The sequence below is a fragment of the Prochlorococcus sp. MIT 1341 genome, assembly GCF_034092415.1.
Classification (GTDB): Bacteria; Cyanobacteriota; Cyanobacteriia; order PCC-6307; family Cyanobiaceae; genus AG-363-P08.
This window is the reverse complement of the sequence record NZ_CP139304.1, coordinates 1,077,433-1,132,844: the sequence shown is the minus strand read 5'-3', so window position 1 is coordinate 1,132,844 and position 55,412 is coordinate 1,077,433. Positions and strand designations below refer to the sequence as shown.

Genomic DNA, 55,412 nt, shown 5'->3' with positions numbered 1-55,412 from the left:
ATCAGAAATCGGCTTTATTGCTTGCTATTTGTGATGATATTGGGATGGGAGCATATGACGTTCAAGTTGTTGCAGTTGAGTTTTTGAAAATGCTGGCTTTGTTAGAAAACAAGGTTGAGGTTTCTAATCAGATTTTGCATACCCGTTACGGAATACCTTTTCCAACAGAACCCGATGAATGTTTGAAGTGGTTGAGCCTTTTGGCACAAAGAAATACCTCAGGGCAGATTGAGAGGATGGCGCAAAGGGTTTTGGATGATTTTCGAAAATCGCATTTGGGTTTGATTTCCTTGGAGCTCCCATGAAGCTTGAGGAGAAAACACCTGAGTTTGGAGAAGGAGAAGGAGAGCTGGTCAAGCTTATTTATCTCAGACCATTGCCAATGAGACTTGACCGTTGGTTGGTTAGCCAAAGACAAGAACAAAGTCGTAGTCGCATACAGAAATTTATTGATGCAGGATATGTTCGTGTTAATGGAAATAAGGGACTTTCTAAAACACCTCTAAGAAAAGATGATGAGGTTCTTTTATGGATTCCACCTCCTGAGCCTTTGCCATATTTAAAGCCAGAAAAAATGCAACTAAATATCCTATTTGAAGATGAACATTTGATTGTTATCAATAAACCTTCAGGCCTAACTGTTCACCCAGCACCGGGTAATAAAGATGGCACTTTAGTGAATGGTGTTTTACATCATTGTAGAGACCTACCAGGGATTAATGGAAAACTTAGGCCCGGCATAGTTCATCGTCTTGATAAGGATACAACAGGTTGCATTGTTATTGCTAAGAATCAGGAATCTTTGGTGAGTTTGCAAAAGCAGATTCAAACTCGTATTGCATCACGTAATTATCTTGCTGTGGTTCATGGTGTACCTAAAGGTGAAGAAGGAATAATCATTGGTCCTATCGGGAGGCATCCAGTTGATAGAAAGAAATATGCTGTTGTTTCCGATCAGAATGGAAGACATGCCTGCACAAATTGGCGTTTAAAAGAACGTCTAGGGGATTATTCATTGCTGAGCTTTAAGTTAGATACTGGCCGCACGCATCAAATACGAGTTCATTGCTTGCACCAAGGCCATCCCATTGTGGGCGACCCTATTTATAGCCGTTGTAAAAAACTTCCTGTTGATCTACCTGGCCAGGCATTGCATGCAATTCACCTCGGCTTGGAACATCCTGTTACAGGAACAAGGCTGGAGTTTAATGCTCCATTGCCACCATCTTTTACTCAGTTATTATCTGTTTTGCGCAGAAGATTAGATCATTTATCTTGACGTTGGTAACCTTGGACAAGATTTGACAAGAGATTTTGTGACTCGGGAAACAGGTTCATTAAAGACCTTTTCTGGCAACCCTTCTTCAATTACTTTGCCTTGATCCAATACGATTATTTTCTGACAGAAACGTGATGCAATCTGTAAATCATGCGTAATAAAAATTATCCCTATTCCTAGATTCTGTTGTAACTGTTTAAGCAGGGACAGAACCTCAGCTTGAATTTCTGGATCCAACATGCTTACGCTTTCATCACAAATAAGAACTTTTGGTTTTAAGGCTATAGCTCTAGCTATAGCAACTCTCTGCTGCTGACCGCCAGAGAGCTGATTTGGTAATCTATTTTGAAAATTCTCGGGAGGGTTAAGCCCTACTTTTTGCAGGAGTTTTAAAGATATTTCTTTTGCATTTGACTTGTTACAGATTCTATGAATTAGTAAGGGATCTGCTATCGCTTCGCCAACAGTCATTTTTGGGTTAAGGCAAGCATATGGATCTTGAAAAACCATTTGAATTTGTTCTCTTTGTTTGTAAAAATCTTTACCTTTTAAATTCAGAATTGTGCAACCATTTAGTTTTATCAGTCCACCCCGCACAGGGATTAGCCCCATCAAAGCCCTGCATAAAGTGCTTTTCCCACATCCTGACTTTCCAACAATTCCAATACTTTCACCGGTGTGCAATGAAAAACTAATTCCATTTATTGCCTTGATCCAATTTTTGCTCCATGGGAGCCCGCGCTCTCTATGCCAACAACGCAAATTATTTATTTCTAGGACAATTGATTTCTGGCATTGAGATGGATTAATTAACGCCTCTTTTTCACGCGCTGCTTCTACCATTCTTTTGCCAATTTCTGATTTAGGTTGGCTCAGTATTTCTTTGCAAGGCCCTTGTTCAACTATTTGACCTTTGTACAGGATTGCGATCTTTTTACACCAGCGGGCTGCTAAGGCAAGGTCATGGCTTATTAGCAAGAGGGCAACACCCATTTCCTCACAAAGGTCATTTAATTGACCCATTATTTGATTAGCTACTGCAACATCTAGGCTTGTAGTTGGTTCATCAGCGATGATTAAAGGAGGATTGAGTGCTATTGCTAAAGCAATTCCTAGTCGTTGACGCATACCTCCACTTAGTTCATGAGGGTAGGCATTAAATCTTTTGGGATCAATGCCTACTCTCTCTAAGAGTTCTTCGGCTTTTTCTTTTCTTTGTTTGGAGTTGCTTCTGGGTTGGAAAGCTTGGAGGGTGTCAAGTAAATGATCTCCCACTTTGATTAGGGGGTTTAAACGAGTCATTGGATCTTGAAAAATCAGCCCTACAGTTTTTGCTCGCAATTCTCTAAGTTTCTGTTCTGTAAGTTGACGAGGATCTTTACCTCCAAGGAATATTTCACCTTCACAAATGCTTTTGGCTGGGAGAAGTTGTATTGAAGCTTTTGCTACCGTACTTTTTCCACATCCTGATCCTCCTACTAGAGCGATCTTTTCTCCTGCAGAAAGCTCAAGGTTTAGCCCATTCAATATCCAAGTATTGCTGGATGGATAAGCGATACGCAAGTGTTTCAGCTGAAGAACCTGCCCCGAAGAATTGGGCATAGGAGTAGCACGTCTTATAAGGCCTGAATACCATGGAATTATCAGGCTTAGTGGATGCTTAACGTCAGTTCCCAGATTGATCCCAAGCAGGCTAGTAAGGTTTGTGACTCGGATTTGAGTGGGGTTCTTTCAGTGAGCTCAACCCCTATGGGGAGAATTGAGGATTACGGAATTGATCTACCGAATTGGTTACAAGATTGTATTAAGAAAATTCCTCCAAGGGTTGGACAATGCTGCCCTTTGGATTCTGAGGCCTTGTTGGCGGCAGCGTTTGACTTTGCTTTTCAGCTTCATGAGGGTCAATTTCGAGCCAGTGGAGAGCCTTATATAGTTCATCCAGTTGCAGTGGCTGATCTCCTTTGGGATATTGGATCAAGCCCATCAGTAATTGCTGCTGGTTTTTTGCATGATGTCGTTGAGGATACGGACGTTACTCCAGAGCAGTTAGAAGCATATTTTGGAATTGAAGTACGTGGCTTAGTGGAAGGAGTGACAAAACTAGGAGGAATTCACTTCACGAATCGGACAGAAGCTCAGGCTGAAAATCTTCGCAAAATGTTCTTGGCAATGGCAAGTGATATCAGGGTTGTTTTGGTGAAATTGGCAGATAGGCTCCATAACATGCGCACTATTTCTTCTCTTCAATCTGATAAGCAGCAGCGAATAGCACGTGAAACTAGAGAAATTTATGCTCACTTAGCTAATCGCTTAGGTATAGGTCGCTTCAAATGGGAATTGGAGGATTTGGCATTCAAATTGCTTGAACCTGATGATTTTCGTGAGATTCAACAACAAGTTTCTACTAAGCGCAGTGAGCGAGAAGATCGCTTGAAGGTAACTGTGAACTTGTTAAGTGATCGTTTGAGATCTATGGATCTTGGAAATTGCGAGATTAGTGGCCGGCCAAAACATCTTTATGGAATTTGGAGCAAGATGCAACGTCAACAAAAGGCATTTCATGAAATATTTGATGTTGCAGCTCTTCGCATACTTGCGCCCTCTGTAGAGGCTTGTTATCGAGCATTGGCGGTCGTTCATGATACTTTTCGCCCTATCCCAGGTCGTTTTAAGGATTACATTGGTTTACCTAAACCGAATGGCTATCAGTCGCTCCATACAGCTGTTATTGGTAGACATAGGCCAATTGAAGTTCAGATTCGGACTCCAGAAATGCATAGGGTTGCAGAGTTTGGCATTGCTGCGCATTGGAAGTATAAAGAGGGTGGATCGCCAGCTTCTGGAGATGCAGAGCGCTTTAATTGGTTACGTCAGTTAGTTGAGTGGCAACAAGAAGGAGGTAATGATGACCATAATGATTATCTGGCTTCAATCAAGGAAGATCTTTTTGATGAAGAGGTTTTTGTGTTTACTCCAAAAGGTGATGTTGTAGGCCTTCGAAAGGGATCAACTGCTGTAGATTTTGCTTATAGGATTCACTCGGAAGTTGGTAATCATTGCCATGGAACGAGGATTAATGATCGACTTTGTCCTTTATCAACACCCTTGCAAAATGGTGATTTTGTAAATGTATTAACGAGTAAAACGGCCCATCCAAGTTTGGATTGGCTGAATTTTGTTGCGACACCAACTGCTCGTAATCGTATACGGCAGTGGTACAAGAGAAGCCATCGAGATGAAACAATTCAAAGAGGAAAGGAGTTATTGGAGAGAGAGTTGGGACGAAATGGTTTTGACGCCTTACTTAGTAGTGAGGCAATGACCAGAGTGGCTGAGCGCTGTAATTTGCAAACCACAGATGATTTATTAGCTGCTTTAGGGTTTGGAGCCTTAACATTGCAGCAAGTTCTTAATCGATTGAGAGAGGAGGTACGTCTACAGAATTTAGTTCCTGACCATTTAGAAACTAATTACGATGTTGCACGAAGTATAGTTACCAAGAATGAGTTAAACCCCTCGAAGACGTCTCATAGAGAGGGTGAGCCAATTATAGGTATTGAAGGACTGGAATACCGTCTAGGTGGTTGTTGTAGTCCTCTCCCTGGAGAAGCAATTGTAGGAACTGTGGCTTTAGGTAACCACGGCATTACGATTCATCGTCAGGATTGCTCCAATGTGTCATCTACACCGAGTGAGAGGAGGTTACCTGTTCGTTGGAATCAGAGGACAGTCTATGAATCACAACGATTTCCAGTACAGTTACGAATCGAAGTCATTGATCGTGTAGGTATTCTAAAGGATATTTTGATGCGTTTATCAGATAGTGGGATTAATGTTAGTGATGCACGCGTAAAGACCGCATATGGCAAGCCAGCTTGTATTGATTTGCGGGTAGAATTGAAAAGTTCTTCCCAACTTTCTAAAACAGTTGAACAAATTAGATCAATGGCTGATGTCCTAGATATTGCACGTATTGGCTTGGGATAGATACGTTGTAGATTAAAAGTTTTGTTCAACTTCGCAATAAACAAATGATTGATCTTTTGATCAATCATTTGTTTATTCTTTTTCTAAGATTTGGATCAGAATTCTTAATTGGAATAGGCAAGAAATCAATCAGAGTGTCTGTTGATAAGCTTTGTAAGTACTTCCAATCAGTTATGGTTGCACTTCTTTTTATGCTTAGTTAGAGATGATAAGGGTCTTTTAAAGTAAATTATGGACAATAGGACTGTCTTTATCTTGATTAAGATTATACGCTGAATATCTATTTAGCACTTCGACTCAACTTCTTTAGGATGTGGTAGTAGATAGCCCCAGAAAGAGTTCCCGCAATACCTCCAACAATGAAAGAGCCTAAAATTACCCTAACAATAAAACTTAGACTTTGTGACCAAACTTCTTGTGAGTCGAGGTTGCTTATATTGGGAAAGTTTTCTTGTTTGCCTATAAGTGTTGATCCAACATAATAATTCATCCAATATAGAGGAAGATAAGTGAATGGATTGCTAATCCATGTTCCTATAGCTGCTAGGAGGTGGTTGCCTTTGATAACACTCGCAAGACTGATGCCTAAAAGTGTCTGTAATCCAAAGAATGGGAAACATCCGCTAAATACGCCTACTGCAAGTCCTTTTGCACGTTCGCCAGCAGAACCTTTATGGTGCCAGATCCATCTAAGTGACTTGGACAACTTTTTTTTTGGTTGCCGTAGGAATTTAATGTTAAGCAATCTCAGAGATACGATTGTTGAACGATGCAGACGATCGTAGAGAGTGAGTAGGGTTTCATGCCAATGTCTTCTTTATCAACCTTTGATCATGAAACTATTGCAGCTGTTGTAACTGCAGTAGCTCCCGCTCAAGGAGGGGTTGCCATTGTGAGGGTCTCTGGGCCAGATGCCGAGAGTGTTGTTAAGAATGTTGTTTCCATTCCCGGGACTCAGCTTTGGGAAAGTCATCGCATTCTTTATGGGTATGTATTGGGTGAAAGTCCTACAGAACGTTTGGATGAGGTTTTGATTTTAGTCATGAAGGCTCCGCGAAGTTTTACAGGTGAGGATGTTGTGGAGATTCATTGCCATGGAGGTTTGATATCTGTACAGCGTGTGTTGGGTCGGGTGCTTTCGCAACCAGGTATACGTAGGGCTATGGCTGGGGAGTTTAGTCAACGTGCTGTTCTAAACGGAAGACTAGATCTCACTAGTGCTGAGGCAATAAATGAACTTATTTCTGCTCGAAGTCGTAGAGCGGCTCAGTTAGCAATGAAGGGATTGGACGGAGGCATCCAGCGTCGTATAACGCTACTTAGAAAAAGGTTGTTAGATCAACTGAGTGAATTAGATGCACGTGTAGATTTTGAAGAGGATTTGCCGAAATTGGATAGTGCTTTGGTTCTCAATGAACTTCAAACAGTTTCTTTGGAATTAAGACAATTAATTCAAGACTCAGAAAGAGGTCTTGTGTTTCGAAAAGGACTTCGAGTTGCTTTAATTGGTCGCCCAAATGTTGGGAAAAGTTCTTTACTTAATCGATTAAGTGGCCATAACAAAGCAATTGTTTCTGACTTACCAGGTACAACAAGAGATCTATTAGAAAGCTCGTTGGATTTAAATGGTGTTCCAATTACTTTGATAGATACAGCAGGTATTCATGAAACAAAGGATTCATTAGAAAACCTTGGGATTGATCGTAGCTATGAAGTCTTGCTAGGAGCAGATGTTGTTTTGTTGGTATTTGATTTAGGGGTTGGTTGGACTAAGGCAGATTCTCAGTTATTAGAAAAGATTCCAGCTGATATCCCACGCCTTCTAATTGGTAACAAGGCGGATCTTTTGGATTCTGATAATCGGCACCATAGTTCTTCTTGTCATGAAGAAAGTTCTCCTAATGTGATTATGAGTTCTCTTACAGGAGCTGGTGAGGAGAATGTAATTCAAGCAATTTTAAAAGTTTGTGGTGCTACTGACACCGAAAATTTGATAATTTCGCTTAATGAACGACAACGGGATCTTGCATTAGCAGCTCTTGCAGCATTGGCCCGTGTTCAGGAGGTTGCGAATGAGAAGCTGCCGTGGGATTTTTGGACTATTGATTTGCGTGATGCAATTCATAGCTTGGGAGAGGTTTTGGGCGAGGAAGTAACGGAGGCTGTACTTGATCGAATCTTTTCACGGTTTTGTATCGGTAAATAAGATCAGCATTTTTCTTGGTTAGGTAGAGTTATGAATAGGCTTTAGCCAGAATTTATACTTGAATTTGCGTTTTGGATTTCGTCTCTCCATGGATTAATCGTCTTTTGGACACTTTCCTAGAGGAGGATCTAGGACGTGGTGATTTAACAGCTAGTGCAACTAATCAGGGTTATGGCAAAGCAAATTTAATAGCCAAGCAATCAGGAATCTTTTGTGGGGGACCTTTAGTTGAACGAGTGTTTCAGCGACTAGATGGTTTGGTTAACACTCGTCAGCTAGTTTTGGATGGAGAAACTATTGCAAGCGGACAAAAATTATTAGAACTAGAGGGACCTGCCATGAGTCTTTTAGCAGGAGAAAGAACAGCGTTAAACCTTGCGATGCATCTATCGGGTATAGCTACTGCTACAGCATCCTTAGTAGCAGAGTTGAATGGTACTTCTGTGAAGCTTGTAGACACTAGAAAGACTACGCCCGGATTGCGTGTATTGGAAAAATATGCGGTGCGTTGTGGAGGCGGTGTTAATCATCGTCTTGGTTTAGATGATGCTGCAATGCTGAAAGAAAACCATATCGCTTGGTCAGGAGGAATTGAAGCTGCAGTACGAGCTGTTAGGTCAACATTGCCTTGGCCATCTAGCTTGATTGTTGAAGCAGAGACTTCAATACAGGCAGAGGAAGCTGTTTGCCTTGGTGTTGATGGTGTACTACTTGATGAGTTTTCTCTTTCTGAGTTAAGGATTCTGGTTCCTCGACTTCGGGAGCTAGCGTCAGCACTTATGAAGGAGGGAGGACCTGGCCGGATTGTTCTTGAGGCATCGGGTGTTAACCCAACTACTTTGAAGGAATATGCATCTACAGGTGTTGACTTTATTTCGAGCAGTGCATCAATTACCAAAAGCACTTGGCTTGATTTCAGCTTGCGCTTTGAAAAGAATGTTTGATGTTGTTGCCTTGTGCTGTCACCTCTTTCTAGCGCCGATTCCAATTCTTTATTTCTAAAACGCTAATGCTTTCTATCTCTCATCAAATAGAAACCAGAATTCGAATGGCTCTGAAAAAGATTATTGCAGAGTCGGAATCCTCTGTAACGTCTAGCATTTCAGGTTTCTTGTTAGACCCTCAATTAGTGCCAGCCACAAAACCAGAGTTTGGAGATTTTCAGGTGAACTGTGCTTTAGCGTTGGCGAAACCCATGCGGAGACCTCCTCGTGAGATTGCTTTAGCAGTTAAAGAACAATTGGCGAATGATGATCAATTTTTAGAGTTGTGTGAATTACCTCAAATTGCTGGACCGGGTTTTATCAATATCACACTTAGGTCTCAATGTTTGATTTCTGAGTTTCAGGCTCGCTTGAAAGATGCAAGGTTAGGAGTGCCACTCGTTGATAGTGACAAGACGCTGAAAGACAATTTAAGGGTAGTAGTTGATTTCTCTAGCCCAAATATCGCTAAGGAAATGCATGTTGGACATTTACGCTCCACAATTATTGGAGATTGCTTGGCAAGGGTGCTTGAGTTTCGTGGTTATTCCGTATCTAGGCTTAATCACGTAGGTGATTGGGGAACGCAATTTGGGATGTTGATTACTCACCTTAAAAAGGTGGCGCCTTCAGCACTTGAGACTCCTGACGCAGTTGATCTGGGAAATTTGGTGACTTTTTACAGAGAGGCAAAGCATCGTTTTGATACGGACAAAGCTTTTCAAGAGGATTCACGTCAAGAGGTGGTGAAGCTTCAAATGGGGGATGAAATATCCTTGCAAGCGTGGTCTTTACTTTGTACGCAATCCCGTAAAGAATTTCAAAGTATTTATGATAGGTTGGATATACGTCTACATGAGCGTGGTGAATCTTTTTATAATCCCTATCTTCAAGAAGTCGTAGAGGATTTAGACAACCATGGTCTTTTAGTTGTAGATGATGGAGCAAAATGTGTCTTTCTAGAAGGATTAATTGGTAAAGATGGAAAGCCTTTACCTGTGATTGTGCAAAAGCGTGATGGGGGGTTTAATTATTCGACAACTGATTTAGCTGCCATTAGATTCCGTTTTCAGCCTATTCCGAAAGGTGATGGAGCTTGTCGTGTTATCTATGTAACAGATGTAGGTCAATCTAATCATTTTGCTGGTGTTTTTCAGGTCGCAAAGAGAGCTGGATGGATTCCTTCAAATAGGTCTGTTGAACATGTTCCTTTTGGCTTGGTTCAAGGTGAGGATGGTAAGAAACTTAAAACTCGTTCTGGAGACACAGTGCGCTTGAGGGATTTGTTGGATGAAGCAGTTGAGAGGGCTGAACAAGATCTTTGCAGACGTTTGAAAGTAGAGGGTCGGAATGAGGATGCTGCATTTATTAGCAAAGTTTCTTCGACAGTTGGACTTGCTGCAGTGAAGTATGCAGACTTGAGTCAAAACCGAATTACAAATTATCAGTTTAGTTTTGACAGAATGCTTTCTTTACAGGGAAACACAGCTCCATACCTTTTATACGCTTTGGTTCGAATTTCTGGAATTTATCGCAAGGGAGGGAAGTGTCGCATGACTTCTGAAGACCTCAAATTTTCTGAGCCTCAAGAATGGACATTGCTTCGAGAATTGCTCAAGTTTGATCAAGTTGTCGTTTTAGTTGAGAAGGAGTTGCTCCCTAATCGGCTTTGTAATTATTTATTTGAATTAAGTCAGATCTTTAATCGCTTTTATGACCAAGTTCCTGTATTGAAGGCAGAAGAGCATCAGCGAGTTTCTAGATTGGCACTGTGCCGTTTAACTGCCGATACTCTGCGATTGGGAATGTCTTTATTGGGAATTCCTACTTTGGAGCGAATGTGATGACTTCGAGTGATAAATCTTCTTTTCTTCATAGGCCTACGCCACGACTAGAAGTTGATAATTTGAATCCATATTCAGCACCACTCGAAGGCAGGAGACAGTTCTTAAGGTTGGATTTTAATGAGAATACACTTGGTCCAAGCCCAATTGTAGTAAATGCTCTTAGAGATATTCCGGCTAGTGAAATAGCTATTTATCCAGAGTATGGCGGTCTTAGAGAGGCTTTCATTGATAACCTTAGGCTTCAAGGTCTGAAGAATAGATTCTCTTTAAACCAAGTTGGCATTTTCAATGGAGTTGATGCTGCAATTCATGCCATTTTTCATGCTTATGGTGATCGTAGTACGGAGTTATTGACTACATCACCAACCTTTGGTTATTACGCCCCGTGTGCTCAAATGCAAGGTATGGATGTTCAATCGATTCCTTATGAGGGCGAAGATTTTCAATTTCCATTAAGAGTTATTCGTAAAACTCTTTTAGAAAGGAATCCAAGACTTTTGTTTATATGCAATCCAAATAATCCAACGGGAACAAGGTTGGCTCCAGAAAAACTGATTGATATGGCTGTTAACTCTCCAGGAACACTTGTTGTTGTTGATGAGCTCTATGAGGCATTTTCTGGAGATAGTGTCTTACCTAATGTCGATTTCAATATGGCACCTAATCTTTTGGTTTTACGGTCGCTTGCAAAGACTGCTGGTTTAGCAGGTTTGCGTATGGGTTTTGCAATTGGTTGTTCTGAAGTTATCGATTATGTAAGTCGCGTGACAGGGCCTTATGACATTAATAGCTTTGCTGTCACTGCTGCTTTTGCTGCATTGTCTGATCAAGCATATGTGGACTCATATGTTTCTCAAGTGCTACAGGCTCGTGATTGGATTAAGGGTCAATTAGTGAGTAGCCGTATAAAACATCATATCGACGGAGGTAATTATTTTCTCGTATGGCCAACAATTGATCCCCAAGAAATGTCAAATTCTTTGAAAGAATCAGGAATCCTTGTAAGAGAAATGAGTGGAAAACCTTTAATTGATGGATCCTTACGTGTAAGCATCGGCACTCAAAGTCAAATGGAACAATTTTGGGATGTTTTTTCCACCCTTAGTAAGATTGCAAACTAGCTAATAGCAAATTTCATTTTTGTTTGTTCGAGTTGGTGTTAGTCATTCCAGAATATTAATCACGATTGAATTGCTGAGCTTGTTTGAGATGGTTAGAGATTTACCTGGTTTGCTAATGGGAGTTCCTTTGATGGCATTTAAGAAGGGTGCAATGCCTTTTTGATCGCAGTTTTTCGGAGTAGAGCCCTTGGTGTATTGAACAGGTATCACATGTTTCGGCTGAAGTGCTTTTACTATTTTTGCTGCTTCAATCCCGTTATAGACCTTTGCTCCGCCACCCACTCCAATAATAAGAACATCTGGCTGTCCGAATAGGACTTTGATTTCACCTGTCAGAGGAGCAGCGCTGCCTCCGAGATGGGCAAATGTCAGTCCTCCCTGTCGCCATCTCCATAACGTGGCTTGACCAAATCGCCGACCGTTCAGCCGATCATGGGGTGCGGCGAACCCTTCCAGATTAAGGCCTTTTATTCGATAAGAGCCTGGCTCTACAAGGAGCTTTCCGTTCGCGACCTTAGCCCCTTCATCTGCCAATTTTGAACTAGCAAGAATTAGATCAACATCAAGTTTTGGTTCTTTTAGTCCTGCGGCACATCCAACGGCTTTGAAAGGATTTATTAGAACGGATTTCCCACTGCCAGTAATTAGTAATGCACTATGCCCGTAACTTTTAATGGTTACACCACTTGCCTCTACTGCGCTCAGTGTAGAAATCAGGATTCCAATCGTTGATATGATCGGGAGAACGAAAGATTGTGATATCCAGTTAAAGGGTTTCATCACGAATAATGGATTAGCAAGAAAGTTAGCAGTCTTTGGAGTTGCTCTCAGCCATGACTAAAAAGTTGCTTAGTAGTTGATGACCAGCTTCGCTTAGAACACTTTCAGGATGGAACTGAACCCCTTGAAGATGAGAAAACTTACGATGACGCAAACCCATAATCGTTTTGTCTTTTAACCAAGCCGTAACTTCAAGGCACGAGGGGAGACTAGACCTGTCAACAATCAAGCTGTGATATCTGGTAGCAGTCAGTGGTTGTGGTAGATCAGTAAATATCCCTTCACCTGTATGGATGACTTTGGAGGTTTTTCCGTGCATAAGTTCATTTGCCCTAATTATTTTGCCTCCATACGCTTGGGCTAAAGCTTGATGACCAAGGCAGACTCCAAGAATAGGTATAGATGGAGCTAGCTTTTTAAGGATTTCAAGGCAAATGCCGGACTGATTTGGATCGCCAGGCCCAGGTGAGAGAACTATTGCTGATGGCTTTAGATCTTTAATTTGATTGAGTTCAATCGCGTCATTACGCTCTACACGCAAATTTTTTGCAATAGGGTGTTTTGAGGCCAGTTCTCCCAAGTATTGGACAAGGTTGAAGGTAAAGCTGTCATAGTTATCGATTACAAGAAGCATCGGCTATACGTAGTTAGGAACCCAGGTGGATTAGCAAGGGTGGAACAAGGATAAGGAAGGCTATTAGCAAAGCACTTATCGAGGCAACTAAAACAGCTGCTGCTGCACAGTCCTTTGCAATCTTTGCGAGTCGATGAAATTGTCGACCTATTGATAGATCTACCACAGCTTCAATAGCAGTGTTTATTAATTCAAGAATTAGAACAGATGAAATTGTAAGAACAAGTATTGCTGATTTTATTAAGCTTAACTTCAGCCAGAATATTAATCCTAAAACTATAGTGCTAATTAATATATGGATCCGGAAATTTCTTTGGGTTCCATAGGTATAGACTAGGCCTTGGAGAGCATATTTAAAACTCGATGGAAGATCTCCTGCAATTTTCCAGGAATCTCTTTTAGTGTTTTTGAGTCTTTGGCTGGTTGAAGAAATGCGTTCTTCTTTTACTGAATCTGTCTTTTCATTGATCATTGGTTTTCCCTTGAATGGAATTGATTTGGCGATCAGCATCGCTTCTGATATTTAGAAGTTTTTCTTGGCAAATCAACATTTCCTTTAATTGCTTGTCGTTTGAGTGTTCCCAACCCAAAAGATGAAGGAGACCATGACTGACAAGCCACCGTAGTTCTTCATCTAATGAGTGTTCATGTGTCAAGGCTTGAATACTTGCTTTTTCGACAGACACTATGATGTCACCTAGTTCAATGCATGTGTCTTTTGGGATGACAAATGTATTGTCCAGGACTGGAAAAGAAAGGACATCAGTCGTTTCTTTCTTGTCTCTCCAAGCCTCATTTATTTCGGTAATTGTTGAGTCATCTGTCATTTCAAGACCAAGGCTGAATGATAAGCTATCTCTAATAAATTCAGGGCATTTTATATGTTTATTTCTTTGAATAAAAGAGATCCAACGAATTAACTCATCATGCCAAAAAGTCGAATTTTCTAGTCCTCTATTGCTATTTACACTTGCACTCTCAGATATTAGCTCCTTGGAAGTAACTGTAAATGCTAGGTCCAACTCTAACCGTTTTAACATTGTCTTGTAAGTTCTGAAATTAATGAGGTAAGGTTGGGCGTCCTAGAAACGCTATGATTAAAATAAAAATAATAAAACCAATTGCTGTCAAGCCAAAGTGGAATATACTTTGCCTCCCTTTCTTCACCATATTTCTCATTGCCAGTTTGATAAAACTTGGAGGAGTAACTTTTTTCATTTTTTGATTTTCTGTAGATTCTTTAATGTTCATAAGATTTTAGTTACTCTATTAAGTTCTTCTCAAGATCTTCTACTCCTTGGCGAAGTAGGCCTTGGATGAAATTGTCTAGGTCTCCATCCATAACACTTTGCACATCTGTCGTTTCTTCTTCTGTGCGCAAGTCTTTGACCATTTGATATGGATGAAAGACATAATTTCTAATTTGGTTCCCCCAGGCAGCTTCAACAATATCTCCACGGATATCTGCTATTTCAGCGGCACGTTGTTCTTGTGCAATCACAAGAAGCTTTGCTTTTAAAAGTGCCATTGCTTTTTCTTTATTTTGCAATTGGGATCTTTCTTGAGTACATCGAACGGCAAGTCCTGTAGGGATGTGGAGAATACGAACAGCTGTCTCAACTTTATTTACATTTTGACCACCTGCACCTCCTGAGCGGCTTGTAGTTACTTCTAAATCTTTTTCAGGTATATCTAGTTCAACTTCTTGATCCAATTTGGGCATTACCTCAATACCTGCAAAGCTGGTTTGCCGTTTATCGTTAGCGTTGAATGGAGAGATTCTTACAAGGCGATGTGTACCTTTCTCATTTTGTAGATAGCCATACGCATAACGTCCTTCAATTTCAATTGTAGCGCTTTTGATACCTGCTTCTTCTCCTTCTGAAATTTCATCGATGGTTACTTTCATGGCATGATCTTCTGCCCATCTGGTGTACATCCTTAAAAGCATTTGTGCCCAGTCTTGAGCATCAGTTCCACCAGCCCCTGCATTGATTGACAAAATAGCCCCTTCCTGATCGTAAGGACCACTGAGCAGTCTTTCTAATTCCCATCTATCCAAGTCATTGCAAAGTTTTTTAAGACCTATTTGAGATTCTTCTAGGATCTCTTCATCAGGCTCTAATTCATATAACTCTAGAGTCGCCTTTGCATCCTTAATTGCATTGTTCCAAGTTACAAGAAGATTCAATTGTGCTTTGACTTCGTCCAAAAGCCGCATCTTTTTTTGTGCGTTTTGTTGATCATCCCAAAACCCTGCTTGAGAGGCTAATTTTTCAAGGTCTTTTTGCTGTGCGGTAAGAGCGGGGACGTCAAAGACAGTCCTGGGCTTTGCCCAGGCGCTCAGTGAGGAGTGAGAGGTCTCGTTTGAAGTCTGTTAGATCTTGCAATGGTTTAGGACGGTAGCGGATAATTTAGTCTTGAAGTTATCAGTACAACGACTGAGAATCACAATTCATAGGATGATTAAGAATGTTTTTTTCATTATGAACAAGGTTGAGATCTATACATGGCAATCTTGCCCATTTTGTATACGGGCGAAAATGTTGCTTGAAAGAAAGGGAGTGAGATATGAGGAGTATTCCATTGATGGCGATAATGAAGCAAGAACTCGTATGGCGAACAGGGCAGGTGGCAGAACTACTGTTCCTCAGATATTTATCGAGGGAAAGCCAGTTGGTGGATGTGATGATTTATATGCATTGGAAAGTACAAAACAGTTGGATGTTTTGCTTGGTTTAGTGGGTTGATTTTATGCGACACCTATTTGTACTGGACCCTATCCCGCTAATCAACCCCTCTAAGGATTCCTCAGTTGCTCTTATGCAGGCGGCTCATAGAGCTTCAATAGGGGTCTGGGTTTGTACAACTTCAGATCTTCAGGCTCAAGCTTCCACTTCTTGGGCTATTGCTTCTCATGTCATTCCTGAGCCTTGGTTGCAGCAAGGCGAGCCAGAGGCTTGTCAGTTGATTGATTTTGACTGCATTTGGATGCGAAAGGATCCACCTGTTGATGCTGCATATCTTTATGCAACCCATTTGTTAGAACTCGCTGAGCGTGATGGAGTTCGAGTCGTCAATAAACCTAGTTCTCTAAGAGCATGGAATGAAAAGTTAGGTGCATTGCGTTTCAGTTCATTCATGGCCCCTACTTTTGTAGGTAGTCGAGTAACTGCTCTAGCATCATTTGCTCGTGAACAGGGCGAGGTTGTACTTAAACCGTTAGGAGGTAAAGCAGGGCAAGGTGTAATTCGCGTGGCAAAGTCAGCCCCAGGTTTGGAGGCTTTGCTTGAGTTGGTCACGGATCAGGAACGCTTGCCAGTTATGATCCAGCGTTTTCTTCCTGCAGTGCTTAATGGAGACAAGCGAATCCTTTTAGTAGATGGGAAGCCTTTAGGAGCAGTTAATCGGCGACCTAAACGGGGAGATTTCCGTAGCAATCTTGCAGTTGGAGGAACTCCAGAGGCAACAGAGCTCAGTTCAGTTGAAAATGAGATTTGTGAACAGATTGCTCCAGCTTTAAGAGAAAATGGACTTTTTTTTGTTGGTATAGATGTGATTGATGGGATCCTTAGCGAGATTAATGTGACTAGCCCTACAGGAATCAGGGAAGTAGAGAGACTTATGGGAATTCCACTTGCAGATCAAGTCATCGATTGCCTTTTGAACTCTTTGTCGTGAGGATCACATTGCACTGCCGCTAGTTGGTCAGCAAGAACAGTTAGTTTCAGTCCAACCTCTTCGAGTTCTTTTTCTGCTATTGATCCTTTTACCAGTCCAGCTCCAGCAGTTAGTTCTAACAAGTTTCCTTTCACTGTTCCGCATCTTATCGCCACTCTTAATTCGGTTTCTCCTTCACTATCAATCCACCCTATAGGTGCAGCGTAGTTCCCTCTTTCAAAGGGTTCTAATGTCCTCAACCAGGATATGGCTTCTTTGCGAGGTAATCCTGCTACAGCTGGAGTTGGGTGTAATTTTTCGGCCAGCAATAATGCTCTTTGATTGTTAGATATAGCCTTGATCGGAGTATGAAGATGTACTAGTTTCCCAAATTTTGCCAAGCATGGTTTGTTTGGCCTTTTTGGCTCTAGGCCTTCATTAATGAGTTGCTGAGTTATTTCATTTACAACTAGTTCGTGTTCCAACCTATCTTTGTTTGATTTGAGAAGAAGAGAACCATTGTCATTGCGACTAGCAGTTCCTGCTAAAGCATCGCAGTAGAAGTGGCCTTTTTTTAGGCTTAGGAGTTTTTCAGGTGAGGCTCCAAAAAACGCTTCGCCAAATTTTCTTTGCCAGAGAAATCTACAACTTCCATTTTGTTGCTTTCTAAGACGAGATAACAGTTGCAAAGGATCTAAGGATTCTTTGAGTTGTATGGATTGCCTCACAGCCAGTACTAGCTTGTTGAGTTGTCCATTTTCTACTAATTCAATGCCTTTACTTAAGGCTGGCATGTAGCTGTTTTGCCAGTCTTTTGAGTTTTGGTAATGAGCCAGGCTATAGGTATTGGTAGTGATTGTTTTTTTGTGATTGCTCATTAGAGCTTCTTTCATTATCCAAAGATGTTCAGCAAGCTCTCTTGCATCTGCTTCATGAGTGACTATTCCGTTAAGGCGTAACCACGCACTTTCTCCTTGCCGACTTATTTGCCATTTGGGCAGCACAGCTTGCATTGCTGGGATGTTTTCATGGCTCTGCAGTCTTTCCATTGCTTGTTTAAAGAATGAAAAAGCCAAGAGGATCCTTGGTCTAGCTAGAGGATATGTATTAGGGGATGCATTTGTTAGTTTCCCAAAAGTTGCATCGCTAAAACGTTGTGCTAATTCAAAACGTTTAGGACCAGCAAGCTCTATTTTTTGGCAATATCCTGCAGCTGCAAGACTTAGATCTTTAGCTTCATCCCAAAGGAAGCGAAACTGATGTTCTTCAGCTATTACGGGTAATAGTTCCAGTGGGTCTGCATTTTTGATCGGTAAGGCAATGCTTAGAACACCTTCATCACCTTTCTTGTCGCACCAACCTATGGATGATGCGTTCATGATTTCGCTGAAGCTTGGATCAGCTTTCATCCTTCAGTGCAGATTTACTGCAGGGGCTGCTCAAATGTATAAACCGTCACGTGGGTAAAAGGGGGATTGATTACATGCAAGACCATAAGGCTGTTGTATCCCTTCATGCGTTGAAGTCAGAAAAAGTTCGCCTTTGGAGGGCTGCAATTAAGTGGCCTTTGTACTCTGTTGCTGTGATGCCAGTACTTTTGGCGGCTGGTTGGCGCTTCGGGGCAGGTGATTTTGTCCGAATTGATCATTTGTTTGGATTTCTGCTTGCTTCGGTCCTTTTATTGCTTTGGGAAAACTTAACTAATGATCTTTTTGATGATGAAACAGGTGTAGATGAATTTGCTAAACCGCATTCGGTCGTAAAACTTCTAGGTGAAAGAGGGATGGTTGGGCGTCTGGCTTATTGCGCACTGCTTTTAGGTTTGCTCATTATTTTCACTTTGGCATGGAGAAGTAGCTTCGCAGTATTTGGACTGGTTTTGTTTAGTTGCTTTTTGGGATATCTTTATCAAGGCCCCCCCTTTCGATTGGGTTATAAAGGGCTAGGGGAGCCTCTTTGTTGGCTTGCATTCGGACCCTTTGCTACTGCAGCGGCATTACTAGTTTTAGCTCCTATCTCAATCAATGAATCGGTAGTGCCGTGGGCGTTATCTCTCGGATTGGGATCGGGACCTGCTCTTGCAACAACTCTTGTTTTGTTTTGTTCGCATTTTCATCAGGTTGATGAAGATGCTGCTCATGGTAAAAGATCACCTTTGGTTCGTTTGGGTACAAGGCGTGCGGCGAGACTTGTTCCATGGTTTTTGTTTGCAATATTTGCTGTGGAATTGCTGCCAGTCTTTTTGGGCAAATGGCCTATTACTTCTTTGTTAGGGTTTTTGGGATTGCCTTCAGGAATTAAATTAATACGCTTATTACATGCCTATCACGATCAACCTGAGAAGATAAGTGGATGTAAGTTTTTAGCATTGAGATTTCAGGCTCTTAATGGTTTGGGTTTAAGTATTGGCTTTGCTTTGGCTCGTTTTTTTGAGTTTGGCTTACTAAGAATTGGTTGACCTATTTGTGGATTTAAGATTTCATTTCAAGCCTTATTCATTTCGGTTGCTGAGACCTTTACAAACTTCACATGGCATTCTTCACAAAAGAAGTGGTTGGTTAATTCGTATACAGGATTCTTTGGGGAGATGTGGCTGGGGAGAGGTTTCACCATTGGGTTTAGATGACTTCAAGGAATGTTTTGATTTGTTTGATGTTCTACAGAGCAAAATGACTCGAAGAAGTTTGGAAGATTTTTTAATGCAGGCTCCAAGTGCATTTGCCTTTGGAATCGGCGCGGCATTAGGAGAGCTTGATGGTTTATTTGATTACCCTTCAGATTGGTTAGAAGCTCCAGAGTCTGCATTCCTTTTATCTAAAGGTCATCAGGCTTTGTTAGATGTTGAGGTATTTCTTAAACACTATTCTCAACAAACAAATTCTCTCACTTTTAAATGGAAGGTTGGAGTTGAATCAGTGGATGAGGAGCTTTCTATTTTGGATAAGTTGCTAGACATTCTTCCCGAAAATATTCGTTTGAGACTGGATGCCAATGGTGGTTGGAATAGAGCTATTGCAAAGAATTGGGCTAATCACTTGCGACATGAAGAAAGGTTGGAATGGTTTGAACAACCTTTGCCAGTTAATGACTTGGAGGGCTTAATTAATTTGGCTACATATGTCCCTGTTGCGCTCGATGAGTCTTTGTTAGCAGATACGTCTTTACGGGAATCGTGGTTTGGTTGGCAGGTACGAAGACCAGTTATTGATGGTGATCCTCGCCCCTTATTAAATGATTTAAAACGGGGTAGGTCTCATAGAATGATTAGTACTGCATTTGAGACAGGTATTGGCCGTAGATGGGTGAATCATTTGGCGGCTATACAACACAATGGCCCTACTCCTACCGCTCCAGGCCTTGCACCTGGTTGGTTCCCGCAAGACAAATTGTTTAGCGATAATCCTGAGATTGTTTGGCAAGCAATATGAGTAATTTAGTTCTACTTGAATGTAATCCAAAGCATATAAACCTCTGTATTGAGAAGCTTTTTAAAGAGCTTAAAAATGGTTCTTGGGTTCATTTGTTGCCATACCCCGCTACTAACCGCTTGATTACCAGGGATTGTTTACCTTTAGGCCCTGGTGTCGTAGTGGCGAGTGGTGGTAGCTCTGGTTCTAGGAAGTATTGTTTGCAGCCTTGTAGGCATTTAGATCGCTCAGCTAACGCTACCGCAAGCTGGCTTGGCGATCTGGGAATCAATCCTAAAGACTGTGTGATTTTTAATCCTTTGCCCCTTCACCATGTCAGTGGCTTAATGCCATTGTGGAGGAGTAAATCTTGGGGAGTTAAATACGTCTCGCTTTCGCGAGAATTAATGCATGATCCAGCTTTGCTGGAAGAGTTTTGTCGCGTTGAAGAAAAGGACTCTTTAAAACCTCGTCTTCTTTCTTTGGTCCCTACCCAGTTGGCACGCTTGATGTCTGACCCCTTTGGGATGAAGTGGTTAAAACGATTTTCTGTTATATGGGTAGGGGGGGATAAGCTTTCGAAAAGTTTGGAAGAATTAGCGAGATTGGAAGGGTTGCTTCTAGCTCCCTGTTATGGATCTACTGAGACTGCGGCTATGGTAACTGCACTTTCCCCGAAGGATTTTTTGGCAGGTAAAACAGGTTGTGGGAGTCCTTTGAGTGATGTTGAGTTACGTTTGTCGAATGATGGGACTTTATTGATACGTACTTCCAGGTTGGCAATTAGCAGTTTTACAGAGCATGGTGTGCAGAAACCCTGTTCTATTGATGGATGGTGGCGATCCGCTGATAAAGCTCAGTTGGAAGAGTTTACTAATAAGGTAAGTTTGAAGATCATTGGGCGAATAGATTTTGCTGTTCACTCTGGAGGTGAAACTGTTTTTCCAGAGCAATTGGAGCAACGATTATTTAAACTTGTAAGAGAAGCAAGTTTGCCAATTGAAAACTTGTTGCTTTTGCCCAAAAAAGATGATGAGTGGGGACATAGGTTGGCAGGATTGGTGCGCTTGAATCAAGAGCAATGTTCCTATACACCTAAAGTGTTGTTCCAAAAGTTGTTTGGACTTATCGAAGATTGGTTGCCTGCAGAGAAACCTACTGCTTGGTATCTATGCCCGAGTCTTTCTCGTACCGAAGCTGGCAAATGGGATCGAGCTAAATGGATGATCTGGTTACGTGAGAACTCTTAATAGGGTTGGTTACCTTGGGTTGAGTTTTTTAGAGGTGTTTTCAAGAGCTTTTCTTTTTTTAATTTCAAGTCGGAGTTGGCCCATGGTTTACATACGAGGCTTCTAACCACTTTTGAATCTTGTCAGGCATTTCTATGCGTTGACGAGTGTCAGGATGGATAGCCATATGTCGAATCAATCCAATAGCCAAAGTCTTTCCCTGCATATTGAAAGTCGTTGTTATTTCAAAACTGTTTGGGTTTAATTGCATGGGTTTGATTATGACGATTAACTCATCACCTGTATAGATTGGACCTCTAAAGCTGGCTTGGCAGTGAACTACGGGCAAGCCAACTGGGTGAATATCTTCACCCAGTTGAGATGACGGGAAGATCTCATTACTTTGTATTCCGTAAGTTTCAAGGCTTTCTTCCCATGCTTCATGACACCACCGTAGTAGCTGATGAAAGTGCATGACTCCTGCGGCGTCGGTATCACCAAATCGTGCAGTTCGTTTTAAAACAAGCCAGGTTTCGGGGTTTTGCTTCAACACTGACTTCCTTAGCGGTCAACCGACCCCATGATTACGTCAATAGAACCAAGAATGGCCATAATATCTGCGACTTTTGCTCCTTTAAGGATGTGAGGCAAAATTTGCAAATTATTGAGGTCTGCGGCACGGATCTTGAACCGCCAAGGTGTTACGTCATTGTTTCCTTGTAAGAAAACCCCGATTTCTCCTTTACCAGACTCAAGGCGGGTGTATAGCTCCCCATTTGGAATTTTAAATGTGGGAGCAACTTTCTTAGCAATGTATTGGTAGTCAAAGCCCGCAAATAAACTTTTTTTGCCTTCTAACATCTTTTTGGCTTCTAGGTTTTCAGTTGGCCCACCAGGGATCATTTCGGAAGCTTGTTGGAGAATTTTCAGTGATTGGCGCATCTCTGCAATTCTTACTCGATATCTTGCATAACAATCTCCTTCCTTCTCCCAGGGGACATCCCATTCAAAATCGTCATAGCATTCGTAATGATCTACCTTCCTTAAATCCCAGGGTATGCCAGAGGCTCTTAGCATTGGGCCAGAAAGACTCCAGTTAATAGCTTCCTCTTTGGTTATTGTTCCTAACCCTTCGATCCTTTTGCGGAAAATTGGATTATTAGTAATTAACTTTTCATATTCATCAATTTTCGGGCCAAACCAATTGCAAAAGTCTTTGCATTTTTCAAGCCATCCCCAAGGCAAATCACTTGCAACACCCCCTATTCGGAAATAGTTGTTATTTATTAATCTTTGCCCAGTAGCTGCTTCCCATAAGTCATAAATCATTTCTCGCTCTCTAAAAATATAAAAGAATGGGGTTTGAGCTCCAACATCAGCAAGAAAAGGGCCAAGCCAAAGGAGATGGTTAGCTATTCGGTTGAGCTCAAGCATTAAGACACGTATATAACTTGCTCGCTTGGGAACAGAAATATTTGCTAAGCGCTCTGGCGCATTAACAACAATTGCTTCATAAAACATCCCAGCGGCATAGTCCATTCGACTCACATAGGGAACGAACATTACATTTGTTCTGTTCTCAGCAATTTTTTCCATTCCTCGATGGAGGTATCCAATGACAGGTTCACAGTCCAGAACATCTTCGCCGTCCAGGGTAACTACCAGGCGAAGGACTCCATGCATTGATGGGTGATGGGGCCCGAAGTTCACGACCATGGGTTCTGTTCGCGTTTCAAGCTGCGTCATGGCCCTTTGGATTGAGGAGCTATTGCAAGATATTAGGAAGAACTCATGCCAGAAAACTTATCTTCGTCTTATTCGGCATTTCAACACCTTCCTGTCTTAGGTGATGAGATCATGGAAATCATTTCCAAATTGCCTTTAAAACTCTTTGAAGACAGTCTTTTAATAGATTCCACACTTGGAGGTGGAGGCCATTCTGAACTTCTTTTAAGGGCTTATCCCACATTGCGTTTGGTGGGGCTTGATCAAGATCCTGCAGCGCGGGTTGCTGCTGCTGAGCGTTTAAGACCTTTTGCGGACCGTGTCGAAATAGTTGCAACAAATTTTGCTGACTTTATGCCAACCGAGAAGGCTGCAATTGTTCTTGCTGATTTGGGTGTAAGTAGCCCACAGTTGGATAGTGCTGAAAGAGGATTTAGTTTTAAACGTAATGGGCCATTAGATATGCGAATGAACCCTGAAACGTTATTAACTGCAGCCGATTTGATCGATCAGGTCAGTGAAAAAGAACTTGCAGATATTATTTACTCATACGGAGAGGAGCGCCTATCTCGAAGAATTGCTAGGCGCATTAAAAAAGATCTTCAGTTGCATGGTCAATATGATGGAACTGCAGCATTGGCATATTCAGTTGCTGGTTGCTTTCCAAAAAAAATTCGTCATGGTCGAATTCATCCAGCTACGAAAACTTTTCAGGCTTTGCGAATAGCTGTTAATGATGAATTAAAGACTCTTGATCGTTTTCTAAGCAAAATCCCTGACTGGCTTGTTGAAGGTGGATTAGCTTGTGTCATTAGTTTTCACTCATTAGAAGATAGACCTGTCAAGAAGGTGTTTCGGGAGGATGATCGTTTCGACCCATTAATGCGTAAGCCACTGAAAGCAAGCAAAGATGAGGTTGCTATTAACCCTCGCAGTAGGTCCGCAAAGTGCAGGATGGCAAGAAGAGTTAATTGTGTCTCATAGTGACCTTAATTATGCAAGGTGATTTTAAGATTGTTCTCGCCTTCAAGAAGATTTTGTTTTATTAATTTCTTAGTTCATATATGACTTTACTAATTTCCATGGAAGCTCTATTTATTTCTTCCAAGGTGGTATCTCTGCCTAGACTTAATCTTAATGAAGCTTCAGCTTCTTTTTTAGTTCTTCCAAGAGCTATAAGGACATGAGATGGTAAACCCCTTGTGCATGCTGAACCGCTACTGCAGCTAACAAAACGTCTAAGTGCTCGATGTAATTGACTTCCACTTACACCAGTTACAGTGAAATTTAGATTATTTGGCAGGCGGTTTTCTAAACAACCATTTAGTAATAAATCAGGAGTACCTCTTTTCAAATTCTCCCAAAGTTGGTTTCTTAGCATTTTTAATCTATTTGATCTTTCGTTTAGGCCACTCATTGCAAGCTCAGCTGCCTTTGCTAATCCAATGATTAAAGGTACAGGAAGTGTTCCAGGCCTAATACCATTTTCTTGACCCCCTCCCCAATGCAATGGCTCTAAGATAATTTCTTGATTCATTACTAAGGCTCCTATGCCTTTGGGCCCATAAATTTTGTGAGCACTTAAACACATCAAGTCAGGTCCACTGAAATGTGAATGTGTTTTGAGATTGCCAAAAGCTTGAGAAATATCGCTATGGAAAGTAATACCTTTTTTTTGACAAATCTCAGCAATTTCTTGTGTATTTTGGATTACCCCTATCTCATTATTTGCCACCATAATACTAACGATCAAGGTTTCTTTTTTACAAGCTTGAATAAGCTTATCTAGCTTTAGAAGTCCATCAGGCTCTGGTTGAATTTCAGTTAATTCAAACCCTTCTGCTTGGAGTTGCCGCATTGGATCTAGAACGGCATGATGTTCTGTCCTAAGTGTAATTAAGTGTCCTTTTTTTTTCAGCAATTTTGCTTTTGCTCGCGCGTGCCCTAATAGTGCAAGATTATTTGCTTCAGTTGCCCCGCTTGTGAAAATGATTTGTTTAGGGTTGACATTGAACCAGGATGCTAGTTTTTCTCTAGCTAGATTCACTGCTGCAGCTGCTTTTAGTCCTTCTCGGTGTTGTTTGCTTGATGCATTCCCCCATTGGTCTGACCAAAATGGGGCCATGGCTTCAATTACTTCACATGCGCAGGGGGTTGTCGCTTGAAAGTCCAGGTGGATAGGAAAGTTTTCTGCGGTTTGTTTTTTCAGGTTTGAAAGCATGATTGGGACATCCCTTGTCTGGAATCGTTTACGCGGTGTGATCGTGGTTGGATGTTTTTATTTGGTGTGTTTCGGAGGGATAGCAGTAGAGGCTTTTGAAGTATCTCGCCAAAAGAGTTCTAGTGAAAAGATGAAGAAGTTAAGACCTCCTAATCTTGTTGTATTAATCAAGAAACCAGATCTAGGAGGTGATTATGTATTGGGGATGTATGAAGTGGAGATAGATAAGAGAGATCAAAGCCTGCGTCGATTTAAGCTTTGGGAGGAATGGCCTTATAACCTTAAAGTCCGACGTGAATCAGTTAGGTGTAATTCCGAAGGTCCATTACGAGTTAAGCGTGATTCTAAGTCAATTTATGTGCGTCGCCTAAACCCTGGGGGACTTATTACGCCAGTAAATAGAGAAGACCATTTGGTTTGGTGGGCTGCTTGTGTTCCTGAGATGGCAGGTGTAGATCCATCAACATTGAAGAAAAAGGCCCTCTCATTAGGGTTTTCAACGTTTTTAGTTGAAAAACAAGAAGTCTTGAGAATTCCAAAAAGGTGAGGTATAGGAAGCAGTACTAACTTCCCAAGCTAAACGCTTCTAGATTCACCTTATGAATTTATGAAAAATCAGAATGATTGATTCACCTACTGAGAATTCTGAGGCTATAAAGCCAAGTCGATTATTGCTTGTTGATGATGAACCAGGCTTACGAACAGCTGTACAGGCATATTTACAAGATGAAGGCTTTGAAGTGACTACCGCTGTGGATGGTGAGGAAGGTTGGCAGAAGGCTCAGCAAATGCTTCCTGATCTTGTGATTAGTGATGTGATGATGCCTAGATGTGATGGCTATGAGTTGTTGAAACGCTTGCGGGATGATGAACGTCTTGGAGGAACACCAGTCATTTTCCTTACAGCAAAGGGAATGACAATTGATCGAACCCAAGGTTATCAAGCTGGTGTTGATGATTACATACCAAAACCTTTTGATCCGGAAGAATTAGTTGCACGTGTTCGCAATGTTGTGAGGAGACAAGATCGATTACTTGCGGAAGCAGCGCGTTTCGCAGATGCCGATGTTGGTCAAATGGCAAAGCAAATCACAGAAATCAAATCTTTACTTTCTAAAGGAGATGCTTCTAGCAGTAAGGGAGGGGTGATTCATAACTTTACACCTCGAGAAGCAAGTGTCTTACAATTAGTAGCAGAAGGTTTGATGAATAAGGAGATAGCAAGGCAGCTTGAAACATCAATTCGGAATGTAGAAAAGTATGTGAGCCGCTTGTTTAACAAGACTGGAACTTCAAGTCGTACGGAGTTAGTTCGTTATGCTCTTGAAAAGAATTTGGTTGATTAAAAAAACTGCGAGATAAAAATTTTTCTTCTTTTATATACCCCAATCTAACGACCATTGAAAGGGCTAAAATTATTAATTAAATAACATTTAGCAACTGTTAAATTGGATTGATTAAGCCTTTTTGAATTCAATAAGCTTAGAGAAATAAAATGGAGCTGTATTTAATTTTGTACGCTTTACGTTAAAACCACAACGATTTGCCATTTTTGTGATTCCTTTCTCGCGCAGGGTATAAGCTCTTGTTGTTTTGCTTGGGCCAGGAAATAGTTGACCTATTTTTTTTAGTGTGGCAAGAAAAAGTGTATATGGTGCAAAACTAATAATTAGCCTTTCTTCTGTAAGAGAACAAAGATGCCGAACCATTTCTTCAGCAGCTTCCTGTGGATAATGTATTAGTACATCGAGGCAAATGACTGTATGGAAATTTCCCGAAAGGCTTTCAAGATCTGATTTTTTGAAATTGATTTTCTTGAGGTCTATTCCTTCCAGGGTTGCACGCTTTTTGGTTTCTTCAATCATTGCTTGTGAAATATCGCTGGCATAGATGTGGCCAGCTCCCATCAATGCGAGTGGAAGAGACAAGCTGCCAACTCCGCAACCTGCGTCACAGAAGCTTACTTCATTTAGTTTTTCAGTTTTTTGTAGCCAAGACAGAACATCGTCAACTGTTTTTTGGTGACCTATTCGTATATTCCGCTGAACTCTATTTACATCATTGCTTTCACTGTAAATGCGATTCCATCTTTCAAAGCCCATTTCGTTGAAGTATTTAGCGACTTCTTTTTTTTCAGCTTCCTTGAGCTTGTTTAGTTGTTCGTTGCTCATAGATTCATTGGTGGTCAAAAGTAAATTACGCAGCTTGTTGCCAATTCAATGCGCAATTAGCGTTTTTCTGTCGCCAACGTAGAAGTCTACTCAAGGATTGGCCTATAAGAAGTTTAGATATTGACATTTCACCCCATATAACTTCTCTAGGAGCAATTGTGGCTGACCAAATTGCAGCGGAAGGGTTGTGAATCCAACTTGCAAGATTTTTGCAGCCCTCTAGCAGGGACAATCTTGTCCCTGCTAGAGGGCCATTTTTGATGAAGCATGTGCCTTCACGAATTATTAATTCTTTTTCTCCCCAGAAGTAGTTGGAATTTTCTAATCCATAGGCGGGGAGAGCGTCACTTACAAGAACTAATTTTCGTGGGGCCAGTTTGTGCAACATTGATGCTATTAAGGGATTTATGTGTACTCCATCTGCAATAAGTCCTAAGGCAATATTTCCATGTTCAATAGCAGCTCCTATAGGACCAGGTTCTCGATGGTGAAGCCCTTTCATCGCATTGAAAGTATGGGTGATCATGGTGATCCCATTATTGAAGGCTATTTCGGCATCAGTTTTATTAGCTTCTGAGTGCCCCAGACAACTAATTATTTTTTTTGAATGTAATTGCTTTATTACATCTTTCGCTCCTGGTAGCTCAGGTGCAAGGGTCATCATTTGGATTTCTTTTTCAAAACCTTGAATTCTCTTTTCCAGTTCTTGAAGGTTTGGAGAGGAGATATCCCTTTCAGGGTGTGCTCCAATCCGTCTTTTAGAAATGAAGGGCCCTTCGAGATGGGCACCTAATAATTTGCAGCGATTTGGAGAGTGTTGTTCTCTTGCTTTTTGTAAAATAGCTAGAGATGTGCGTAATTGATTCGTCTCACAGGTTATTAATGTTGGACATATGAATTCGATTCCATCTTGCCAAAGCATATCAAGCAGCTTTAGTAGGTTTGGAAGTTGTTTTTCGGTTAGTTGATTGAAGCTAATACCCATTCCTCCATTGATTTGAAGGTCTATACCCATAGGGCTCAGAAAGTCTTTTTCCCAGTTTTCACCTTCGATTTCATGCTCTTCGTTTGACATAGGTTGAATCTGAATTATCTTGTTTTCGCTATTTAGGCCAATCCACCACAGGGAGTTCAGAGAGGAGTTCCTGCTGCCTTCTGGAAGTTTGACATTGATGATCCGACGCATTGGAATAAAGGTATTGGATCTAATGCGAGAGAATTACATTCTCTTCATTATGAATACATAGTGCCCTTTTCAAGTCTGTCTGTGTCTTCTGAAGTTGTTGAACTAAATCCCCGGGTTGCCATCTTGATGGGTAGCGATTCTGATTTGTCTACTTTGAAGCCGGCTGTGGATATTTTGAACAGTTTTGGCGTCAATTGTGAGATAAGAGTCCTTTCAGCACATCGGACGCCCTTAGAGATGGTGGCTTTTGCAAATGATGCGAAGGCCCTTGGCTTCAAGGTAATTATTGCTGGTGCTGGAGGTGCGGCTCATTTGCCTGGGATGATTGCTTCATTGACCTCTTTGCCGGTGATCGGTGTACCAGTTCAGACTAAGTCTCTTCAAGGCGTAGATTCTATGCTTTCAATTTTGCAGATGCCTGCAGGCATTCCTGTCGCCACGGTTGCTATTGGTGGGGGTTTGAATGCAGGTTTGTTGGCTATTCAGATCCTTTCTACATTTGATTCTAATTTGGAGAAAAAACTATTTGCATATCGTCAATCGATGCATGATCAAGTGATCGCAAAAGATCACAGGCTATCAGAATTGGGAGTCTTAGATTACCTGAAGCAAATGTAGGTTAAATGTTGCCTATTCATATTATTGATCTCATAAAATTAGATTATGGTTTGTCTGGAATTACATTGAATTGAATTAGTTTTTTGATTACTATCTCTACGCATTCTTCAAGTTTCTTGCTGCCTGTATTTAATTTAATTTCTGGAGAGATAGGCTCTTCATAAGGACTAGATATTCCTGTAAATTCTTTAATTTGCCCGGTCCTGGCTTTTGCATAAAGTCCTTTTGGGTCCCTTGCTTCGCAGTCTTTAAGTTCTGCTGCACAATGAATCTCTAAGAAGTCAGAGTCCGCAACAAGAGCCCTTGCGCGATCCCTATCACTTCGAAAAGGGGATACAAAAGCAGTTAGAATTACAACGCCTGAGTCGAGAAATAGTTTGGCAACTTCTCCAATCCTCCGAATATTTTCTGCACGATCTTGATCTGAAAATCCAAGATCTTTGCATAGTCCATGTCTCACATTGTCGCCATCGAGCACATAGCTGGATATACCAATTTCAAACAGTTTTGCATTAACGGCATTTGCCAATGTGCTTTTGCCTGATCCAGAGAGACCTGTGAACCAGAGAATTGCACTTTTATGACCTCTTTGCGTTGCTATGGCATTTCTGTCGATAGAAGCTGTATGCCAAGAGATGTTTTTTGCTTTGTGATCTATGGCTTGATCTGAGGGTGTGCTCATTGTGGCAATGCTCATATGGGTGCCATTCTCCATCGAGGAGGTTCATATATTTTCTTTCTTGTTAAGAACCAGATTGTTTTGGGCGATATCCTTCCATTCTGAGTAAATCCATAACTGCCTTTATTTGGTCTCCTTGGATTTCTATGGAATTTCCTTTTACTGTCCCTCCTGTACCCAGTCGAGTTTTAAATTGCTTTAGTAATTTCAAGTACTCCTTATGAGTTAAATCTAAACCGCTTATTACCGTAATTGTTTTACCTCCTTTGTTATTACGGACTCGCTTTATCCTGATTTCCTTCTTGGCTTTGGTTTTTGTGGATGCATTAGGTTCTTGTTGATGGGTTGGCGTTGGGTCGTTGAATTCAACCCAGTTTCCTTTTGGCATGGATTTAAGTCTTTACTCCAACTGATATCTATTTTCAATCTTTTTGTCGATGAGCAGCACACTTCCTCCTAAACCTAAAGAGGGTGATCTTTCACTCACAGCAAGGCCCTCGAAATTGGGACGATTTGGTCGATTTGGGGGACAGTATGTCCCAGAAACCTTGATGCCAGCACTTGCCGAGCTGGAGAAAGCTGCTACAGAAGCCTGGAAAGATCATTCTTTCACTGAAGAATTAACTAAATTGTTGCGTTCTTATGTAGGTCGTCCAACACCTCTATATGAGGCTGAAAGACTTACAGCACATTATTCAAGGTCTGAAGGTGGACCAAGGATTTGGCTCAAACGAGAAGACCTCAACCACACCGGGGCACACAAGATTAATAACGCACTGGGACAGGCTCTTTTAGCTTTACGAATGGGTAAGAAGAGAATTATTGCTGAAACTGGAGCTGGGCAGCATGGAGTGGCAACCGCAACGGTATGTGCACGTTTTGGTCTGGATTGTGTTGTTTATATGGGAAAGGAAGATATGCAAAGACAGGCTCTAAATGTTTTTCGAATGAGGTTGCTTGGGGCAAAGGTTAAAGCTGTTACAGCAGGTACTGCGACTCTGAAGGATGCAACTAGTGAAGCGATTAGAGATTGGGTTACCAATGTCGAGACAACTCATTACATTCTTGGTTCAGTTGCGGGACCGCATCCATATCCAATGTTGGTTCGTGATTTTCATGCAGTAATTGGACAAGAAACAAAGCTGCAGTGTCAGGAGGCATTTGAAAGACTTCCTGATGTACTTCTAGCTTGTGTAGGTGGAGGATCTAACGCCATGGGCTTGTTTCATCCATTTGTTGAGAACACTGAAGTCAGAATGATTGGTGTTGAAGCTGCTGGAGATGGAGTATTAACTGGAAGACATGCCGCAACTCTTACAGAGGGTCGTATTGGGGTTTTGCATGGGGCTATGAGCTTTTTATTACAGGATTCCGAAGGGCAAGTCCAAGAAGCACATTCGATAAGTGCTGGATTGGATTATCCAGGAGTTGGTCCTGAACATAGTTATCTTGCTGAAATTGGAAGAGCGGAGTATGTGGCGGTAACTGATCAGCAAGCACTTGAAGCTTTGCAATTGGTTAGTCAACTAGAAGGAATAATTCCGGCATTGGAGACAGCGCATGCTTTTGCTTGGTTGGAAAAGCTTTGTCCCAAATTGGAGCCAGGGAAAGAAATTGTTATTAATTGTTCAGGGCGAGGTGATAAGGATGTAAATACAGTTGCTAACAAATTAGGTGTTGATTTGTGAGGTGCTTTTAATTTAAAAGTCTCTCCAGGTGCTTTGCTACATGGGTAACAGCAGCTATTGCTGTTGAATAGGCCATGCGCATTGGACCTATCAAAGCGACGTGTCCAATACCATTGGTGGAACTTTTATAAGCAGCTTGGACAACAGAGAAGTGTTTTAAAGCACTTTCAGGGTGTTCTGCTCCAATCCAGACACTATTACTCCTTTTAGTTAATTCCGGAACCACTGCTGATGGTTGACTATCCATAAGTTCTAAAAAAGGTCTAAAACTATTGCTTTCTTTGAATTCTGGTTGGGAGGCAAGTTGTGAGATTCCTCGTGTGATGACAATTTCTTCGGTGTTTGTTGGCGCTTGTTTATGATTTTGGATGGCTTCTTTAAGGAAAGAGCCACTTAAATTGAGATGGGAAGGGAGGTTGGCCCAGTTAATAAAACCATCATTTGATCTTTCTAATTGGTCTTGCGTCCAAGCCTCGAGCCCTTCTAGTTCCAGATTGGTGTCATGGGGTAGCTGAAGGTTTAAGAGGGTTGCTTGATCTGATGTTTTTACAAGCATTACTAGAAGTCTTGTACCGCTTTTGACAAGTCGAATGTCTTGAAGTCCATGTTTTAGTTTTTTAGGCTTTGCAATCAGACTCATTAGTCCTGTGAAATCAGTAAGTCTCTTTGCAAGATGTACAAGTAAGTCATCTAGTGCTGCCCATTGCAAGCCTAAATTGGTTAGCTCATGTTCTAAATGATTAATTGTTGCTGCTGGTGGCGGGAGAAGGCAGTCGACGTAATGCCGATAACCTCTCTGGCTAGGTATTCGACCAGACGAGGTATGTGGTTGAGTTAGTAAACCTCGTTGTTCAAGTGCTCCCATTGCAGTGCGAATAGTGGCAGCACTTGCTTTTAATCCAAACCGTTCAACAAGTGTTTTGCTACTTACTGGCTCGATTGTGTCTACGTAGTGACGAACCGTTGAACGTAGAACTTGTTTTTGTCTAAAGGACAGCGTCTCCACTTGATTTAGTAAGTTGACTCGATATTACGAGCTTCAATATGCTGTTAAGAACAAATTTTAGACTTGTTTTTAACCTTTTAATACCTTGGGGTTTCTGGGCTAATCTCAGTACTCCATGCATCTATTCCTCCATCAAGATTCCAAACGTCATAACCAAACTCTTGTTCTAATAGCCACATCCCAAAATTCCAGCTTCTGATTCCTTTATGGCAAATAACAACAACAGATTTATCTTTTGGTATTTCTACTTGTAAGTTTTTTAGCCTATTATTTACTTGGCTTAGCGGAAGATGCATTGCTTGAGCAGGGAAAGGAGCAATATTCAGTTCTTCTTCTTCTCGGACATCTATCAAAAATGGCTTTGTGACTTCTTGGTTCAGCCAACTTGATAAATCCTTTGGAGAAATTCTTTTTGGTTGGAGTTGAGCCATTTGTTTATTTTTTGATTGATGTGGTTTTTTCAGGTCAAATTTACAAGGATGTGCCTAAGTTCAGAAGAGGCTTGAGAATTAGAATGTTGGAGACAAACAATTAAAGCCTTGCAGTAAAAGAAAACATGATAAAGGTTTTTGGGCTGCCTCTGAATCAAATAAAATTTCCTAAATGTTCAGGAGAAGATTGTCTGCGCGCAATCATTGCTCTAGAGGCTGAGTCCAATCAAAATCAATTTGAGGTATGGCGACCATCGATTTTGATGCAGATTTATATAAACCTTTTAAGTTGCTTTGAAGAGCTTGCTTCTAGTCCAGGGGCCTTTGGAGTGTTATGAGGTCTCAGGGATTCAAATTTTTACGTTCCTTTCCTTGGGGTGACGTATTGTTTTTATCATTAAATAAGAGGAGTGATGAATCAATTTAGAAATTGCAAAATAGGTTCTTGCAATGAGTAATGGAGCGCATGAAATAATTTTCCGTCCAGGTTTGGAGGGGGTTCCAGTCACCCACTCTGCAATTTGCGACATAGATGGCTTGAACGGTCATTTGTCTTATCGGGGGTATTCCATAGAGGACCTTGCTGCACATAGCACTTTTTTAGAAACAGCTTATTTATTGATATGGGGTGAGTTGCCAACAGAAGAGCAACTTCATGATTTTGAAGCAGAAGTGCAGAGGCATAGGAGGGTTAGTTTTCGTGTTCGAGACATGATGAAGTGTTTCCCAGCTACTGGGCATCCCATGGATGCTCTGCAGTCAAGTGCTGCATCTTTAGGGCTTTTTTACTCTCGAAGGGCCATTGATAGACCTAAATATGTTTATGACGCTGTGATTCGATTAATTGCCAAGATCCCAACAATGGTGGCGGCTTTTCAACTGATTCGGAAGGGACAAGATCCGATTCAACCAAGGGATGATTTGGCTTATTCGGCCAATTTTTTATACATGCTTACAGAGCGGGAACCGGATCCCATCGCCGCTCGTATTTTTGATCGATGTCTAATACTTCATGCTGAGCACAGTCTTAACGCGAGCACTTTTAGTGCACGCGTTACAGCGAGTACTCTTACAGACCCTTATGCGGTCGTTGCTTCGGCTGTAGGCACACTTGCCGGGCCACTTCATGGAGGGGCGAATGAAGATGTCTTGGCAATGCTCGAGGAGATTTCTTCGCCGGATCAGGCTGCTGCTTATTTAAAGAAAGCCGTTGAAAATAAACAGAAAATCATGGGGTTTGGCCATAGGGAATACAGAGTGAAGGACCCAAGGGCTTCCATTTTGCAAGGACTTGCGGAGGAAATGTTTGCAAGGTTTGGCAGAGATGATATGTACGATGTTGCTACAGCTCTTGAGAGAGAAGCCTCTTCTCTTCTAGCTGTTAAAGGCATTTATCCAAATGTAGATTTTTATTCGGGTTTGGTTTATAGGAAGTTGGGAATTCCTAGAGATCTTTTTACTCCAGTTTTTGCAATATCTCGTGTCGCGGGTTGGCTTGCCCACTGGCGTGAACAGCTTGGCGCTAATAGGATTTTTCGGCCTTCACAGATTTATACAGGTAAGGTAACCCGAGCTTGGTGTCCTGTAGAAGAGCGCACCTTAGAAATGGATGCTTAATTTGCTGTTATTAAAGTCATGAAATTAGTGAACACTTTTGTCACAACACTCCTTGGCACTGCTGGATCAGGAATTGATCTTGAGTTGAGTTTTACGAATGTCTTTCAAGGTTTGGGGTTTTCCTCTGAGTTAGCCCATGTACTTTGGCTGCCTTTCCCAATGCTGCTGGTTTTGATAGCTGCAATAGTTGGGGTTTTGGTGACAGTTTGGCTGGAGAGGAAAATTTCAGCAGCAGCGCAGCAGAGGATTGGACCTGAATATGCTGGAGCACTTGGGGTTCTTCAACCAATGGCAGATGGGTTGAAGTTGTTAGTTAAGGAAGATGTTATCCCTGCCAAGGCGGATGGGCTGTTGTTCACCCTGGGTCCTGTCTTGGTTTTGGTTCCAGTGATTTTGTCTTGGCTAATTGTCCCTTTTGGGCAGAATCTATTGATAAGCAATATAGGTATTGGGATTTTTCTTTGGATTGCCTTAAGTAGCATTCAGCCCATTGGTTTATTGATGAGTGGTTATGCATCTAATAACAAATATTCCTTACTAGGTGGTTTGAGGGCAGCTGCGCAGTCAATCAGTTATGAGATCCCTCTTGCTTTATCTGTTCTTGCAGTTGTAATGATGAGTAATTCTTTGAGCACAGTTGACATTGTTGAGCAACAAAATGGTTTTGGTTTGCTCAGTTGGAATATTTGGAGACAACCAGTTGGTTTTTTGATTTTTTGGATCTGTGCACTTGCTGAGTGCGAAAGATTACCTTTTGATTTGCCTGAGGCAGAGGAAGAGCTTGTTGCTGGTTATCAGACTGAGTACGCAGGTATGAAATTCGCTCTTTTTTATTTAGGAAGCTATATCAACTTGGTTTTATCAGCTTTATTGGTTGCTGTTCTGTATCTAGGTGGATGGGGGTTTCCCTTTCCGGTGGAATGGCTTACGTCTTGGCTTGGGCAGTCTCAAGATGCTCCTCTTATTCAGATAGTCATTGGATCAGTAGGAATAGTTATGACTGTTCTTAAGGCATATTTGCTTGTATTTCTTGCAATATTACTTAGATGGACGACGCCAAGAGTACGTATTGATCAATTATTAGATTTGGGTTGGAAATTTCTTTTGCCTATCTCTTTAGTAAATTTGCTAGTTACTGCAGGCCTCAAACTGGTTTTCCCCATTGCTTTTGGGGGTTGATTCCTTGTCGCAGGCAAGTCATTCTCGAGACAATTCAACGTAGTTATACCTATCATGATCCAAGGGCTTGTAAGATTTGCAATGTGTATGTGCACGCGTTGAGCTAGGTCCGTTGTGATGTTTGGGTTCCTTAAGAAGGTTTCTAATTACACCCGTGAGGCGGTTGATGCAGCTAATTATTTAGCCCAAGGGCTAGCTGTGACATTTGATCACCTCCGCAGAAGGCCAATCACCGTTCAGTATCCTTATGAGAAGTTGATCCCTTCAGAGAGATATCGCGGAAGGATCCATTACGAGTTTGACAAATGCATTGCATGTGAGGTTTGCGTGAGAGTTTGTCCAATAAATCTTCCTGTTGTTGATTGGGTCATGAATAAAGAGACTAAGAAGAAAGAATTGCGAAATTATTCTATTGATTTTGGAGTATGTATTTTTTGTGGTAATTGTGTTGAATATTGCCCTACCAACTGTCTTTCTATGACTGAGGAATATGAACTCTCTTCTTTTGATCGACATAGTTTGAACTTTGATAATGTGGCGTTGGGTCGATTACCTACTAGTGTCACCACAGATCCATCCGTACAACCTCTTCGAGAGTTGGCTTATCTACCTTCAGGAATAATGGATCCACATGACGTGCCTTCCAATCAGACTCGTGTGGGAAGGTTACCTTCTGAGGTCTTCCAGGAAATGAAGAAGGCCGATCCTGGCCCTAGAGATCAAGATGTTTCCTCACAAGTACCAGAAAGCAAAGACAAATCTGATTGATGACAATTCCTATTACTGCTGAGTCGATTTGTTTTTTGGTTCTGGCCATAGTTGTAGTCATTGGTGGTATAGGGGTAGTTCTTCTTAGCAATATTGTTTATTCAGCATTTTTGTTGGGGGGTGTGTTTATGGCTATAGCAGGCCTTTATCTTCTACTTAATGCGAGCTTTGTAGCGGCTGCACAGGTCTTAGTTTATGTAGGCGCTGTAAATGTTCTTATTCTCTTTGCAATTATGTTAGTTAATAAACGCGAGGAATTAAAGCCTATTAAAGGATTGCAGGTTAGGAGGCTGGTATCAGGAGGTGTCTGTGTTGGAATGCTTTCTTTATTGATTCGTGTTGTTTTTACTACACCTTGGGCAGTTCCTGGTCCAAATGCCATTGGAGAAGAAGCTACTGAGAGAATAGGTGAGCATCTTTTTACTGATTATCTTTTGCCATTTGAACTTGCTTCTGTACTTTTGCTTATGGCAATGATTGGAGCAATTGTTTTAGCACGTAGAGATGTGCTAATTGAAGATATTGCTACTGGTGATCCGGTTGATCAAGGTCTTCTTGAGAAGGCAAAAACGCCACTTTTGACTGATAATTCAACCTAATCAAACACCAATCATTATCACAATTGCGATGAAAGATCTTTTTGCTAATGGCCATGTCTCAATAGAAGCATACTTGTTGCTGGCTGCTTTTCTGTTTTGTATTGGAATATGGGGTTTGATTAATAGCCGTAATGCAGTTCGAGTACTTATGAGTATTGAGTTGATGTTGAATGCTGTAAATATAAATCTAATGACATTTTCTTCCTATATAGATGGACAATTGATTAGAGGACAGGTCTTTGCTGTTTTTGTAATTACTGTAGCCGCAGCTGAAGCTGCGGTTGGCTTAGCAATTCTTTTGTCCCTTTATAGAAATCGTGTAACTGTTGATATGGAGCGTTTCAATCTTTTGAGGTGGTAGGGAGGAAAGTAATGCGTCTCGATTTGGTCTGGGTGATCTATCGGGGAGAAAGCCCTCAGGCAAAAAAAGCAGCGGAAACTTGTTCAAAGGAGCTTGAATCTTTGGGTGTTCAGGTAATGACATCATTAAGTAAATCAGAGCTTGCACTTTTCGAGTCGAATTCTCAAGTACCAGATTTAGCTGTTGTACTTGGTGGAGATGGAACTGTTTTAGGTGCAGCTCGACATCTTGCTATCCATGAAGTTCCAATTTTAAGTTTTAATGTTGGCGGACATTTGGGATTTCTTACGCATGATTCTCGTTTATTACAAAAGAGAAACCTTTGGGATGAACTTTTTGAAGATGCTTTTGTTATAGAAAGACGAATGCTGCTTCAGGCAACTATCCATTCCAAAACAAACACTTTATCTAATCAAGAAATATCTACTAATACAGAAGTTGAAATTACTCCTAACTCTCATCTTGCATTAAATGATTTCTATATGCGTTCTTATCGAGATGAGATTTCACCCACATGTACGTTGGAATTGGAGATTGATGGAGAGGTGGTTGACCAATACAAAGGCGACGGCTTAATTCTTGCAACTTCTACTGGTTCCACAGGATATTCTTTGGCTACGGGAGGTCCAATTTTGCACCCAGATATTGAGGCAATAATTGTTAGCCCCATATCTCCAATGAGTCTTTCAAGTAGGTCTGTTGTCGTGCCACCCAAGTCAAGATTGATTATTAGACCTTTGGGTGATGCTTCTAGAAGAACAAAGCTTTGGAAAGACGGAGTTAGTATAGCTTTGTTAGAGCCAGGCCAGTTTTGTGAAGTTCAACGATCAAGGAGTTATGCACATATGTTGTGGCTTGAAGATAGTCCTTCTTATTATCGAAGCCTGACACATAAACTTCATTGGGCAGGAAGTTTTGTCAAAGGTGTTAGTCAGTTTTAATTTGACAAAATGAGTTTGGAGATTGAAAGACGTTTTCTTGTTGCTTCTGATGATTGGAAGAGTAAAGCTAATGGTTCGAAATCATTCAGACAGTGTTATCTTTTAGCTTCCGAAACAGGAATAATTGTACGGGTAAGAATTATTTCTAATCATCAGAGCTGGTTGACCATAAAAGCCCCTGCCAAGGGTATTGCAAATCATGAATTTGAATATTTGATTCCCAACAAGGATGCACAAACACTTTGGACTGTATCTCAGCATCGCTTAGTGAAAACACGTTATCAATTAGCTATAGACGGGGGTGATTGGATTGTGGATTGTTTTGAGGGGGAAAATTTCCCTCTTGTATTAGCAGAAGTTGAGCTTCCTACGGAGGATTTTCCAGTGGATATTCCTGAATGGTGCGGGGAGGAAATTACAGGTGAAATTAGCTTCAGTAATGCATCACTCGCTCGAGTTCCATTTTCGCAGTGGGAGGTAAAGCAACAAAAAGCCTTCTTCAGGGAATAAAGAGCACCTCGATCCTTTAGATTCTCTTTATACTTTCATTAGGGCCTGGTATGCCAGGGCTAACTCTGAGGGATGAAAGGTAAGGAGGTTCAATTGTTTGGTTTGTACGATACCGACGGCATTTTGCGATTTATAGGCGCAGATAGAGAAGCTTGCTTAGCTTATGCAGAATTATTTGAACTCCCTACGGCTGCATGCTCGTTGATGTCATTACCCGAGACAGAACTTCACGAGGCTAAGAGTCGGAAGAGGGTTCGTCTTGTAATGAACAGCAATTAAACCCTTCTCGGCAAATTTTGCCATGGTCCATTGCCCAGTTGAGAAGACCAACTCGATTTTTGGAACCAGTTTTTGTAAACATGTTGCTTACATGGTTGTCCACGGTTCGTTTGCTGATGGTGAGTCGCTCAGCAATTTCCTGGTTTGTAAGACCACTTGCTACTAATTCAATAATTTCCATTTCCCTTGCAGAAAGGGACATTTGACTTGAATCAGAGAATTCGCCTGGCGTCATCCACCTGCCTTTTAGCCCATGCAACACATCTTAGGCAGACTTGTGCCATGCGATAACCCATAGTAAGTAGCTAAATGCAGGAGGGTTTTGATTGCAACGCTTCAGCGGTCTCTTGAGGTCGGAGCCGTAACAATTACTGCTGAGATAATGCCTCCACGAGGTGCTGACCCCTCAAAGTCTCTAGCAATGGCAGAGACTTTGAGGGGCTGCGTGAATGCAATTAATGTCACGGATGGAAGCCGCGCCTTCATGAGAATGAGCAGTCTTGCCTTGTGCAAGTTGTTGCTTGATGCTGGTTTAGAACCCATCTTGCAGATGGGTTGTAGAGATAGGAATCGTATTGCTATTCAGGGTGACTTGCTTGGGGCACATGCTTTGGGAATAAGGAATGTGCTCTGTCTTACTGGGGATCCCGTACGAGTTGGAGATCAACCTGAGGCTAAAGCTGTTAATGATTACGAATCGGTAAGACTTCTTCAGCAAATAGATTGCTTTAACAGACAGGAGGATCCCGTAAAGGGCTTTTTACCGGATAAAGGTACCAATTTTTTCCCTGGAGCTGCTGCTGATCCGAATTGTAGAAGTTTTTCAGGTTTATATAAACGTTTGGAACGGAAAAAAGCTGCTGGCGCCAAGTTTTTACAGACACAAATGGTTATGGAATCGACTGTGTTGGAAGAATTTTGTTCAAGGGTTGCGAAGCCTTTAGATTTGCCAGTTTTAGCAGGGGTGTTTTTACTTAAATCAGCTCGCAATGCGAGATTTATCAATAAAGTTGTTCCTGGAGCTTGTATTCCTGAAGCTCTTGTAGAGCGGCTTGAAAAAGCTTCTGATCCACTTTCAGAGGGAGTTGCTATAGCTTCTGAGCAAGTGAAAAATTATGTGGAGATTGCACAGGGAGTTCATCTAATGGCCGTTAAGGCTGAGAACCTCATTCCAAAGATTCTCGCGAAGGCAGGTTTTAATTAGCAGGAGATGTTAAGTCTGTACCTAGAAGTTCTGCCATGGCCTTTTGTTGGGGAGATGGCTCGACAAGATCTTGACGTCTTGCATCAGTGATTAGCCAATCAAGTGCTGCCTCTTGCAGGTCAAAGTGGTTGCCATTTTTACCAACGCAATATCTGCCAAAGACAAGTTTTTCAACAAGTTGCACGCCTGGCCCAATTCGTGAGTAGTCAAAGATGATTGAGTTATCTATTGTTGCGCCTTCACAGATGCAACAACTTGGACCAATCATTGATGGCCCGATAATAGTTGCACCGTCTTCAATTCTAGTCATTCCTCCAACATATATAGGGCCTTTAACATTTATTTTGTCCCAGTTAGCGGCTACATTTAATCCTGCAAAGATGCCAGGCTTGACTTGCTTGCCTGGGATTCTAATCTGCCTTACCTCGCCTTGAAGAACGCTTCTAATGGCTTTCCAATAGTCGGGTACTTTTCCAATGTCAACCCATTCAAAATCCATTGGAAGTGCATAGAATGGTGCTTTCATATTTACTAGCTTAGGGAATAAGTCGGAGCCGATATCAAAAGGTTTTCCAGAAGGAATGTGTTCAAAAATTTCTGGTTCAAAAAGGTATATTCCTGTGTTAATTGTGTCGCCAAGTGCTTCGCCAACCTGAGGTTTTTCTTGGAACGCTTTTACTAAGTCGTTTTCATCGGTAACTACAACGCCATAACTACTTACTTGATCTTTCGATACTCGCTTTGTAATTAAGCTTGCCATTGCCCCTTTGGCCTTATGTCTTTTTACGGCTTCTGAGAGATCAAGATCTATAAGCGCATCGCCACATAAGACTACAAATGTGTCATCAAAGAACTGTTGGAAGTCTTGGATCTTTTTTAATCCTCCTGCAGACCCAAGCGCGTCCCCAATCAGTTCACCATCTTCAATACGCCCCTCAAAGCTATATGCAATTTCAACACCAAACCTTTGACCATCTCTGAAATAATTTTCGATTTCTTCGGCCAGGTGAGAGACATTGACCATCACTTCCGTAAACCCATGTTCCTTAAGAAGTTCCAGCAGAAACTCCATCACAGGCTTCTGCAGAATTGGAATCATGGGCTTTGGGATCACGTGGGTGATCGGCTGGACTCTTGTACCCTTTCCGGCCGCCAGTATCATCGCCTTCATAGGCGTTTGTAGGCCTCAGCTAGTCAGACAACATAGACGGCCATGAACCATCACTTCTATGCAGCGGCCGGCGTGGCAGGTGGCACGTTGATGGTTTTTAGTGGAAGTTGCGCGAAGCTGCCTTGTGGAAGTATTCGTTTTAGTCGAATAGGAGCGTACAAAGAACCTTTTTGTTCAAGCTCTATTTGGCCTTGTGAGGATAGAAATAGAAGGGCCCAAAACACTCCAACTCGATCAGTGTCTAAATCTTCTTTAGCAGCTTGTTGCCATTTCTGAATCAACATTTCAAAGTCTGTCCAATACAAAGCTGGCTCCCAGCTCTTCAGGAAAACTCCTAAAGCAGCTGTTGTCTCTGGAAGCTTTTCTCTATGGGCTAAGGCTGTAACTTGAGCAATTGCTTCTCTTTCGCTAAATCGCTTTTTTTTATTCCTTCTTCTATGCTCAAGTTCGTCAGATTCAAGCTGGGCTGCAATTGTTTCTAGCTGTTCAATGAGCTCTCCAAGGCTTACAGGTCGTCGTAAAGGAGGAGGAGCGACAGGACGTCTTAATAGATGTCTTTCTGGCCTTATAGGCAGCACAAAGCTTGGATCAAGCCATCCTTGTTCGGTTAATTCACTATCAAAGTATTCATCTTCGACTTGCGCTGGGGGAAAGGTTTCAGCTTCAAGGACTTCAGCTTTTAATCCAACCAAGATTGATGCTGCAAGAAAAGCTTCGCTGCTTTCTGCTAAATCATGTTCGTAACTTCCACCATGTTGATGGATTTGATTGGCAACTCGTCTTGGGATTTCGATCCTTTGTCGTAATTGATCTAAAAATCCATCTATAACTGCTATTACGTCCACATCCCATGGATCTAGATCACCTTTCTCAGCAGCATCTTGGAGAAGACGGATGGCAAGTCGTGCAGCCGAATTAACGCCTTTATTGTGTCCATCTTCTTGCAAGGTTGGAAAGAGCTTTTTCGAAAGGTATCTGGATTAACGCAAACTTGCCAGTTTAATCTCTTTGGTTGTGGTGGAGATTTATAGAGAGGATTCTGATTAGGAGGTTTCAGGTGAAAAAATTCAAGACTTCTTCTTATTCAATTTTAGGGGCGCTTATAAAGGCAGGAATTAGATTTTTATTTCGAAAAATTGGAGCACTGGGTTTCTTTAGTTGTTCGATTGCCAAGACATCTCGTTTCACGAGAGCTTCAATAGAAGCTGTATAGCTATCTGTCACAAGCCTTGGGTAAAGACCGATGCCAATTATGGGAACAAGAAGACAACCAATTATGTAGATCTCTCTTGGTTCTGCATCAACAAGATTTGTATTTGATACCAGCTCTCTATTTTCTTTACCAAAAAAGATTTCACGAAGCATTGAGAGTAAATAAATCGGGGTAAGAATGACTCCTATTGCTGCTAGAGCTGCGATTACAACTCTGAATGTAAGGGTGTAAGCCTCATCAGTAACAAATCCTGCAAAAACCATTAGCTCTGAAACAAAGCCACTCATTCCAGGAAGTGCAAGAGAGGCGAGGGAGCAAACAGTCCAGAGGGCAAACATTATTCTCATTTTTTGGCCAACTCCTCCCATTTCTTGTAATTGAAGTGTGTGGGTGCGGTCATAAGTTGCACCTACCAGGAAGAAAAGACTTGCCCCGATTAGTCCGTGACTAATCATTTGCAGCATTGCACCACTCGTCCCTAAGGCACTGAAACTACCTATCCCTATCAGTACAAAACCCATATGGCTGATTGAGCTATAAGCAATTTTTCGTTTCAGATTTCTCTGGGCGAAAGAGGTCAGGGCTGCATAGATGATATTTACAACTCCAAGGATGATTAAAAGGGGAGCGAATTGTGCATGGGCATCAGGTAGAAGTTGTGCATTGAACCTTAAAAGTGCATATCCACCCATCTTTAAGAGGATGCCGGCTAACAGCATATGCACAGGAGCAGTTGCCTCTCCATGGGCATCTGGCAGCCAAGTGTGTAAAGGAACAATAGGTAACTTGACGCCGAAGGCAATCAGAAGACCTATATAACAGAGCAGTTGGAAACTAGTGTTAAACCCTTTTTCTGCGAGAACTGTATATTCAAAATTTGGACTACCTCCACCGAAAAAGCCCATAGCAAGGGCGGCTAATAATATGAATAAAGAACTACCTGCCGTATAGATAATAAATTTTGTCGCTGCATATTGTCTTTTTTTACCTCCCCATATTGCTAGTAACAGATAGACAGGTAAAAGTTCCAGCTCCCATGCAAGGAAAAACAACAGCATGTCTTGCACAGCGAAGACCGCTATTTGGCCACCATCCATTGCCAAAATCAGAAAGAAGAAAAGTTTTGGCTTGAAACTGACTGGCCATGCTGCAAGAACCGCTAGGGCTGTAATGAAACTAGTTAGAAGAATCAGTGGCATCGAAAGACCATCTGCTCCGACTGACCAATTCAGGCCTAGGTCTGGTAGCCAACTGATTTGTTCTGAAAGTTGAAGACCTTTGATGCTTGGGTCATAGCCAGTTGCATAAGCACCAACGGTTATAAGGAAGGTCGCTAGAGCAATTCCTAATGCAAACCAACGCACTTGCTTCCCTTCTCCTTTGTCAGGAATGAAAGGGACTAGGAAAGCTCCGGCAATAGGGAAAAGTATTGACAGGCTTAGCCATGGGAGATCGTCTGTAATTAGTTCTTCCATTAGGCCATGGGTAAGCTCAAGTGTTGCGAGACAATGAGACTGCAGCACTTCAAGCGGTTTACTTCAAGGAGTGTAGAAATACTGGAAGCTCTCGCACCTCCTTTATAGGCGTTGACACATAACAGCATCTCAGGCTGGAAAATTTCTTATCCACCGAGAACACCAAAAAGTAGTACTAGAGCGATAACACCTCCAAAAACGATCAATGCATAGAATTGTGCTCTTCCTGTCTCAAAGTATTTCAACCCTTCCCCGCTACCAAGTGTTAATAGGCCTGTTAGGTTAACCACGCCATCAACAACTTTTGCGTCAACCTCAAGTACTTCTTTTGCTAGTTTTCTGCTTCCTTTAACAAAGATCTTGTAATTTATATCATCTAAATACCATTTATTTTGAAGAAAACTATTGATCTTGGAGAAGCGATTGACAAATAAACTCTTGAGGTCTAATCGATTTAGATAATAAGCTGAAAAAGCAACACTGATACCTATAGCTGAGATTGAGATAGATGCTCCTGCTAAAAGAAGAAACTCCCCCCAATGGAAATTTGTTGAAATTTCCATTGCTTCCTCTGGGTCTAATAAATTTGCAAATTTGCTTGACCAGGGTGTTCCGAGTAGTCCAATAAGCACTGAAGGGACTGCTAGAACAGCTAAAGGGAAGGTCATTGACCAGGGAGATTCATGCAAAATGCCTGATTCTTGCGAATGATTGTTTTCGTCTTCATCTCCATCAGTGACTTGTCCTGCAAGAGCAAGTAATTCGGTTTGAAGGTTTTTATTCTCACCACGGAAATCACCTTCAAATGTAAGAAAATAAAGGCGAAACATATAAAAAGCAGTCATCCCAGCTGTCAGGAAGCCTATTGCCCATAGGAATGGAAAAGTATTAAACGCTTGACCTAGGATTTCATCTTTGCTCCAGAATCCTGCAAGTGGAGGTATTCCGCTAATTGCCACACAACCAATAAGGAAGGTAATTGAAGTAATAGGCATTTTTTTTCTTAATCCGCCCATGAGTCTCATATCTTGAGCAAGGATTGGTTCATGACCCACAACCTCTTCCATCGCATGTATTACCGAACCTGATCCCAGGAAAAGCATTGCTTTAAAAAAGGCATGTGTTATCAGATGGAAAATGCCTGCAATTGGAGCTCCACAACCCATAGCAAGCATCATGTAGCCCAATTGTGAAACAGTGCTATATGCCAGGCCTTTTTTAAGATCCATTTGGGTTAGGGCTATGGATGCACCAAGAAAGCATGTGATAGTTCCAATAATTGCTATAACCATTCCTACGCTAGGAAACTGGCTATAGAGAGGATCTAATCTCGCTACTAGAAAAACCCCTGCTGCGACCATTGTTGCTGCATGTATCAGGGCAGAAATTGGCGTAGGTCCTTCCATGGCATCTGGTAGCCAAACATGAAGTGGGAATTGCGCAGACTTTGCCATTGGCCCCATAAATACCAATAAACACAAAGTCAAAGCTGCCCATTCAGGAATGCTCCCTGACGCAAGTCCACTTGCAAGACCATCAGCTATCCCTTGGAAATCAAAACTGTTAGTAGCCCAAAAAAGACCAAGAATCCCAAGCAATAGTCCAAAGTCACCAACCCTATTCACCACAAATGCCTTTTGTGCTGCATGAGCTGCAGCTTCTCTGTCATACCAAAAGCCAACAAGTAAGTATGAGCACATTCCTACTAATTCCCAAAAGACATAAACCTCAAGGAGGTTTGGACTGACAATTAGCCCGAGCATTGAGCTGCTAAAAAGTGCAAGATAAGTAAAAAACCTTACGTAGCCCTTGTCGTGAGCCATATAGCCATGCGAATAGATCATCACCAATAGAGCCACTGTTGTTACTAGTGAGAGCATTACTGCTCCTAGTGGATCGATCACATAGCCCATTGGAAGGATGAAACTTCCTGCACTAGCCCAAACAAACAGGTGCTCAACAACAGGTCCTCCATTGATTTGCTCAATAAGAACCGCATAGCTCAGTATTGCTGAGGCACCTACGCAGCTAAGTAGGGTTATTGCAACGGGCTTTCGAAGGTCATTAACCCATTTATTGAAACCAATTAATCCCAGGCCTACAAATACTGCTCCTATTAGAGGGAGTACAGGTATTAACCAGGCAAATTCTGCAGCCGAGGGCATCCGTACTTTTTAGGCTCCTGCGAGTGTAGGCATTTCATCCCATCAGTTTGGATAGGTGTGAAGAGATGAATGCATTGCTAGATAGAGAAATGAAACGATGGGACCACCAGATTAAACCAATTGCAATGCCTATACCTAGCTGTGCAGGCCTGAGAAATTCATGAAGCTCCAATTTCTGACGACCCTCCAATACGGCCAAAAATGGGATTACGGATGTTTTAATTTTTAATTCATCGAATGCTAAACCGAACTTGTTTTTTAATCTTCGATCACCATGCCAGATTGCAAAAAGATGATGTGCAATCAAACCAGCAGAAGTAACCAGCATAAATGAACTGCCAATCCAGAGTGAATGTGCAAAGCACCAGAGGATTTGGCCAATAGCCTGAGGATGCCTGCTAATTCGAATTATTCCAGTTGCATAAAGCCTGACAGTTGGTTTCTGCAATGCGGGAATTTCTAAAAGGTTGTATGTGGCTGGGTAGAGAAAGAAAAAGCTTAAGGCAGTTAAAACCCAGACAGATGTTGCCATCCCAGGTAGACCTTGAAGGTTCCATAAGCGAAGCCCGTCATAACGATGAGCTAGGAAATACCCAATTAGAAGAATGGCAGATGGAATACTTGCAGTGGCAAAAATCAAACGCCATGCCCTTGCTCCGATTCTTTTCTCTGCACGCGAACGTAAAGCAGCTCCACCACTATGAATAACAGCGAAGCCCAGGATCAGGAGCACCATTACACCACTGCTGTGATGCGTGCTATTTGCAGAGAGTTGTAGCAATTGCTAGTTGAAATGGTTAGGGAACATAGGGATTACTAGATTCCCGCGTAGAGTTTTTTCTATTGTTGCTGCCAGCTTGGCAGCTGTCATGGCCGAACTGCCTTTCACTCTCGATCAGCTTCGAATTCTAAGAGCCATAGAGCGAGAAGGCAGCTTTAAAAAAGCTGCCGATAGCCTTTATGTGACCCAGCCTGCAGTCAGCCTGCAGATTCAGAATTTAGAGAAACAACTAGAGGTTGTTCTATTTGATAGAGGCGGCCGTAGAGCTCAGCTCACTGAGGCTGGACAGCTTCTTTTGGGTTATTGCGAAAGAATTCTGAGTCAATGCCAGGAAGCTTGCAGAGCAATAGATGATTTGCACAACTTAAAGGGGGGTTCTTTAGTCGTAGGTGCAAGCCAGACAACAGGTACCTATTTAATGCCAAGGATGATTGGATTATTTAGAAGTAAATTTCCAGAGGTGGCTGTTCAGCTTCAGGTGCATAGCACACGCAGGACAGGTTGGAGTGTTGCCAATGGCCAAATTGATCTTGCGATTATTGGGGGTGAGCTCCCTCAAGAATTAAATGAGTTGCTTCAAGTAGTTCCCTATGCAAGCGATGAAGTGGCACTTGTGTTGCCTATAAAGCATCCTTTGGCAAGGTTGAGTGAATTAACCAAGGAGGATCTCTATCGTCTTGGGTTTGTAAGCCTTGATGCGCAATCCACAACACGAAAGATGGTTGATCAATTACTCTCACAATCAGGATTAGATGTACAGCGGCTCCGAATAGAAATGGAGTTGAATTCGCTAGAAGCAATTAAAAATGCTGTCCATTCAGGCTTGGGAGCAGCATTTCTTCCAGTGGTATCAATTGAGCGTGAGTTAGAAGCAGGTACTGTTCATAGGCCGGTTGTGGCAGATCTGAAAGTTTCCAGACAACTTAAATTAATTACACATCCTGCTAGATATCGTTCCCGTGCTGCAGAGGCTTTTAGGCAGGATGTGCTGCCTCTTTTTGCGAGTGAAGATAGTCCTCTTCGAAAGACTATAGGTTTTTCTGCTGAAGGAAAGAGATAAGACGGTTCAGAATTGCACTGCCTCTTGATTCACTCCCACAGCATCTTCGGCTGCCCCTTTAATAATAAATTTGTTTTCATTGATATCTGCTTGGTAAACACAACGAACTACAGGGTTATCTCTGATTGAACCTATATAAGCGAATGTGTTCATTCTTTGTTTACATTCTCTTACGTCTTCGTTAGTTATTGCGCCTTGTTTTTGTAGAACTGTCCAGTTTTCCCTTCTTATTACGCAACCTGGTTGCAGGGCAGGCTGGGTCACAAAACTAGTTGATGGGTTGAGTGTTGTATACATCTCTACATCGATTACAAATGCACTTGCTCCCCATTGTCTACAAAACTCAGGATCTGGGACTGCCATGTCCAGTTGTTGTTGACTAGCAATATTGCCTTGACCTCCTTGAGTGGTGCTTGTAATTGCGCTGCCTATACCAATTCCTACTACTAGTACTCCTGCAATCACTGCAACTGTGCCTGTATTCATAGAAAACCCACCTCCACCCCCTTTGCCACCAGAAGAGGAGTCATAGTTTGACCTTTGGCCATAGTTGACTCGCCCAAAATTTTCATTAGGTCCGTATCTGTTACCACCTTTTCTGCTTCTTTCCCCGAAGTCTCTCCGGGATTGTCGGTTGTAGGGAGATCTAGTCACAGCAGTTCACTTGTTCTGGGTAGTCCCATTGAATAGTTGAGAACACGACAATCGGGGTTGTAACTCAATTGACCTTCTTGGAGAAGTTGGCGAATAGTACCTTCAAGATCTGAGCCAATTCGCCTGAGGTTGTATTCACTGAGTTCTTTCCCATCGTTTTCTTCGACTAATTCATTGAAGCGTTGATGCACTTTGTGAATAACCTCATCTGTCCATATGAACTCGTTATCAGGATCAAGATCTAGAGTTAGTTGGCTGGGATCAGCCACTAGCTTGTCCTCCTCAACCCTTGCGGTGAAAAGCCTTATATGGCGTGTAGTGCATTTAAGTTGTGTATCGGTCATAGTGTTTGAGACCAGTCAAATAGTCGGACCGTTCCTTGACTTTATAGAACTCTACGTAGCAAAAGGGGGTCTGACCCTTTTAATGTTGTTCTTGACCTTATTTTTTGAGTATGAAGGTTGTAGTAGCAGGAGCAGGTCTGGCTGGCCTCTCTTGTGCCAAATATCTTGCTGATGCAGGCCACACTCCGATCGTTTTTGAAGCAAGAGATGTTCTTGGCGGCAAAGTTGCTGCTTGGAAGGATGCAGATGGGGATTGGTATGAGACAGGTTTGCACATATTTTTTGGAGCATATCCAAATATGCTCCAATTGTTTGAAGAGTTGGGAATTCAGGAAAGGCTTCAGTGGAAAAGCCATTCCATGATTTTTAATCAGCCTGAAGAGCCAGGAACATATAGCCGTTTTGACTTTCCAGATTTACCAGCACCTTTCAATGGTGTAGCAGCTATTCTTAGTAATAACGATATGCTCAGTTGGCCTGAAAAAATCGCTTTTGGCATTGGTTTGGTGCCAGCGATGTTAAGAGGCCAAGAGTATGTCGAAGAGTGTGATAAATACTCTTGGACTGATTGGCTGAAGCTGCACAATATCCCTGAAAGAGTGAATGAAGAAGTCTTTATTGCAATGAGTAAGGCGCTTAACTTTATTGGACCTGATGAAATTTCATCTACTGTTTTACTTACTGCGCTTAATAGATTTCTCCAAGAGAAAAATGGTTCGAAAATGGCATTTTTAGATGGAGCACCACCTGAAAGGTTGTGCCAACCAATTGTTAATCATATTGAAGCTAAAGGTGGCGAGGTCTATTTAAATAGGGCCCTTCAAAAGATTGTTCTTAAAGATGATGGAACTGTTGATAGTTTTTGTATAACTACAGCTGATAAAAGAGGCCGTGAAAACATTTACGCAGATGCATATGTAAGTGCACTGCCAGTAGATCCTTTTAAATTATTATTGCCAGAGCGTTGGAAGACTCTAGACATCTTCCAAGGTCTTGATGGACTTCGTGGGGTCCCAGTAATAAACATACATTTGTGGTTTGACAGGAAGCTTACAGATATTGATCATTTGCTTTTTAGTAGATCAAAATTGTTGAGTGTATATGCAGACATGAGTATTACTTGTAAGGAGTATGCCGATCCGGATAAATCAATGTTGGAGTTGGTTTTTGCACCTGCAAAAGACTGGATTGGCAGAAGTGATGAAGATATAATTGAGGTTACTATGAAAGAGCTTGAAAGCCTTTTCCCTATGCATCTTACTGGAGAAAATAAGGCAAGTTTAAGAAAATATAAGGTAGTAAAGACTCCTTTGTCTGTCTATAAAGCAGTTCCTGGATGCCAGCAATTTAGGCCGAGCCAGAGGACTCCGATATCTAATTTCTTTCTAACGGGTGATTACACCATGCAGCGCTACTTAGCTTCTATGGAAGGTGCAGTTCTTAGCGGTAAATTGTGTGCTAATGAAGTACATCGCACTCAGTCAGAGGTGTAAATCTATGAGCTGCTTTTCTTTCGCATTATTAGATTATGAAAGATGACTAATTCAGACTCTAAAAGTTTGAATAATTTAGAGACTATTAATCTCGACTCGGCCTATGAGGTCTGTAGAGAGGAGACTGCAAAGTGGGCAAAAACTTTTTATTTAGGGACATTATTACTTCCACCTATTAAAAGAAAAGCTATATGGGCTATTTATGTTTGGTGTAGACGTACCGATGAGTTAATGGATAGCCCAGAGGCAATGAAGCTTCCTATTAATCAATTGTCTGATCGATTAGATAATTGGGAGGAGCGAACTAGAGAAGTTTTTAAGGGAAAGATTAATAATGAATTTGATGCAGTTATGGTGGATATGCTTGAAAAATTTCCAATGGATATTCAGCCTTATTTGGATATGATTGAAGGGCAAAGGATGGATTTAAATCTTCATCGTTACGAAACATTTGATGATTTAAAGCTGTATTGTTATAGGGTTGCTGGAACAGTTGGATTGATGACACAGGGTGTTATGGGCTTAGATTCAGCCTATACATCTGCCCCATGGAGCTCTGCTCCAGACCCTTCAGATGCAGCTGTTGCTTTAGGCATAGCCAATCAACTGACAAATATTCTTCGAGATGTTGGTGAAGATAGAGGACGTGGCAGAATTTATCTTCCTCAAGAAGATCTAGTGAGATTTAATTATTCAGAAGAAGATCTTATGCAAGGCAGAGTAAATGATAATTGGAGGTCCTTGATGGCATTCCAGTTAGAGCGAGCCCGTGAATGGTTCGCGCTTTCGGAATCCGGCGTTAGATGGCTTTCTGGCGACGCTCGATGGCCAGTTTGGACATCACTTAGGCTCTATAGAGGGATATTAGATTCTATTGAAAAACTTGATTATGATGTATTTAATAATCGTGCTTATGTAAGCAATTGGGTAAAACTGTTTAATCTACCAATTGCCTATGCAATTTCTCAGTCACGGTAAGCAATAAGATACTTAGAATTCTTTAAGAAAATGAACCCTAAGTATTATTTTTAGACAGCTGTTTTTTGGTTGTCGAGCAACTCTTTTAGTTTAGATAGCTCTCCTGCCCAGCGAGGATCTGGCGCTTCTGGGTTAGGTGCATCGCTATGCACGATTTTTTTGGCTCCTTTGCGATTCCCTCCTTGAGAATTGTTGTTAGAGTTTCCGCCACCTCGGCGTGCATTCCCATTATTTGAATCACGGCGTTCGGATCGTTCAACTCGTAGGTTATTGCCATTAAATTCGCGGCCATTTAACTGATCTATCAGTGTGTTCGCGACTTTTTTGTCATCAATATTGGCAAAGCCAAAACCTCTGCAGTTACCGGTTTCTTTGTCGAGGACAGCTTTGAAGCGAATACCTTCAGCAACACTTGCCAGCAAGGCTTCTAGTTCTTTGTTATCGAAGTTTTGCGGCAAGTTGCCGATGTAGAGGCGAACACTCATGAAAGGGGAGGAGATAGAAGAAAATTGGGGATCAAACTGATCGGCATGTTGAATTCATGTCCAATTAGTTAATCACAACAAGGTCTGTTTGTGTTTCAACCAGTAACGTGCGGAGAGAAGAGCATCTTGTTGATTCTCTAATCTTCCGAAAGCTTTTTCAAGAGTTAGGTGATGTATTAACTCTCCTAGCAAAGGCCCTGAAGGCACTCCAAGGCAGTCCTGAAGCGTATTCCCGTCGATAGGAGATGAGGGGTGGAATAGGGGATCTTTTTCATTGCGCCAGCGTTTTAACCAGGTTGTTTGTTCCGTAAAAGAAAGTTCAATTATTAAGGCAGGTAAGTCTTTTTCTAGTTGTTCATGCAGTTTCAGTAGTTCATTTTCATTGAGATTTTTAAACGCGTAGTCTGTATTTTTTTGTTTCCAATAACGAAGTCTTTTGCAACGTTCTTGCTGCACGCGACTGAATCTAAGTAGTTGTAGGCCTTTATCGCTCAACAGGCTGGTTAAACGAGCTAATGGAAGTGCTCTGGCCTTTTCTTGGACAGTAAGCGCTTTGCAACGATCATTGGATAAGCTTTCTGCCTTGATAATTTTTTGAGGTTCTTGCCATTTCTTTAGGAGTTCAAGCTCTTGAATTAAGGGGACAATCTTATCGAAAAATTCTGCTTTGATAAGTTTGTCAATCTCTGAGCTAATTCTTTCGGGAGCAGCCTTTTCAAGGTGTGCATGGTTTTTGTGCATCCATGTTTTTGTTTGATCTTCGAGGGTTAGGTTTAACTCTGCTATTAGTCGCAATCCGCGAATTAAACGCAAGGGATCTTCGATAAGGTTTTGTTCATTTACTGCCACAATCTTCTTGTGTGCCAAATCCTCTAATCCTCCAGTTGGGTCTATGAGCCTTGGCTCATCACAAAGAGATAGAGCAATAGCATTGATCCTGTAGTCACGTCTCCAAAGATCCTTTTCTAAACTAGAACTCATTTGGGCGGCAAAATCCAGAGTCCAGTTCTTAATGATTACTCTTGCGATATCTCTTGATGCATCTAAGAGCACAAAGGTTCCTTTTTGTTTTATTGCAAACTCTCTGGCTAATACAGATGCATTCTTTGGGACGATAAGATCTAGATCTGGTTTTTCTTGCGATTTCCCTAGGACACTATCTCGAATAGCACCGCCAACTAAGACAGCTTCACTTGGTAGATTTTCAATTGAGATGGGCCATTTATGGGGATTAATTCTTTTGAATAGCTTATGCGCCAGAATATTTCGATCGCCTTCAAGTATGACTTTTGCCTGAAGAGGACTAGACATGTGCATTTGTGTTGACTGCCGCTGGGTTGACCGCTGCTATGCCTATCACGCAGTTGAGAGACAGCATGGAGTGGATCATCTCACTGAGAGTCCCGACCTGAAGCCCATTGACCCATATATCCATGTCAGTGTGATTGAAATTTCTGAGGGTGTTACTGGTGTTGAATGGGATGTTCGTTCTTGTGGAAGTTTCCTAGAAGACTCGGGCAAATGGCAACGTTTAAGACCTGGGCAGGACATTCCTAGATGAAAACAGTTTTAGAAAAACCCTTGTTTATAAAGAAGAACAGAAACATTGTGTTGGCTTTGCATAGTTCGACTGAGACTTTGGGAGTTGCTTGCATGGATTTAAGAGAAACTCCTTTGAAATTGAAAAAGAGGACCTTTCCATTAGGAAGAGATCTCTCGAATAGTCTATTGAGTTGTATCAATGAGGTTTGTCCTTATGAAAACTGGAAGCAACTCGCTCGATTAGCTGTCGCAACAGGTCCAGGTGGATTTACTGGTACGCGTTTGACTATTGTTATGGCAAGAACCTTGGCTCAGCAAATTGCTTGCCCTTTAGATGGGATCAGTAGTTTTGCGTTAATGGCTACACGACTTTCAGAAAAATTAGATCCAAAGTTCATGGATAAACCTTTTTGGATTACTCAACAATTAAATAGAAGAGGAATTGTTGCAGGTTGCTATCAATTGATATCTCATTCCAAGGAGAATTCCGTTAGAAAGGCAATGGAACTAGAGGTTCCAAAATTGTTAGCGTGTGATGCCAAGTTGGAACCTTCAGTTGATGTTGAGGAGGATGTAGAGACTGATGTTCAACATCTTCTAGAATTATCTTTAGAAGCCCATTTGACCAGTAAAGATGGAAACTGGGTTGATGTTCTGCCCATTTACCCTACTTCTCCTGTGGATAATTCTTAGTGTTACGTTTCTCTTTGAGGGTATTAGTTTTTAGCGGATTAGTTTATGGTCTTTTTGAAATAAGTTTTTTGAGATCATATCGAACTGCTATTTTCAATTTAGATCCCCCACAGCTGATCTTGGTCCTTGGTGGTGACGTGGATAGAGAGCATGTCGGAGTTCGTCTTGCAAATGAATTGAAATTGCCATTAGTAGTTAGTGGAGGCAGTAATCCAGAGCATGCTGATTGGTTGATTAGGAGTGCAGGTTTGCCTCCAGAATTAGTAAAACTTGATTATCGAGCTCAAGATACTCTTGGAAATTTCACTTCTTTGGTAGATGAATTTCTAATTGACGGTATTAGTCATGTCTTGCTAATAACAAGTGAAGATCATTTATCAAGAGCGATGTTAGTTGGTTGGATGGTTGCTGGAAGCAGAGGAATTCATCTGACGGGATTATCTGTTCCTTGTAATTCTTTGTGTATAGAGGAGAAGTGGCAGAAGAAAGCTTTTGATCTTGTTCGATCTTTTGTTTGGATCTTAACTGGTAAAGATATGAAGGCATTGCTAACATTAAAATGGCCTCAACTATTTAGTGCAGCTTGAGTAATTTATTCATTTATAATCTGCTTATCTAAAAGGGAGTTTATTTGATCTTTTAGTTTTAATGTTGTTGCTTCTAGATCTGATTTTTTTCTTGATTTAGGTGGCTTAATTGGATCACCAACCCTTATGTAAATAGGGATTAGTCTTGGTAAAAGCCTGCCTTTAGGTAGTACTTTGTGTGAATTAGCTATTGCAACAGGTAGCAATTTAGATTGACTTCTTGCGGCGAGTAAAGCAGCTCCTGCCATAGGTTGATTTATGCGTCCATTGGCTTGTCTTGTTCCATCAAGAAAAATCCCAGTTGCCCAACCTTCTAATAGCATTTTTGTTGCCATACGGATCGCATCACGGTCACTTCCGCCTCTTTTTACAGGGTAAGCACCACAGGCTTTGATAATCTTTCCCAATAAAGGAATCTTGAATAGTTCAGCTTTTGCCATAAATGCAATAGGCCG

61 protein-coding genes (2 of these 61 only partly in view) are annotated in these 55,412 nt (G+C 41.6%); 32 read left to right on the top strand and 29 right to left on the bottom strand.

Annotated elements, in window-relative coordinates; genetic code table 11:
* A protein-coding gene (gene ylqF / locus SOI84_RS05800) for a ribosome biogenesis GTPase YlqF (RefSeq protein ID WP_320673624.1) crosses the window boundary here: on the top strand, positions 1–305 show its 3' end. The gene continues 553 nt to the left of window position 1, outside the view; only the last 305 of its 858 coding nucleotides appear in the window; its start codon lies beyond the left edge, outside the window; the stop codon is at positions 303–305.
* Entirely contained in the window at positions 302–1,279 is a 978-nt protein-coding gene (locus SOI84_RS05795) for an RluA family pseudouridine synthase (RefSeq protein WP_320673623.1), read from the top strand. Before ylqF ends, SOI84_RS05795 begins: the two co-directional genes overlap by 4 nt.
* Here SOI84_RS05795 and SOI84_RS05790 read toward each other — a convergent pair.
* Positions 1,271–2,881: an ABC transporter ATP-binding protein gene (locus SOI84_RS05790; RefSeq protein WP_320673622.1), complete on the bottom strand. Its 1,611-nt coding sequence runs from the start codon at positions 2,879–2,881 to the stop codon at positions 1,271–1,273. The two genes, SOI84_RS05795 and SOI84_RS05790, sit on opposite strands and share 9 nt — an antisense overlap.
* 147 nt (positions 2,882–3,028) lie before the next feature.
* On the opposite strand from SOI84_RS05790, the gene SOI84_RS05785 reads away from it, so the two are divergent.
* Complete coding sequence (locus SOI84_RS05785; protein ID WP_414153626.1) at positions 3,029–5,266, top strand: RelA/SpoT family protein; 2,238 nt, start codon at positions 3,029–3,031, stop codon at positions 5,264–5,266.
* 280 nt (positions 5,267–5,546) lie between these two features.
* Here the strand turns inward: SOI84_RS05785 and SOI84_RS05780 are convergent, their stop codons facing one another.
* Entirely contained in the window at positions 5,547–5,972 is a 426-nt protein-coding gene (locus SOI84_RS05780; RefSeq protein ID WP_320673620.1) for a DUF2062 domain-containing protein, read from the bottom strand.
* Between the two features lie 102 nt (positions 5,973–6,074).
* On the opposite strand from SOI84_RS05780, the gene mnmE reads away from it, so the two are divergent.
* The 4 genes from mnmE to SOI84_RS05760 all read left to right on the top strand — a co-directional run bounded on the left by mnmE (position 6,075) and on the right by SOI84_RS05760 (position 11,423).
* A complete protein-coding gene (gene mnmE, locus SOI84_RS05775) occupies positions 6,075–7,472 on the top strand; it encodes a tRNA uridine-5-carboxymethylaminomethyl(34) synthesis GTPase MnmE (protein ID WP_320673619.1) in 1,398 nt (465 codons plus the stop codon).
* A gap of 71 nt (positions 7,473–7,543) precedes the next feature.
* Positions 7,544–8,416, top strand: coding sequence for a carboxylating nicotinate-nucleotide diphosphorylase (gene nadC / locus SOI84_RS05770; RefSeq protein WP_320673618.1), 873 nt, complete (start codon positions 7,544–7,546; stop codon positions 8,414–8,416).
* Between the two features lie 65 nt (positions 8,417–8,481).
* Entirely contained in the window at positions 8,482–10,299 is a 1,818-nt protein-coding gene (argS, locus tag SOI84_RS05765; protein ID WP_320673617.1) for an arginine--tRNA ligase, read from the top strand.
* Positions 10,299–11,423 (top strand): histidinol-phosphate transaminase, encoded by a 1,125-nt coding sequence (locus SOI84_RS05760; protein WP_320673616.1) that lies wholly within the window; start codon positions 10,299–10,301, stop codon positions 11,421–11,423. The genes argS and SOI84_RS05760 overlap by 1 nt, the downstream gene beginning before the upstream one ends.
* 42 nt (positions 11,424–11,465) lie before the next feature.
* Here SOI84_RS05760 and SOI84_RS05755 read toward each other — a convergent pair whose 3' ends face one another.
* The 6 genes from SOI84_RS05755 to prfB all read right to left on the bottom strand — a co-directional run bounded on the left by SOI84_RS05755 (position 11,466) and on the right by prfB (position 15,227).
* Positions 11,466–12,203, bottom strand: a complete 738-nt coding sequence (locus tag SOI84_RS05755; RefSeq protein ID WP_320675377.1) for an MBL fold metallo-hydrolase — start codon at positions 12,201–12,203, stop codon at positions 11,466–11,468.
* A gap of 25 nt (positions 12,204–12,228) precedes the next feature.
* Positions 12,229–12,837: an aminodeoxychorismate/anthranilate synthase component II gene (locus SOI84_RS05750; protein WP_320673615.1), complete on the bottom strand. Its 609-nt coding sequence runs from the start codon at positions 12,835–12,837 to the stop codon at positions 12,229–12,231.
* Between the two features lie 13 nt (positions 12,838–12,850).
* Complete coding sequence (locus tag SOI84_RS05745) at positions 12,851–13,309, bottom strand: diacylglycerol kinase family protein (protein ID WP_320673614.1); 459 nt, start codon at positions 13,307–13,309, stop codon at positions 12,851–12,853.
* Positions 13,299–13,877 (bottom strand): rRNA maturation RNase YbeY, encoded by a 579-nt coding sequence (gene ybeY, locus SOI84_RS05740; protein WP_320673613.1) that lies wholly within the window; start codon positions 13,875–13,877, stop codon positions 13,299–13,301. The genes SOI84_RS05745 and ybeY overlap by 11 nt, the downstream gene beginning before the upstream one ends.
* 19 nt (positions 13,878–13,896) lie before the next feature.
* Positions 13,897–14,088, bottom strand: coding sequence for a DUF3285 domain-containing protein (locus SOI84_RS05735; RefSeq protein ID WP_320673612.1), 192 nt, complete (start codon positions 14,086–14,088; stop codon positions 13,897–13,899).
* Positions 14,089–14,098: 10 nt separating this feature from the next.
* Positions 14,099–15,227 (bottom strand): peptide chain release factor 2 gene (gene prfB / locus SOI84_RS05730; protein WP_320673611.1). Its coding sequence is split into 2 segments (ribosomal slippage): positions 14,099–15,151 and positions 15,153–15,227, totalling 1,128 coding nucleotides; the frame shifts between segments, so codons are not numbered across the junction.
* A 96-nt stretch (positions 15,228–15,323) separates the two neighbouring features.
* Here prfB and grxC point away from each other — a divergent pair.
* Together grxC and gshB are read left to right on the top strand one after the other, a co-directional pair.
* Entirely contained in the window at positions 15,324–15,587 is a 264-nt protein-coding gene (gene grxC, locus SOI84_RS05725) for a glutaredoxin 3 (protein WP_320673610.1), read from the top strand.
* A gap of 4 nt (positions 15,588–15,591) precedes the next feature.
* The gene (gene gshB / locus SOI84_RS05720; RefSeq protein ID WP_320673609.1) at positions 15,592–16,518 is read left to right on the top strand and encodes a glutathione synthase; all 927 of its coding nucleotides are present in this window, start codon (positions 15,592–15,594) and stop codon (positions 16,516–16,518) included.
* Here gshB and SOI84_RS05715 read toward each other — a convergent pair.
* The gene (locus tag SOI84_RS05715; RefSeq protein WP_320673608.1) at positions 16,482–17,876 is read right to left on the bottom strand and encodes an isochorismate synthase; all 1,395 of its coding nucleotides are present in this window, start codon (positions 17,874–17,876) and stop codon (positions 16,482–16,484) included. The two genes, gshB and SOI84_RS05715, sit on opposite strands and share 37 nt — an antisense overlap.
* Positions 17,877–17,980: 104 nt before the next feature.
* On the opposite strand from SOI84_RS05715, the gene menA reads away from it, so the two are divergent.
* Genes menA through SOI84_RS05700 form a run of 3 tightly spaced genes read left to right on the top strand, consistent with a single transcriptional unit; the run spans position 17,981 to position 21,154 of the window.
* Positions 17,981–18,955, top strand: a complete 975-nt coding sequence (gene menA / locus SOI84_RS05710) for a 2-carboxy-1,4-naphthoquinone phytyltransferase (protein WP_320675376.1) — start codon at positions 17,981–17,983, stop codon at positions 18,953–18,955.
* A gap of 7 nt (positions 18,956–18,962) precedes the next feature.
* Positions 18,963–19,925, top strand: coding sequence for an o-succinylbenzoate synthase (menC, locus tag SOI84_RS05705; RefSeq protein WP_320675375.1), 963 nt, complete (start codon positions 18,963–18,965; stop codon positions 19,923–19,925).
* Positions 19,922–21,154: an AMP-binding protein gene (locus SOI84_RS05700; RefSeq protein ID WP_320673607.1), complete on the top strand. Its 1,233-nt coding sequence runs from the start codon at positions 19,922–19,924 to the stop codon at positions 21,152–21,154. Before menC ends, SOI84_RS05700 begins: the two co-directional genes overlap by 4 nt.
* Positions 21,155–21,218: 64 nt before the next feature.
* Here SOI84_RS05700 and SOI84_RS05695 read toward each other — a convergent pair whose 3' ends face one another.
* Positions 21,219–21,683, bottom strand: coding sequence for an acyl-CoA thioesterase (locus tag SOI84_RS05695; protein ID WP_320675374.1), 465 nt, complete (start codon positions 21,681–21,683; stop codon positions 21,219–21,221).
* 11 nt (positions 21,684–21,694) lie between these two features.
* Positions 21,695–22,879: an NAD(P)H-quinone oxidoreductase subunit H gene (locus SOI84_RS05690; protein ID WP_320673606.1), complete on the bottom strand. Its 1,185-nt coding sequence runs from the start codon at positions 22,877–22,879 to the stop codon at positions 21,695–21,697.
* Positions 22,880–22,924: 45 nt separating this feature from the next.
* Between SOI84_RS05690 and rsmH the strand changes: the two genes are divergently transcribed.
* Positions 22,925–23,842: a 16S rRNA (cytosine(1402)-N(4))-methyltransferase RsmH gene (rsmH, locus tag SOI84_RS05685; RefSeq protein WP_320673605.1), complete on the top strand. Its 918-nt coding sequence runs from the start codon at positions 22,925–22,927 to the stop codon at positions 23,840–23,842.
* 61 nt (positions 23,843–23,903) lie between these two features.
* Here the strand turns inward: rsmH and SOI84_RS05680 are convergent, their stop codons facing one another.
* Positions 23,904–25,079, bottom strand: coding sequence for a cysteine desulfurase family protein (locus tag SOI84_RS05680; protein ID WP_320673604.1), 1,176 nt, complete (start codon positions 25,077–25,079; stop codon positions 23,904–23,906).
* Between SOI84_RS05680 and SOI84_RS05675 the strand changes: the two genes are divergently transcribed.
* Together SOI84_RS05675 and SOI84_RS05670 are read left to right on the top strand one after the other, a co-directional pair.
* Positions 25,078–25,626 (top strand): hypothetical protein, encoded by a 549-nt coding sequence (locus tag SOI84_RS05675; RefSeq protein ID WP_320673603.1) that lies wholly within the window; start codon positions 25,078–25,080, stop codon positions 25,624–25,626. The two genes, SOI84_RS05680 and SOI84_RS05675, sit on opposite strands and share 2 nt — an antisense overlap.
* A 73-nt stretch (positions 25,627–25,699) precedes the next feature.
* Positions 25,700–26,425, top strand: coding sequence for a response regulator transcription factor (locus tag SOI84_RS05670; RefSeq protein ID WP_320673602.1), 726 nt, complete (start codon positions 25,700–25,702; stop codon positions 26,423–26,425).
* Between the two features lie 111 nt (positions 26,426–26,536).
* Here SOI84_RS05670 and bchM read toward each other — a convergent pair whose 3' ends face one another.
* Positions 26,537–27,250, bottom strand: a complete 714-nt coding sequence (gene bchM / locus SOI84_RS05665; RefSeq protein WP_320673601.1) for a magnesium protoporphyrin IX methyltransferase — start codon at positions 27,248–27,250, stop codon at positions 26,537–26,539.
* Between the two features lie 25 nt (positions 27,251–27,275).
* Positions 27,276–28,436 (bottom strand): N-acetylglucosamine-6-phosphate deacetylase, encoded by a 1,161-nt coding sequence (gene nagA, locus SOI84_RS05660; protein WP_320673600.1) that lies wholly within the window; start codon positions 28,434–28,436, stop codon positions 27,276–27,278.
* A 75-nt stretch (positions 28,437–28,511) separates the two neighbouring features.
* Here nagA and purE point away from each other — a divergent pair, with 75 nt between their 5' ends.
* Entirely contained in the window at positions 28,512–29,054 is a 543-nt protein-coding gene (gene purE, locus SOI84_RS05655; RefSeq protein WP_414153625.1) for a 5-(carboxyamino)imidazole ribonucleotide mutase, read from the top strand.
* 43 nt (positions 29,055–29,097) lie between these two features.
* Here purE and cysC read toward each other — a convergent pair whose 3' ends face one another.
* Both cysC and SOI84_RS05645 read right to left on the bottom strand, forming a co-directional pair.
* On the bottom strand, positions 29,098–29,736 hold the full coding sequence (gene cysC / locus SOI84_RS05650; protein ID WP_414153624.1) for an adenylyl-sulfate kinase: 639 nt from the start codon (positions 29,734–29,736) through the stop codon (positions 29,098–29,100).
* A gap of 61 nt (positions 29,737–29,797) precedes the next feature.
* Entirely contained in the window at positions 29,798–30,121 is a 324-nt protein-coding gene (locus SOI84_RS05645; RefSeq protein WP_320673597.1) for a translation initiation factor, read from the bottom strand.
* Positions 30,122–30,170: 49 nt separating this feature from the next.
* On the opposite strand from SOI84_RS05645, the gene trpB reads away from it, so the two are divergent.
* The gene (trpB, locus tag SOI84_RS05640) at positions 30,171–31,421 is read left to right on the top strand and encodes a tryptophan synthase subunit beta (protein ID WP_320673596.1); all 1,251 of its coding nucleotides are present in this window, start codon (positions 30,171–30,173) and stop codon (positions 31,419–31,421) included.
* A 7-nt stretch (positions 31,422–31,428) separates the two neighbouring features.
* Here the strand turns inward: trpB and SOI84_RS05635 are convergent, their stop codons facing one another.
* Together SOI84_RS05635 and SOI84_RS05630 are read right to left on the bottom strand one after the other, a co-directional pair.
* Positions 31,429–32,427 (bottom strand): HrcA family transcriptional regulator, encoded by a 999-nt coding sequence (locus tag SOI84_RS05635; RefSeq protein WP_320673595.1) that lies wholly within the window; start codon positions 32,425–32,427, stop codon positions 31,429–31,431.
* Between the two features lie 77 nt (positions 32,428–32,504).
* Positions 32,505–32,858, bottom strand: a complete 354-nt coding sequence (locus tag SOI84_RS05630; protein WP_320673594.1) for a rhodanese-like domain-containing protein — start codon at positions 32,856–32,858, stop codon at positions 32,505–32,507.
* 450 nt (positions 32,859–33,308) lie between these two features.
* Between SOI84_RS05630 and SOI84_RS05625 the strand changes: the two genes are divergently transcribed.
* From SOI84_RS05625 to SOI84_RS05590, 8 genes are all read left to right on the top strand, one after another.
* The gene (locus tag SOI84_RS05625; RefSeq protein ID WP_320673593.1) at positions 33,309–34,475 is read left to right on the top strand and encodes a citrate synthase; all 1,167 of its coding nucleotides are present in this window, start codon (positions 33,309–33,311) and stop codon (positions 34,473–34,475) included.
* An 18-nt stretch (positions 34,476–34,493) separates the two neighbouring features.
* A complete protein-coding gene (gene nuoH / locus SOI84_RS05620) occupies positions 34,494–35,654 on the top strand; it encodes an NADH-quinone oxidoreductase subunit NuoH (protein ID WP_320673592.1) in 1,161 nt (386 codons plus the stop codon).
* A gap of 117 nt (positions 35,655–35,771) precedes the next feature.
* Positions 35,772–36,422, top strand: a complete 651-nt coding sequence (gene ndhI, locus SOI84_RS05615) for an NAD(P)H-quinone oxidoreductase subunit I (RefSeq protein WP_320673591.1) — start codon at positions 35,772–35,774, stop codon at positions 36,420–36,422.
* The gene (locus SOI84_RS05610) at positions 36,422–37,021 is read left to right on the top strand and encodes an NADH-quinone oxidoreductase subunit J (protein ID WP_320673590.1); all 600 of its coding nucleotides are present in this window, start codon (positions 36,422–36,424) and stop codon (positions 37,019–37,021) included. The genes ndhI and SOI84_RS05610 overlap by 1 nt, the downstream gene beginning before the upstream one ends.
* A 28-nt stretch (positions 37,022–37,049) precedes the next feature.
* A complete protein-coding gene (nuoK, locus tag SOI84_RS05605) occupies positions 37,050–37,382 on the top strand; it encodes an NADH-quinone oxidoreductase subunit NuoK (protein ID WP_320673589.1) in 333 nt (110 codons plus the stop codon).
* An 11-nt stretch (positions 37,383–37,393) separates the two neighbouring features.
* Complete coding sequence (locus SOI84_RS05600) at positions 37,394–38,323, top strand: NAD(+) kinase (protein WP_320673588.1); 930 nt, start codon at positions 37,394–37,396, stop codon at positions 38,321–38,323.
* A gap of 9 nt (positions 38,324–38,332) precedes the next feature.
* On the top strand, positions 38,333–38,833 hold the full coding sequence (locus SOI84_RS05595; RefSeq protein ID WP_320673587.1) for a CYTH domain-containing protein: 501 nt from the start codon (positions 38,333–38,335) through the stop codon (positions 38,831–38,833).
* A gap of 72 nt (positions 38,834–38,905) precedes the next feature.
* Positions 38,906–39,112 (top strand): hypothetical protein, encoded by a 207-nt coding sequence (locus SOI84_RS05590; protein WP_320673586.1) that lies wholly within the window; start codon positions 38,906–38,908, stop codon positions 39,110–39,112.
* On the opposite strand, the gene SOI84_RS05585 is transcribed toward SOI84_RS05590, so the two are convergent.
* Positions 39,069–39,347 (bottom strand): helix-turn-helix transcriptional regulator, encoded by a 279-nt coding sequence (locus tag SOI84_RS05585; RefSeq protein ID WP_320673585.1) that lies wholly within the window; start codon positions 39,345–39,347, stop codon positions 39,069–39,071. The two genes, SOI84_RS05590 and SOI84_RS05585, sit on opposite strands and share 44 nt — an antisense overlap.
* An 87-nt stretch (positions 39,348–39,434) precedes the next feature.
* Between SOI84_RS05585 and SOI84_RS05580 the strand changes: the two genes are divergently transcribed.
* A complete protein-coding gene (locus SOI84_RS05580; protein ID WP_320673584.1) occupies positions 39,435–40,316 on the top strand; it encodes a methylenetetrahydrofolate reductase in 882 nt (293 codons plus the stop codon).
* On the opposite strand, the gene SOI84_RS05575 is transcribed toward SOI84_RS05580, so the two are convergent.
* From SOI84_RS05575 to SOI84_RS05555, 5 genes are all read right to left on the bottom strand, one after another.
* On the bottom strand, positions 40,309–41,487 hold the full coding sequence (locus SOI84_RS05575) for an NDP-sugar synthase (RefSeq protein ID WP_320673583.1): 1,179 nt from the start codon (positions 41,485–41,487) through the stop codon (positions 40,309–40,311). The two genes, SOI84_RS05580 and SOI84_RS05575, sit on opposite strands and share 8 nt — an antisense overlap.
* Before the next feature lie 56 nt (positions 41,488–41,543).
* Positions 41,544–42,434 carry a segregation/condensation protein A gene (locus tag SOI84_RS05570; RefSeq protein WP_320673582.1) on the bottom strand — a complete coding sequence of 297 codons (891 nt, stop codon included), beginning with the start codon at positions 42,432–42,434 and terminating at the stop codon, positions 41,544–41,546.
* Positions 42,435–42,567: 133 nt separating this feature from the next.
* Positions 42,568–44,175 (bottom strand): NAD(P)H-quinone oxidoreductase subunit 4, encoded by a 1,608-nt coding sequence (locus tag SOI84_RS05565; RefSeq protein WP_320675373.1) that lies wholly within the window; start codon positions 44,173–44,175, stop codon positions 42,568–42,570.
* A gap of 146 nt (positions 44,176–44,321) precedes the next feature.
* Positions 44,322–46,340, bottom strand: coding sequence for an NAD(P)H-quinone oxidoreductase subunit 5 (locus SOI84_RS05560; RefSeq protein ID WP_320673581.1), 2,019 nt, complete (start codon positions 46,338–46,340; stop codon positions 44,322–44,324).
* 34 nt (positions 46,341–46,374) lie between these two features.
* Entirely contained in the window at positions 46,375–47,076 is a 702-nt protein-coding gene (locus tag SOI84_RS05555; RefSeq protein ID WP_320675372.1) for an NnrU family protein, read from the bottom strand.
* Between the two features lie 133 nt (positions 47,077–47,209).
* Between SOI84_RS05555 and SOI84_RS05550 the strand changes: the two genes are divergently transcribed.
* On the top strand, positions 47,210–48,181 hold the full coding sequence (locus SOI84_RS05550) for a LysR family transcriptional regulator (protein WP_320673580.1): 972 nt from the start codon (positions 47,210–47,212) through the stop codon (positions 48,179–48,181).
* A 6-nt stretch (positions 48,182–48,187) separates the two neighbouring features.
* Here the strand turns inward: SOI84_RS05550 and SOI84_RS05545 are convergent, their stop codons facing one another.
* A complete protein-coding gene (locus tag SOI84_RS05545) occupies positions 48,188–48,835 on the bottom strand; it encodes a DUF3172 domain-containing protein (RefSeq protein WP_320673579.1) in 648 nt (215 codons plus the stop codon).
* The gene (locus tag SOI84_RS05540) at positions 48,832–49,179 is read right to left on the bottom strand and encodes an NAD(P)H-quinone oxidoreductase subunit M (RefSeq protein ID WP_320673578.1); all 348 of its coding nucleotides are present in this window, start codon (positions 49,177–49,179) and stop codon (positions 48,832–48,834) included. Before SOI84_RS05540 ends, SOI84_RS05545 begins: the two co-directional genes overlap by 4 nt.
* Before the next feature lie 110 nt (positions 49,180–49,289).
* Here SOI84_RS05540 and pds point away from each other — a divergent pair, with 110 nt between their 5' ends.
* The gene (pds, locus tag SOI84_RS05535) at positions 49,290–50,672 is read left to right on the top strand and encodes a 15-cis-phytoene desaturase (protein ID WP_320673577.1); all 1,383 of its coding nucleotides are present in this window, start codon (positions 49,290–49,292) and stop codon (positions 50,670–50,672) included.
* 42 nt (positions 50,673–50,714) lie between these two features.
* Positions 50,715–51,650, top strand: coding sequence for a phytoene synthase (locus SOI84_RS05530; RefSeq protein ID WP_320673576.1), 936 nt, complete (start codon positions 50,715–50,717; stop codon positions 51,648–51,650).
* Positions 51,651–51,700: 50 nt separating this feature from the next.
* Here SOI84_RS05530 and SOI84_RS05525 read toward each other — a convergent pair whose 3' ends face one another.
* Positions 51,701–52,135 (bottom strand): RNA-binding protein, encoded by a 435-nt coding sequence (locus SOI84_RS05525; protein WP_320673575.1) that lies wholly within the window; start codon positions 52,133–52,135, stop codon positions 51,701–51,703.
* Between the two features lie 72 nt (positions 52,136–52,207).
* Positions 52,208–53,446 (bottom strand): CCA tRNA nucleotidyltransferase, encoded by a 1,239-nt coding sequence (locus SOI84_RS05520; protein ID WP_320673574.1) that lies wholly within the window; start codon positions 53,444–53,446, stop codon positions 52,208–52,210.
* On the opposite strand from SOI84_RS05520, the gene SOI84_RS05515 reads away from it, so the two are divergent.
* The 3 genes from SOI84_RS05515 to SOI84_RS05505 are packed head-to-tail and all read left to right on the top strand — an operon-like array spanning position 53,445 to position 54,957.
* Positions 53,445–53,696 (top strand): Ycf34 family protein, encoded by a 252-nt coding sequence (locus SOI84_RS05515; RefSeq protein ID WP_320673573.1) that lies wholly within the window; start codon positions 53,445–53,447, stop codon positions 53,694–53,696. The genes SOI84_RS05520 and SOI84_RS05515 overlap by 2 nt on opposite strands.
* A complete protein-coding gene (tsaB, locus tag SOI84_RS05510; RefSeq protein ID WP_320673572.1) occupies positions 53,693–54,370 on the top strand; it encodes a tRNA (adenosine(37)-N6)-threonylcarbamoyltransferase complex dimerization subunit type 1 TsaB in 678 nt (225 codons plus the stop codon). Before SOI84_RS05515 ends, tsaB begins: the two co-directional genes overlap by 4 nt.
* Complete coding sequence (locus SOI84_RS05505; protein ID WP_320673571.1) at positions 54,370–54,957, top strand: YdcF family protein; 588 nt, start codon at positions 54,370–54,372, stop codon at positions 54,955–54,957. Before tsaB ends, SOI84_RS05505 begins: the two co-directional genes overlap by 1 nt.
* A gap of 5 nt (positions 54,958–54,962) precedes the next feature.
* Here the strand turns inward: SOI84_RS05505 and SOI84_RS05500 are convergent, their stop codons facing one another.
* On the bottom strand, positions 54,963–55,412 hold the 3' portion of the coding sequence (locus SOI84_RS05500) for a lysophospholipid acyltransferase family protein (protein ID WP_320673569.1). The gene runs 156 nt beyond the window's last position; only the last 450 of its 606 coding nucleotides appear in the window; the start codon falls outside the window, past its right edge; it ends in the stop codon at positions 54,963–54,965.

Excerpts from the sequence above, each read along its gene's own strand:
- SOI84_RS05795 (WP_320673623.1), top strand. The coding sequence starts at position 302 with ATGAAGCTTGAGGAGAAAACACCTGAGTTTGGAGAAGGAGAAGGAGAG.
- SOI84_RS05790 (WP_320673622.1), bottom strand. The coding sequence starts at position 2,881 with ATGCCCAATTCTTCGGGGCAGGTTCTTCAGCTGAAACACTTGCGTATC.
- SOI84_RS05785 (WP_414153626.1), top strand. The coding sequence starts at position 3,029 with ATGGGGAGAATTGAGGATTACGGAATTGATCTACCGAATTGGTTACAA.
- mnmE (WP_320673619.1), top strand. The coding sequence starts at position 6,075 with ATGTCTTCTTTATCAACCTTTGATCATGAAACTATTGCAGCTGTTGTA.
- argS (WP_320673617.1), top strand. The coding sequence starts at position 8,482 with ATGCTTTCTATCTCTCATCAAATAGAAACCAGAATTCGAATGGCTCTG.
- SOI84_RS05760 (WP_320673616.1), top strand. The coding sequence starts at position 10,299 with ATGACTTCGAGTGATAAATCTTCTTTTCTTCATAGGCCTACGCCACGA.
- SOI84_RS05755 (WP_320675377.1), bottom strand. The coding sequence starts at position 12,203 with ATGAAACCCTTTAACTGGATATCACAATCTTTCGTTCTCCCGATCATA.
- SOI84_RS05750 (WP_320673615.1), bottom strand. The coding sequence starts at position 12,837 with ATGCTTCTTGTAATCGATAACTATGACAGCTTTACCTTCAACCTTGTC.
- SOI84_RS05745 (WP_320673614.1), bottom strand. The coding sequence starts at position 13,309 with ATGATCAATGAAAAGACAGATTCAGTAAAAGAAGAACGCATTTCTTCA.
- ybeY (WP_320673613.1), bottom strand. The coding sequence starts at position 13,877 with ATGTTAAAACGGTTAGAGTTGGACCTAGCATTTACAGTTACTTCCAAG.
- SOI84_RS05735 (WP_320673612.1), bottom strand. The coding sequence starts at position 14,088 with ATGAACATTAAAGAATCTACAGAAAATCAAAAAATGAAAAAAGTTACT.
- grxC (WP_320673610.1), top strand. The coding sequence starts at position 15,324 with ATGAACAAGGTTGAGATCTATACATGGCAATCTTGCCCATTTTGTATA.
- gshB (WP_320673609.1), top strand. The coding sequence starts at position 15,592 with ATGCGACACCTATTTGTACTGGACCCTATCCCGCTAATCAACCCCTCT.
- SOI84_RS05715 (WP_320673608.1), bottom strand. The coding sequence starts at position 17,876 with ATGAACGCATCATCCATAGGTTGGTGCGACAAGAAAGGTGATGAAGGT.
- menA (WP_320675376.1), top strand. The coding sequence starts at position 17,981 with ATGCAAGACCATAAGGCTGTTGTATCCCTTCATGCGTTGAAGTCAGAA.
- SOI84_RS05700 (WP_320673607.1), top strand. The coding sequence starts at position 19,922 with ATGAGTAATTTAGTTCTACTTGAATGTAATCCAAAGCATATAAACCTC.
- SOI84_RS05690 (WP_320673606.1), bottom strand. The coding sequence starts at position 22,879 with ATGACGCAGCTTGAAACGCGAACAGAACCCATGGTCGTGAACTTCGGG.
- rsmH (WP_320673605.1), top strand. The coding sequence starts at position 22,925 with ATGCCAGAAAACTTATCTTCGTCTTATTCGGCATTTCAACACCTTCCT.
- SOI84_RS05675 (WP_320673603.1), top strand. The coding sequence starts at position 25,078 with ATGATTGGGACATCCCTTGTCTGGAATCGTTTACGCGGTGTGATCGTG.
- SOI84_RS05680 (WP_320673604.1), bottom strand. The coding sequence starts at position 25,079 with ATGCTTTCAAACCTGAAAAAACAAACCGCAGAAAACTTTCCTATCCAC.
- SOI84_RS05670 (WP_320673602.1), top strand. The coding sequence starts at position 25,700 with ATGATTGATTCACCTACTGAGAATTCTGAGGCTATAAAGCCAAGTCGA.
- bchM (WP_320673601.1), bottom strand. The coding sequence starts at position 27,250 with ATGAGCAACGAACAACTAAACAAGCTCAAGGAAGCTGAAAAAAAAGAA.
- nagA (WP_320673600.1), bottom strand. The coding sequence starts at position 28,436 with ATGCGTCGGATCATCAATGTCAAACTTCCAGAAGGCAGCAGGAACTCC.
- cysC (WP_414153624.1), bottom strand. The coding sequence starts at position 29,736 with ATGAGCACACCCTCAGATCAAGCCATAGATCACAAAGCAAAAAACATC.
- SOI84_RS05645 (WP_320673597.1), bottom strand. The coding sequence starts at position 30,121 with ATGCCAAAAGGAAACTGGGTTGAATTCAACGACCCAACGCCAACCCAT.
- trpB (WP_320673596.1), top strand. The coding sequence starts at position 30,171 with ATGAGCAGCACACTTCCTCCTAAACCTAAAGAGGGTGATCTTTCACTC.
- SOI84_RS05630 (WP_320673594.1), bottom strand. The coding sequence starts at position 32,858 with ATGGCTCAACTCCAACCAAAAAGAATTTCTCCAAAGGATTTATCAAGT.
- SOI84_RS05625 (WP_320673593.1), top strand. The coding sequence starts at position 33,309 with ATGAGTAATGGAGCGCATGAAATAATTTTCCGTCCAGGTTTGGAGGGG.
- nuoH (WP_320673592.1), top strand. The coding sequence starts at position 34,494 with ATGAAATTAGTGAACACTTTTGTCACAACACTCCTTGGCACTGCTGGA.
- ndhI (WP_320673591.1), top strand. The coding sequence starts at position 35,772 with ATGTTTGGGTTCCTTAAGAAGGTTTCTAATTACACCCGTGAGGCGGTT.
- SOI84_RS05610 (WP_320673590.1), top strand. The coding sequence starts at position 36,422 with ATGACAATTCCTATTACTGCTGAGTCGATTTGTTTTTTGGTTCTGGCC.
- nuoK (WP_320673589.1), top strand. The coding sequence starts at position 37,050 with ATGAAAGATCTTTTTGCTAATGGCCATGTCTCAATAGAAGCATACTTG.
- SOI84_RS05600 (WP_320673588.1), top strand. The coding sequence starts at position 37,394 with ATGCGTCTCGATTTGGTCTGGGTGATCTATCGGGGAGAAAGCCCTCAG.
- SOI84_RS05595 (WP_320673587.1), top strand. The coding sequence starts at position 38,333 with ATGAGTTTGGAGATTGAAAGACGTTTTCTTGTTGCTTCTGATGATTGG.
- SOI84_RS05590 (WP_320673586.1), top strand. The coding sequence starts at position 38,906 with ATGAAAGGTAAGGAGGTTCAATTGTTTGGTTTGTACGATACCGACGGC.
- SOI84_RS05585 (WP_320673585.1), bottom strand. The coding sequence starts at position 39,347 with ATGACGCCAGGCGAATTCTCTGATTCAAGTCAAATGTCCCTTTCTGCA.
- SOI84_RS05575 (WP_320673583.1), bottom strand. The coding sequence starts at position 41,487 with ATGAAGGCGATGATACTGGCGGCCGGAAAGGGTACAAGAGTCCAGCCG.
- SOI84_RS05565 (WP_320675373.1), bottom strand. The coding sequence starts at position 44,175 with ATGGAAGAACTAATTACAGACGATCTCCCATGGCTAAGCCTGTCAATA.
- SOI84_RS05560 (WP_320673581.1), bottom strand. The coding sequence starts at position 46,340 with ATGCCCTCGGCTGCAGAATTTGCCTGGTTAATACCTGTACTCCCTCTA.
- SOI84_RS05555 (WP_320675372.1), bottom strand. The coding sequence starts at position 47,076 with ATGGTGCTCCTGATCCTGGGCTTCGCTGTTATTCATAGTGGTGGAGCT.
- SOI84_RS05550 (WP_320673580.1), top strand. The coding sequence starts at position 47,210 with ATGGCCGAACTGCCTTTCACTCTCGATCAGCTTCGAATTCTAAGAGCC.
- SOI84_RS05540 (WP_320673578.1), bottom strand. The coding sequence starts at position 49,179 with ATGACCGATACACAACTTAAATGCACTACACGCCATATAAGGCTTTTC.
- pds (WP_320673577.1), top strand. The coding sequence starts at position 49,290 with ATGAAGGTTGTAGTAGCAGGAGCAGGTCTGGCTGGCCTCTCTTGTGCC.
- SOI84_RS05530 (WP_320673576.1), top strand. The coding sequence starts at position 50,715 with ATGACTAATTCAGACTCTAAAAGTTTGAATAATTTAGAGACTATTAAT.
- SOI84_RS05525 (WP_320673575.1), bottom strand. The coding sequence starts at position 52,135 with ATGAGTGTTCGCCTCTACATCGGCAACTTGCCGCAAAACTTCGATAAC.
- SOI84_RS05515 (WP_320673573.1), top strand. The coding sequence starts at position 53,445 with ATGTGCATTTGTGTTGACTGCCGCTGGGTTGACCGCTGCTATGCCTAT.
- SOI84_RS05520 (WP_320673574.1), bottom strand. The coding sequence starts at position 53,446 with ATGTCTAGTCCTCTTCAGGCAAAAGTCATACTTGAAGGCGATCGAAAT.
- tsaB (WP_320673572.1), top strand. The coding sequence starts at position 53,693 with ATGAAAACAGTTTTAGAAAAACCCTTGTTTATAAAGAAGAACAGAAAC.